The organism is Peribacillus sp. YIM B13477 (assembly GCF_042787955.1).
In the GTDB taxonomy this organism is placed as follows: domain Bacteria; phylum Bacillota; class Bacilli; order Bacillales; family DSM-1321; genus Peribacillus; species Peribacillus frigoritolerans.
On sequence record NZ_JBHZPD010000004.1, the window covers coordinates 288,358 to 346,028 of the forward strand.

General features: G+C 36.1%; 60 protein-coding genes and 2 pseudogenes (2 of these 62 only partly in view). 44 read left to right on the forward strand and 18 right to left on the reverse strand.

Annotated elements, in window-relative coordinates; translation table 11 throughout:
- The 3 genes in view from ACFX4H_RS15320 to ACFX4H_RS15330 are tightly spaced (each overlapping or abutting the next) and all read right to left on the reverse strand, a layout consistent with a single transcriptional unit that may run on beyond the window.
- Window positions 1-961: the 5' portion of a Ger(x)C family spore germination protein gene (locus ACFX4H_RS15320; protein ID WP_377435755.1), read on the reverse strand. The gene continues 167 nt to the left of window position 1, outside the view; 961 of the gene's 1,128 nt are visible here — the first part of the coding sequence; its start codon is at window positions 959-961; its stop codon lies off the left edge, out of view.
- A complete protein-coding gene (locus tag ACFX4H_RS15325; RefSeq protein ID WP_377435756.1) occupies window positions 958-2,061 on the reverse strand; it encodes a GerAB/ArcD/ProY family transporter in 1,104 nt (367 codons plus the stop codon). Before ACFX4H_RS15325 ends, ACFX4H_RS15320 begins: the two co-directional genes overlap by 4 nt.
- Complete coding sequence (locus ACFX4H_RS15330; protein WP_377435757.1) at window positions 2,042-3,583, reverse strand: spore germination protein; 1,542 nt, start codon at window positions 3,581-3,583, stop codon at window positions 2,042-2,044. Before ACFX4H_RS15330 ends, ACFX4H_RS15325 begins: the two co-directional genes overlap by 20 nt.
- Before the next feature lie 774 nt (window positions 3,584-4,357).
- On the opposite strand from ACFX4H_RS15330, the gene ACFX4H_RS15335 reads away from it, so the two are divergent.
- A complete protein-coding gene (locus ACFX4H_RS15335) occupies window positions 4,358-5,326 on the forward strand; it encodes a hypothetical protein (protein WP_249598900.1) in 969 nt (322 codons plus the stop codon).
- A 453-nt stretch (window positions 5,327-5,779) separates the two neighbouring features.
- Here ACFX4H_RS15335 and ACFX4H_RS15340 read toward each other — a convergent pair whose 3' ends face one another.
- Window positions 5,780-5,992, reverse strand: coding sequence for a hypothetical protein (locus ACFX4H_RS15340; RefSeq protein ID WP_249598901.1), 213 nt, complete (start codon window positions 5,990-5,992; stop codon window positions 5,780-5,782).
- Window positions 5,993-6,193: 201 nt separating this feature from the next.
- On the opposite strand from ACFX4H_RS15340, the gene ACFX4H_RS15345 reads away from it, so the two are divergent.
- The gene (locus ACFX4H_RS15345) at window positions 6,194-6,412 is read left to right on the forward strand and encodes an aspartyl-phosphate phosphatase Spo0E family protein (RefSeq protein ID WP_283780733.1); all 219 of its coding nucleotides are present in this window, start codon (window positions 6,194-6,196) and stop codon (window positions 6,410-6,412) included.
- Window positions 6,413-6,855: 443 nt separating this feature from the next.
- Here ACFX4H_RS15345 and tagU read toward each other — a convergent pair whose 3' ends face one another.
- Complete coding sequence (gene tagU / locus ACFX4H_RS15350) at window positions 6,856-7,791, reverse strand: polyisoprenyl-teichoic acid--peptidoglycan teichoic acid transferase TagU (protein ID WP_249598902.1); 936 nt, start codon at window positions 7,789-7,791, stop codon at window positions 6,856-6,858.
- Between the two features lie 94 nt (window positions 7,792-7,885).
- A complete protein-coding gene (locus ACFX4H_RS15355; protein ID WP_249598903.1) occupies window positions 7,886-9,256 on the reverse strand; it encodes a glycosyltransferase family 2 protein in 1,371 nt (456 codons plus the stop codon).
- 429 nt (window positions 9,257-9,685) lie between these two features.
- Between ACFX4H_RS15355 and ACFX4H_RS15360 the strand changes: the two genes are divergently transcribed.
- The 4 genes from ACFX4H_RS15360 to ACFX4H_RS15375 all read left to right on the forward strand — a co-directional run bounded on the left by ACFX4H_RS15360 (window position 9,686) and on the right by ACFX4H_RS15375 (window position 14,114).
- Entirely contained in the window at window positions 9,686-10,648 is a 963-nt protein-coding gene (locus ACFX4H_RS15360; protein ID WP_249598904.1) for a polysaccharide deacetylase family protein, read from the forward strand.
- Window positions 10,649-11,586: 938 nt separating this feature from the next.
- The gene (locus tag ACFX4H_RS15365) at window positions 11,587-12,228 is read left to right on the forward strand and encodes an HAD hydrolase-like protein (protein ID WP_377435758.1); all 642 of its coding nucleotides are present in this window, start codon (window positions 11,587-11,589) and stop codon (window positions 12,226-12,228) included.
- 175 nt (window positions 12,229-12,403) lie between these two features.
- Window positions 12,404-12,889, forward strand: coding sequence for an HIT family protein (locus ACFX4H_RS15370; RefSeq protein ID WP_034304527.1), 486 nt, complete (start codon window positions 12,404-12,406; stop codon window positions 12,887-12,889).
- Between the two features lie 340 nt (window positions 12,890-13,229).
- Window positions 13,230-14,114, forward strand: coding sequence for an alpha/beta fold hydrolase (locus tag ACFX4H_RS15375; RefSeq protein WP_377435759.1), 885 nt, complete (start codon window positions 13,230-13,232; stop codon window positions 14,112-14,114).
- A gap of 320 nt (window positions 14,115-14,434) precedes the next feature.
- Here ACFX4H_RS15375 and ACFX4H_RS15380 read toward each other — a convergent pair whose 3' ends face one another.
- The gene (locus ACFX4H_RS15380) at window positions 14,435-14,638 is read right to left on the reverse strand and encodes an alpha/beta-type small acid-soluble spore protein (protein ID WP_034304517.1); all 204 of its coding nucleotides are present in this window, start codon (window positions 14,636-14,638) and stop codon (window positions 14,435-14,437) included.
- Between the two features lie 100 nt (window positions 14,639-14,738).
- Here ACFX4H_RS15380 and ACFX4H_RS15385 point away from each other — a divergent pair, with 100 nt between their 5' ends.
- From ACFX4H_RS15385 to ACFX4H_RS15425, 9 genes are all read left to right on the forward strand, one after another.
- A complete protein-coding gene (locus tag ACFX4H_RS15385; protein ID WP_377435760.1) occupies window positions 14,739-15,197 on the forward strand; it encodes a hypothetical protein in 459 nt (152 codons plus the stop codon).
- Between the two features lie 197 nt (window positions 15,198-15,394).
- Complete coding sequence (locus ACFX4H_RS15390; protein WP_377435761.1) at window positions 15,395-15,571, forward strand: DUF4083 family protein; 177 nt, start codon at window positions 15,395-15,397, stop codon at window positions 15,569-15,571.
- 425 nt (window positions 15,572-15,996) lie between these two features.
- Window positions 15,997-16,995: a hypothetical protein gene (locus ACFX4H_RS15395; protein ID WP_377435762.1), complete on the forward strand. Its 999-nt coding sequence runs from the start codon at window positions 15,997-15,999 to the stop codon at window positions 16,993-16,995.
- 1,431 nt (window positions 16,996-18,426) lie between these two features.
- Window positions 18,427-18,909: a DinB family protein gene (locus ACFX4H_RS15400; RefSeq protein ID WP_034304508.1), complete on the forward strand. Its 483-nt coding sequence runs from the start codon at window positions 18,427-18,429 to the stop codon at window positions 18,907-18,909.
- Between the two features lie 342 nt (window positions 18,910-19,251).
- Window positions 19,252-19,587, forward strand: coding sequence for a tyrosine-type recombinase/integrase (locus tag ACFX4H_RS15405; protein ID WP_377435763.1), 336 nt, complete (start codon window positions 19,252-19,254; stop codon window positions 19,585-19,587).
- Window positions 19,588-19,825: 238 nt separating this feature from the next.
- Window positions 19,826-20,995, forward strand: coding sequence for a serine hydrolase domain-containing protein (locus tag ACFX4H_RS15410; protein WP_377435764.1), 1,170 nt, complete (start codon window positions 19,826-19,828; stop codon window positions 20,993-20,995).
- Between the two features lie 197 nt (window positions 20,996-21,192).
- Complete coding sequence (locus ACFX4H_RS15415; RefSeq protein ID WP_377435765.1) at window positions 21,193-21,330, forward strand: hypothetical protein; 138 nt, start codon at window positions 21,193-21,195, stop codon at window positions 21,328-21,330.
- A 762-nt stretch (window positions 21,331-22,092) separates the two neighbouring features.
- Complete coding sequence (locus ACFX4H_RS15420; RefSeq protein WP_377435766.1) at window positions 22,093-22,509, forward strand: DUF4362 domain-containing protein; 417 nt, start codon at window positions 22,093-22,095, stop codon at window positions 22,507-22,509.
- Window positions 22,510-22,719: 210 nt separating this feature from the next.
- The gene (locus ACFX4H_RS15425) at window positions 22,720-23,226 is read left to right on the forward strand and encodes a hypothetical protein (protein ID WP_377435767.1); all 507 of its coding nucleotides are present in this window, start codon (window positions 22,720-22,722) and stop codon (window positions 23,224-23,226) included.
- Between the two features lie 123 nt (window positions 23,227-23,349).
- Here the strand turns inward: ACFX4H_RS15425 and ACFX4H_RS15430 are convergent, their stop codons facing one another.
- Window positions 23,350-24,600 (reverse strand): MFS transporter, encoded by a 1,251-nt coding sequence (locus ACFX4H_RS15430; RefSeq protein ID WP_377435768.1) that lies wholly within the window; start codon window positions 24,598-24,600, stop codon window positions 23,350-23,352.
- A 193-nt stretch (window positions 24,601-24,793) separates the two neighbouring features.
- Here ACFX4H_RS15430 and ACFX4H_RS15435 point away from each other — a divergent pair, with 193 nt between their 5' ends.
- The 9 genes and pseudogenes from ACFX4H_RS15435 (at window position 24,794) to ACFX4H_RS15475 (ending at window position 34,093) form a co-directional block, all read left to right on the forward strand.
- Complete coding sequence (locus ACFX4H_RS15435; protein ID WP_377435769.1) at window positions 24,794-25,648, forward strand: LysR family transcriptional regulator; 855 nt, start codon at window positions 24,794-24,796, stop codon at window positions 25,646-25,648.
- 917 nt (window positions 25,649-26,565) lie between these two features.
- Window positions 26,566-26,751, forward strand: a pseudogene (locus ACFX4H_RS15440) (winged helix-turn-helix transcriptional regulator); the annotation flags it as partial.
- Window positions 26,752-27,277: 526 nt separating this feature from the next.
- The gene (locus tag ACFX4H_RS15445) at window positions 27,278-27,703 is read left to right on the forward strand and encodes a MarR family winged helix-turn-helix transcriptional regulator (RefSeq protein WP_034304466.1); all 426 of its coding nucleotides are present in this window, start codon (window positions 27,278-27,280) and stop codon (window positions 27,701-27,703) included.
- A gap of 306 nt (window positions 27,704-28,009) precedes the next feature.
- Window positions 28,010-29,341: an NtaA/DmoA family FMN-dependent monooxygenase gene (locus ACFX4H_RS15450; protein ID WP_377435770.1), complete on the forward strand. Its 1,332-nt coding sequence runs from the start codon at window positions 28,010-28,012 to the stop codon at window positions 29,339-29,341.
- A gap of 26 nt (window positions 29,342-29,367) precedes the next feature.
- Entirely contained in the window at window positions 29,368-30,108 is a 741-nt protein-coding gene (gene nfsA, locus ACFX4H_RS15455; protein ID WP_377435771.1) for an oxygen-insensitive NADPH nitroreductase, read from the forward strand.
- Window positions 30,109-30,123: 15 nt separating this feature from the next.
- A complete protein-coding gene (locus ACFX4H_RS15460) occupies window positions 30,124-31,584 on the forward strand; it encodes a DHA2 family efflux MFS transporter permease subunit (RefSeq protein ID WP_376708065.1) in 1,461 nt (486 codons plus the stop codon).
- Window positions 31,585-31,927: 343 nt separating this feature from the next.
- The gene (locus ACFX4H_RS15465; RefSeq protein WP_377435772.1) at window positions 31,928-32,437 is read left to right on the forward strand and encodes a hypothetical protein; all 510 of its coding nucleotides are present in this window, start codon (window positions 31,928-31,930) and stop codon (window positions 32,435-32,437) included.
- A 186-nt stretch (window positions 32,438-32,623) separates the two neighbouring features.
- Window positions 32,624-32,833: a hypothetical protein gene (locus tag ACFX4H_RS15470; RefSeq protein ID WP_034304456.1), complete on the forward strand. Its 210-nt coding sequence runs from the start codon at window positions 32,624-32,626 to the stop codon at window positions 32,831-32,833.
- Window positions 32,834-33,295: 462 nt separating this feature from the next.
- Complete coding sequence (locus tag ACFX4H_RS15475; RefSeq protein ID WP_034304454.1) at window positions 33,296-34,093, forward strand: fumarylacetoacetate hydrolase family protein; 798 nt, start codon at window positions 33,296-33,298, stop codon at window positions 34,091-34,093.
- 285 nt (window positions 34,094-34,378) lie between these two features.
- Here the strand turns inward: ACFX4H_RS15475 and ACFX4H_RS15480 are convergent, their stop codons facing one another.
- The 3 genes from ACFX4H_RS15480 to ACFX4H_RS15490 form a co-directional block, all read right to left on the reverse strand.
- A complete protein-coding gene (locus tag ACFX4H_RS15480) occupies window positions 34,379-34,513 on the reverse strand; it encodes a hypothetical protein (RefSeq protein ID WP_283249168.1) in 135 nt (44 codons plus the stop codon).
- Window positions 34,514-34,792: 279 nt separating this feature from the next.
- Entirely contained in the window at window positions 34,793-35,500 is a 708-nt protein-coding gene (locus tag ACFX4H_RS15485) for a DUF421 domain-containing protein (protein ID WP_377435773.1), read from the reverse strand.
- Between the two features lie 240 nt (window positions 35,501-35,740).
- Window positions 35,741-36,736: a zinc-dependent alcohol dehydrogenase family protein gene (locus ACFX4H_RS15490; RefSeq protein ID WP_249599301.1), complete on the reverse strand. Its 996-nt coding sequence runs from the start codon at window positions 36,734-36,736 to the stop codon at window positions 35,741-35,743.
- 346 nt (window positions 36,737-37,082) lie between these two features.
- Between ACFX4H_RS15490 and ACFX4H_RS15495 the strand changes: the two genes are divergently transcribed.
- The 5 genes from ACFX4H_RS15495 (at window position 37,083) to ACFX4H_RS15515 (ending at window position 40,030) form a co-directional block, all read left to right on the forward strand.
- Window positions 37,083-37,562: a GNAT family N-acetyltransferase gene (locus ACFX4H_RS15495; protein ID WP_034304445.1), complete on the forward strand. Its 480-nt coding sequence runs from the start codon at window positions 37,083-37,085 to the stop codon at window positions 37,560-37,562.
- Window positions 37,563-37,872: 310 nt separating this feature from the next.
- Window positions 37,873-38,313 carry a GNAT family N-acetyltransferase gene (locus ACFX4H_RS15500; protein WP_249599307.1) on the forward strand — a complete coding sequence of 147 codons (441 nt, stop codon included), beginning with the start codon at window positions 37,873-37,875 and terminating at the stop codon, window positions 38,311-38,313.
- Between the two features lie 20 nt (window positions 38,314-38,333).
- Complete coding sequence (locus ACFX4H_RS15505) at window positions 38,334-38,864, forward strand: PepSY-associated TM helix domain-containing protein (protein WP_098187212.1); 531 nt, start codon at window positions 38,334-38,336, stop codon at window positions 38,862-38,864.
- Between the two features lie 14 nt (window positions 38,865-38,878).
- On the forward strand, window positions 38,879-39,301 hold the full coding sequence (fosM, locus tag ACFX4H_RS15510; RefSeq protein ID WP_258249133.1) for a FosM family fosfomycin resistance protein: 423 nt from the start codon (window positions 38,879-38,881) through the stop codon (window positions 39,299-39,301).
- A gap of 36 nt (window positions 39,302-39,337) precedes the next feature.
- The gene (locus ACFX4H_RS15515; protein WP_377435774.1) at window positions 39,338-40,030 is read left to right on the forward strand and encodes an aspartate/glutamate racemase family protein; all 693 of its coding nucleotides are present in this window, start codon (window positions 39,338-39,340) and stop codon (window positions 40,028-40,030) included.
- A 346-nt stretch (window positions 40,031-40,376) separates the two neighbouring features.
- Here ACFX4H_RS15515 and ACFX4H_RS15520 read toward each other — a convergent pair whose 3' ends face one another.
- A complete protein-coding gene (locus tag ACFX4H_RS15520; protein ID WP_377435775.1) occupies window positions 40,377-41,687 on the reverse strand; it encodes an MFS transporter in 1,311 nt (436 codons plus the stop codon).
- 170 nt (window positions 41,688-41,857) lie between these two features.
- Window positions 41,858-42,622 carry an MBL fold metallo-hydrolase gene (locus tag ACFX4H_RS15525; RefSeq protein ID WP_377435776.1) on the reverse strand — a complete coding sequence of 255 codons (765 nt, stop codon included), beginning with the start codon at window positions 42,620-42,622 and terminating at the stop codon, window positions 41,858-41,860.
- Window positions 42,623-42,754: 132 nt separating this feature from the next.
- On the opposite strand from ACFX4H_RS15525, the gene ACFX4H_RS15530 reads away from it, so the two are divergent.
- The 4 genes and pseudogenes from ACFX4H_RS15530 (at window position 42,755) to ACFX4H_RS15545 (ending at window position 45,016) form a co-directional block, all read left to right on the forward strand.
- Complete coding sequence (locus ACFX4H_RS15530; protein ID WP_034304420.1) at window positions 42,755-43,162, forward strand: Lrp/AsnC family transcriptional regulator; 408 nt, start codon at window positions 42,755-42,757, stop codon at window positions 43,160-43,162.
- A gap of 520 nt (window positions 43,163-43,682) precedes the next feature.
- A pseudogene (locus ACFX4H_RS15535) lies at window positions 43,683-43,956 on the forward strand (hypothetical protein).
- A gap of 208 nt (window positions 43,957-44,164) precedes the next feature.
- The gene (locus ACFX4H_RS15540; protein ID WP_262871644.1) at window positions 44,165-44,398 is read left to right on the forward strand and encodes a hypothetical protein; all 234 of its coding nucleotides are present in this window, start codon (window positions 44,165-44,167) and stop codon (window positions 44,396-44,398) included.
- A gap of 159 nt (window positions 44,399-44,557) precedes the next feature.
- The gene (locus ACFX4H_RS15545) at window positions 44,558-45,016 is read left to right on the forward strand and encodes an NUDIX hydrolase (RefSeq protein ID WP_377435777.1); all 459 of its coding nucleotides are present in this window, start codon (window positions 44,558-44,560) and stop codon (window positions 45,014-45,016) included.
- A 323-nt stretch (window positions 45,017-45,339) separates the two neighbouring features.
- On the opposite strand, the gene ACFX4H_RS15550 is transcribed toward ACFX4H_RS15545, so the two are convergent.
- Window positions 45,340-45,792 carry a hypothetical protein gene (locus ACFX4H_RS15550; protein WP_377435778.1) on the reverse strand — a complete coding sequence of 151 codons (453 nt, stop codon included), beginning with the start codon at window positions 45,790-45,792 and terminating at the stop codon, window positions 45,340-45,342.
- 244 nt (window positions 45,793-46,036) lie between these two features.
- Window positions 46,037-46,213: a hypothetical protein gene (locus tag ACFX4H_RS15555; protein ID WP_249599185.1), complete on the reverse strand. Its 177-nt coding sequence runs from the start codon at window positions 46,211-46,213 to the stop codon at window positions 46,037-46,039.
- Between the two features lie 667 nt (window positions 46,214-46,880).
- Between ACFX4H_RS15555 and ACFX4H_RS15560 the strand changes: the two genes are divergently transcribed.
- The 7 genes from ACFX4H_RS15560 (at window position 46,881) to ACFX4H_RS15590 (ending at window position 52,286) form a co-directional block, all read left to right on the forward strand.
- Window positions 46,881-47,426: a hypothetical protein gene (locus ACFX4H_RS15560; protein ID WP_249599186.1), complete on the forward strand. Its 546-nt coding sequence runs from the start codon at window positions 46,881-46,883 to the stop codon at window positions 47,424-47,426.
- A 281-nt stretch (window positions 47,427-47,707) separates the two neighbouring features.
- Window positions 47,708-48,205, forward strand: a complete 498-nt coding sequence (locus ACFX4H_RS15565; RefSeq protein ID WP_249599187.1) for a hypothetical protein — start codon at window positions 47,708-47,710, stop codon at window positions 48,203-48,205.
- 686 nt (window positions 48,206-48,891) lie between these two features.
- Window positions 48,892-49,419, forward strand: coding sequence for an RNA polymerase sigma factor (locus ACFX4H_RS15570; protein ID WP_377435779.1), 528 nt, complete (start codon window positions 48,892-48,894; stop codon window positions 49,417-49,419).
- On the forward strand, window positions 49,403-50,554 hold the full coding sequence (locus tag ACFX4H_RS15575) for a DUF4179 domain-containing protein (RefSeq protein ID WP_377435780.1): 1,152 nt from the start codon (window positions 49,403-49,405) through the stop codon (window positions 50,552-50,554). The genes ACFX4H_RS15570 and ACFX4H_RS15575 overlap by 17 nt, the downstream gene beginning before the upstream one ends.
- Before the next feature lie 308 nt (window positions 50,555-50,862).
- The gene (locus ACFX4H_RS15580; RefSeq protein WP_377435781.1) at window positions 50,863-51,084 is read left to right on the forward strand and encodes a hypothetical protein; all 222 of its coding nucleotides are present in this window, start codon (window positions 50,863-50,865) and stop codon (window positions 51,082-51,084) included.
- Between the two features lie 556 nt (window positions 51,085-51,640).
- A complete protein-coding gene (locus ACFX4H_RS15585; RefSeq protein ID WP_377435782.1) occupies window positions 51,641-51,865 on the forward strand; it encodes a hypothetical protein in 225 nt (74 codons plus the stop codon).
- Between the two features lie 106 nt (window positions 51,866-51,971).
- On the forward strand, window positions 51,972-52,286 hold the full coding sequence (locus ACFX4H_RS15590) for a hypothetical protein (protein WP_377435783.1): 315 nt from the start codon (window positions 51,972-51,974) through the stop codon (window positions 52,284-52,286).
- Between the two features lie 264 nt (window positions 52,287-52,550).
- Here the strand turns inward: ACFX4H_RS15590 and ACFX4H_RS15595 are convergent, their stop codons facing one another.
- Window positions 52,551-53,321 (reverse strand): sporulation protein, encoded by a 771-nt coding sequence (locus ACFX4H_RS15595; protein ID WP_063590061.1) that lies wholly within the window; start codon window positions 53,319-53,321, stop codon window positions 52,551-52,553.
- Between the two features lie 406 nt (window positions 53,322-53,727).
- Between ACFX4H_RS15595 and ACFX4H_RS15600 the strand changes: the two genes are divergently transcribed.
- Window positions 53,728-54,111, forward strand: coding sequence for a cupredoxin domain-containing protein (locus tag ACFX4H_RS15600; RefSeq protein ID WP_377435784.1), 384 nt, complete (start codon window positions 53,728-53,730; stop codon window positions 54,109-54,111).
- Between the two features lie 159 nt (window positions 54,112-54,270).
- Complete coding sequence (locus ACFX4H_RS15605; RefSeq protein WP_377435785.1) at window positions 54,271-54,825, forward strand: hypothetical protein; 555 nt, start codon at window positions 54,271-54,273, stop codon at window positions 54,823-54,825.
- Between the two features lie 59 nt (window positions 54,826-54,884).
- Here the strand turns inward: ACFX4H_RS15605 and ACFX4H_RS15610 are convergent, their stop codons facing one another.
- Window positions 54,885-56,300, reverse strand: a complete 1,416-nt coding sequence (locus tag ACFX4H_RS15610) for a PQQ-dependent sugar dehydrogenase (RefSeq protein ID WP_377435786.1) — start codon at window positions 56,298-56,300, stop codon at window positions 54,885-54,887.
- A 296-nt stretch (window positions 56,301-56,596) separates the two neighbouring features.
- Here ACFX4H_RS15610 and ACFX4H_RS15615 point away from each other — a divergent pair, with 296 nt between their 5' ends.
- Both ACFX4H_RS15615 and ACFX4H_RS15620 read left to right on the forward strand, forming a co-directional pair.
- On the forward strand, window positions 56,597-56,872 hold the full coding sequence (locus ACFX4H_RS15615) for an ArsR/SmtB family transcription factor (RefSeq protein ID WP_048679554.1): 276 nt from the start codon (window positions 56,597-56,599) through the stop codon (window positions 56,870-56,872).
- Between the two features lie 107 nt (window positions 56,873-56,979).
- Window positions 56,980-57,363: a VOC family protein gene (locus ACFX4H_RS15620; RefSeq protein WP_377435787.1), complete on the forward strand. Its 384-nt coding sequence runs from the start codon at window positions 56,980-56,982 to the stop codon at window positions 57,361-57,363.
- 185 nt (window positions 57,364-57,548) lie between these two features.
- Here ACFX4H_RS15620 and ACFX4H_RS15625 read toward each other — a convergent pair whose 3' ends face one another.
- Window positions 57,549-57,671, reverse strand: partial view of a hypothetical protein gene (locus tag ACFX4H_RS15625; protein WP_164468797.1) — the 3' portion only. It continues 33 nt past the right edge of the window; 123 of the gene's 156 nt are visible here — the last part of the coding sequence; its start codon lies off the right edge, out of view; it ends in the stop codon at window positions 57,549-57,551.

Below are 57,671 nucleotides of genomic sequence, written 5' to 3' on the forward strand. Positions count from 1 at the left end.
TTACTTCTTCAGCATTATTAGTAAAGGTATTTGATAATTTATTGTTTAGTTGATCAACTTTATTAGGTACATTCCCTATAGGATATTCTTCTACTATTACTTTTAAATGTAAGTTTAAATTTACTAAAACTTCTCCTCTGTCATTCACAGAAACATTTAACTTCCGTTTAATATGATCGACATTCAGAGAAATAAAATTATTCATGTTTAATTCTTTATTTCCATTTACATATGTTGTGAAACGCGCATATTTACTTTGCTTATTATTTAGTAAAAGAAATAGAGTGGATTCTTCTTGGGATAGAGTTCCTGATAATTTCCTTTCATCAAATAATGCTACACCTGCCACATCTATAGTAGTACCATTACGACCCATCTTTAATAAGGGAAGGACAATATCTTCACCTGGATCAAGTAACTCTGAAGCCAGAGTCTGGATGCTTTCTTCAGGAATGATTGTATTTGTTTCAGTACTTCGGATTAGATATAAGATGTTTTGACTAATGTTTGATTCTACTCTAGGTGGAATACTGAGTGTATCAAATGCTTTTCCTTTTACAACTGCTAATTTAGCACTTAAGGAACTTCGGGGATCGCGCCAAATTACATCTAAAGAAGGATAAATGTCACCTTTTGCAAATTGTTCACCGAATAATACAAGTTTATTTTTCGAAGAATCTAAATTACCGGGTATCTCTGTATTTAATTTCATGCGTCCTTCTCTTGGAGTATTTGCCACTGTAGATAAATTTTCACTATTAATAGCTTCAGTTTCTTGTCCTGAATCCGTTGGGTTTCTATATATATTTGGTATTGCAAATCCTAATGAAAATTCCCCTTCATCAGTCTGATCAAAAGTTATAGTCTGTATTAAAGTAGCATCTTTCATTAAATTTTGATCCCAGCATCCTGTTGTTAACAATAAACATATACTAATCATAAATAACCTTTTGATTTTCATACATTATAATCTCCATGTCTTTTATTAGGAAGGAAAAATGAAAGCAAAAATAAACATAATGGTATGATCACTATAAAGCTAAAATGTGCAGGTTCCATAAGCTTATTAAATTTTTCAAGGTCAGTTTCATGGTCGGGAAGAAGAGCAATAATAAAAATAAACCCGGCAGTGTATGGGAGAAATGCAGCATGATTGGCACGTTCAAAAAGGTATTTAAGGCCCTGTGAAGAAAGAAAAAGCCAGGTAGCAATAGATGTAGCAACAGATATGATCCAGATAGATAAGAAAAATAAATCGATTCGTTCGATGATTTGAAAGGAATAGGCTTTGATCATATACAATAAAGGCTGTGGAGTAAGATATAGATCTTCCCTAGTTTCGAAAAAGACCAGACTAGCAAACACCAGATATGTATAAAATAAAGTTACGAAAAGATGGGCAGATGAAATCGCAATTAGTTTACGGGTATTAGATGCTTTTACAAAAGGGTAGAGAAAAAGCATAAACTCAAACCCTAACATCGAAAATGTTGCTTCTTTAGAACCCTTTATCATATTTGATATGCCGGATTGACCAATTGGCAATAGATATAGAAAATTAGCATCTTTTAGCGAATATGTAATTAGACCAAATAGAATAATTAACATGGGAGTAACGAGTACATAAAAACGAGCCATGCTTCGTAAATTATCTTTTACAAGATATACGCAAACCCCTAACATTAATAAAATTAATATCCAGTTTGGCGTCCTTTGTAAAATCCATATATCGATGATTTGACTAAAACGGGATAAAACTAAACTGCCTGTAACAACAAAGTACAGGATGTAACATAAAATGATGGCCTTTCCTAGCCTTTTCCCTAGTACATGAGGGATGATTTCATAAATTGTTAAAGATGGAAATCTTCTGCAAAGCCCCCATAAGACCAAAATAATGGCTTGTACGATTAGGCCTGCAATTAAAGTAGATATCCACCCATCATTCTTAGAAATTAACGAGACATCATGAGGTAATGATAAAATTCCAACTCCGATTTGAGATTGAATGATCATAAAAAAAAGCTGTGTTTTTGAAATACTACTTTCTTTTGTTATCATTGGATTTCCATCCCCTTGAAAGTTTTTGTTGTTTAATGTGTTTAGGATGTGAATCTAAAGGTCGTGTATTCAATTTCCAAATTGGAAGACGCAAAAAAGTATCCTTGATGTCTTTTATTCTAAGTGGAGCAAGTGGAGCAAAGTAGGGTGTACCAAATGACTCTAACTTGCATAAATGAGCTAAAAGCACAATAAAACCAAAGACTATTCCAACGAATCCAAATGAGGCAGCCAGAAACATAAACGGAAAACGTAACAATCGAACAGCGTCGCTCATTCCGTGTGATGGAACACAAAAAGAAGAAATAGCAGTTAAGGCAACAACGACAATCATTGTAGTCGAGATAAGCCCTGCTTGAACGATGGCGTCCCCAATAACAAGGCCTCCAACTATCCCAATTGTTTGGCCAATTCTTGAGGGAAGACGTATTCCAGCTTCGCGAATCAACTCAATGGTTAATTCCATCAGCAATGCTTCGATTAATGGAGGAAAAGGAATTTTATTAATAGAACTTCCGACAGGGTTTACAAGTTCGTCAGGCAGCACTTCAAAGTGAAATGCAATAACAGCAATATAAAAAGCTGGCAATAGAATCGAGATCAAAAAACTTGCATGTCGAATTGAACGGATAAACGTACCAATCATCCATCGAGAATTATAATCGTCAGGTGATTGATAAAAAGCAAAAAATGTAACCGGCAAAAGTAAAGCAGTTGGGTTTCCATCCATGAAGACAGCAACTCTGCCTTCATTTAAATGTCCAATTACACGATCTACTCTTTCAGTATTTAATAATTGAGGAAAAGGTGATATTGTAGAATCTTCTATTAATTCCTCCAAGAATCCAATATTTAAAACGTTATCCATCGAAATGGATTTTAATCTGCGTTCAAATTCATAGATTACTTCTTCATTTGCAAGATTATTTAAATACACAAGTGCTATTTTTGATTTAACTTGTATTCCGACTGGGAAATATTTCATCCGCAGATTAGGACTTTTCATTGTTTTTCTAAGTAAATGAAGGTTCGTTAAAAGGTTTTCAATAAATCCATCATGAGAACCCTGAACAATCTTTTCGTTTTCTGGTTCTGTAACAGAACGGTCCTTAGACATAGAGACATCAACCAAAAAAAGCTTATCATAACCATCTAAACTCAAAACACAAGAGCCTTTTAAAAGTGCATCCTCGACCTGATTGAAAACTGTTGAAGCCTGAAAATTAGTATTAAGCATATTTTGAATTGTTTCTGAATTCGATAGTAAACAAGGTTTCAAAGCGTCTCTTTGTATTTTTTCCTTATCTACCATAGTTTCGAGATAGATAAGTACACCTCGTACTGTTTCCGTTTTGAATTCCTTTACAACTAAATCTTCTGTGTTAGAAAAGATTTGTTTTATTGTGGAGATATTTTCATTAACTTTAGAGAAAACTTCTTTAGAGGGTTGAGGTATTTGCTTTGAAGGAAGATAGTCATTATTTACCTTGTTATATTTTAATAAATGTTTGATGAACTTCATTAAAGTTAAGCTCCTATATTTATTTATAGGATATTTTCTCCAATAATTATTAATGTATGTACCAAATAATAATATTGAATGGATTTTGATACGATTCCTTGCCTAAACCTTATTGTTTAATTAAGAGCACGGACAGTCTTGTTATTGAATTAAATAGGGTTTGCGTAAAATAATTCTTAAAACCTCATAATAAGATTAAAATTTATAAGGAGTAAGTAAAAGCGCTTTAATTGTAGAAGCACAAGCGTAGGAAAAATCTGCCTTTTACCTCGGAATTTCTCTTAGCGTATGTTTTCCCCGTTTTGTTGGTAGGACCCCTTAATGCACTATTTATTTCAACTCTACAATAAATCTTAATGAACTACCGGGTGCGTTAGCAGAAGATAGGAGCTGTCTTTAAGTCAGCTTTTTCTTCTTGAACTATCGAGGCAGGATAGTTCAAAAAGAATTAACACAAGAAGGATGTCAATGAAGACAATCTTCTTGTGTCAATTTTTTTTTAGAATAAGGGATTTCCAATTGGAATATTATGTTAAAGTTAAAGCGGACAGAGCAGTTTTTAGGGTATTGATGGTGAGCGAAATGGGGTAAATGATTATCTTCGAGAAAAGTCCTATGATTCATTAAAACTAAAACAGTTTAAATGATAATTCTTAAGGGGTGTTTATTTATAGTTATAAATAGAAATAAACATGAGAGTTTAATTGGGAGCGCTCTGTTCATTGTAGAGGTAGAGATTTACGAACTCACTGGTCAGGCTGCCGAGGTGACCTCATGACAGAAATGAAAAAGCAGCCAATTTCACATTTGATGAAGAAGCGTAGATTTTGGGGTTATGGTGCCGCTATAGCGGTAATGCCTTATCTGTTAATCAAAATAGCCTGGACGTTCGGTCTCTTCATGCCGACCGAACAAATGGGCGACCCAAGTTGGCGCACTGCAAACGCAGTAACAATGGTTCTAGCTGCAGTTGGTATCCTGTTAGCATTGGCGTTTAGCATGACATGGGGTGAGCGACTGCCCGCCTGGTTGGTTGCCTTGCCCGTCTGGGTAGGTACTGGTTTACTTATTCCCATGCTGTTGCTGGCACCTGTGCTTGGTCCTGCTGCTATGATACGCGATCAGAAGGCAGGTGCTGCTAACGTTTGGGTATATGAGCAGATCTTCGTAATGGTCTCACTGGTTGGAGTCGGCATCTGCCTACCTTTCGCCTTAGCTGGATACGCTAAAGCGCGTTGGCCAGAGGCATTTGCTGATCCAATCGACATTGAATTACTCCCGGGCAACAGCCAGAAACTGCATATCACCTTGGCTAGGCTTGTCGCGGCTGGCTGTATCCTGCTTGGATTTATTAAGCTATTCTGGGCGGTTGGCGGAACTATTGGCATCAACCCAGCCATGTTGGATAACCGCGATTTATGGTGGCACCTATTGTCGTTGAGTACCGGTGTGTGGGCCTTCGCGGGGGCGTGGGGTTTGTTGGTATTGACCACTCGCCGCGGGTCGAAGCGGTTCCTCCCTCCTATGGCAGCAGCATGGATCTCGTCGGGAATGCTGTTCTCTTATAACCTCTTTAACCGCTTGGCCGCCACTCGCCCCGATGCACCACCTGCTCTAGAGAACCCGCTTGCATATGTACTAACCACCGAGTTAGGTAGCGTCTTGGGAGTGATGATGGGAATAATCATCCTGATGGTACTGCACGACCGCCGGAGAGCAATGCGTAGTTTTAGAAGTAATTAACGTTCCTAATATTGAATTATATATTTATAAAAAGAAAATAAATTAAATGAAAAGGCCCCAAAGGCGTAACGAACAACCCGAAAGAGCAGCTTTTGACACGGAAGCGGTGTTTATTCATGTTAATAAATTTTTTGAAGCACCAGAAGCATCCGAGGGTTTAAATATTTTAGAGTTTAGTGGAAAAGAATAACAAGGAGTTCAACACAGCGTTAAATGAGATGATTCGTGTGTAAAGAGTACCTTCTGTTCTTGGAGGTACTCTTTATGATATAAAATGAAGTGTGAGTAAGAAAAGTTTTAATGTATATATGTTAAAATCGATGTAACTTTGTGAAGTGGTACTAGCTGTATAAGATCTTTTTACTTTATAATTATTACCAGGAAAAAACGCCACTCTTTATAAAGTGAAAATGGACTTTTTTTAACATATTTATTCTATCAAAATAAATATGGTTAAATATTTAAGTTTTTGTTTAACTTGATCTTACTATATAATGCAATAACTGGTTTATTTTTAATTTCCCAATCTTCAGTACGTATCATAGGGATATGGTATTCCCTTTCCATTTCGGTCATTAACTCAATCAATAGATGGCTTCTCATAGGCTCTTTTACTAAAAGAATGACTTCTTGATATTCTTCTTCTATTTTGGCTAATGTTTTCATACTATTGTCCCCTCCATAGTACTATGGAAATTATACCTCTCCCTATAGTATGTTTAATCTTCTCCAATCAAGCACCGCCCTAGTCTTACTATGTCGTCGCTTGCAAAGGATGTTCGTAATTAATAAAGAACCTCACAAAAAAAACATTCCTCACTTATGTATATATAAGGGGATAAGGTAATGGTGCAAAATCCATATGAGATGCTGCTTGTTCAAATTAATAGAAAGAGAGAAGAAATGATCCTCCTTGGAAATCTGCATGGACTAACGTCCCCGGAAACAATTAATGAAAGTCATCAGGTAGATCGTCTTCTTAATTATCTGTTATTTGAAAAGGCACCTTTAGTAATTTTAATGAAAAAAAAGGATAAACTAGTTAGTCGCCTACTCTATTTGATTGAGAGTACTAAGCCCTTCTAGTAGCGCTAAGGAATCATCGGCTTTTATTTTTATTGGTTAAGAGGGCGCAGTGAATGTAAACTTGACACTTTCTTCATATCAAAGGTGTATTCATTAAAGCATGTAATCACAATAAAGTTGCCAAAATGTAGATACTGGAAAACGTCATTTTTTCCGTTCAGTAGACGTGAAAGGACCATTTGCTTTGAGCTTAAACATGGCAACTACCCTTAATTTCTTAGAATGAAAAAGCCGGCTTTCCTCTAATAAAGGATTGCGGGCTTTTTACTAAAGGAAATTCCTTGGAGTATCTACCATATCATAGCTTGTTTACAGTTTAGTTAATGAAAAATAACAGTTTGATAACAGAGACTTAAACCAAAAAATGTCCATATTTTAGAGATTTATTGCAATTATCTTGGAGTTTTGCACCAGAACTGAATTAACAAATGATTAAATAATTATTACGGAGTTTTATTGTTAATCTCAATGTGTTTTTTCAGTTCATTAGAAACTGTATGAAGCTTTTCATTATCAGGTATATAATAGTAAGTACCCTTTATTTTTTTACCTCTTCCTTCAATTTTGTGCTGCTCTATATTTTTCCGAGCATCTTTATAATTTGATTGAATCTCCCACATATCATTGAAAGTCAAGTTCGTTTTTACGTTATTTTCAACGACTTTAACCATCTCGCCAAATTTCGTGATAGAGGATATGTTTGCGCCTTTTTGTATTATAGCTTCAATTACTTGACGTTGTCGTATTTGCCGGCCGAAGTCCCCTCGCGGATCTTTACTTCTCATCCGAGAATACCTCAGTGCTCTTTCACCATCCAACTGGAGACGACCTTTTGGGTAGTGCACATTGTAATAAGTGAAATCTAAATCATTATTTACTTCCACTCCTCCTACTGTATCAACAATTTCTTTAAAACTTTTCATATTTACCTTCACAAAATAATCAACAGGAACATCTAAGAGATTTTCCACAGAACGAATGGTCATCTCAGTGCCGCCGATTGCATAAGCGTGGTTAATCTTGTCTGTCTTCCAGCTCCCTTTTATCTTTGTGTACGTATCGCGAGGAATGCTTACCATGTGCATCGATTCGGAGTGTGGGTTAAGCGTTAATAAGATCAATGAATCGGACCGCCCACGTTTTTGACCTGCTGGATTATCAATCCCCATTAGCAAAATAGTTATTGGATCACCTTCTTTGAAGTTGATTTCTTCCAATCGTTTTTCAGATTTATCACGATCGATATTTTCTTCAATATTTGCTACTGTTGACGTTACCATGTGCCATAAATAATATGTGTAACTGCCTGACCCTATAATTAATACACAAATTATTGTTAAAATCATTAGTAGAACTTTTTTTCTCTTTCTAGCACCCATTTTGCACCTCACATTAAAAGCTATTAAAATTGAGCATTTTCACAGTTTTTTGTTACTTGTTAAGTTATAAAAAACATTTTGAAAATAATCATGACTATGCTGCAGGTTTAGAATCTGGTTTAGAATCAGTTTGATAATTTCGGCCAGTTCGAGCAACTTTGTTCCATTTTTTGTTGAAGAAATAAGAAATACTTCCATACAATACGATGTACATCGTTACAAATCGATAGACATAAATATCAAAGATGATGGCAAATAGTAAGCGGGATGCATCCTTCTTTTGGAACGAAAACCCGTAATACTTACCCATTCCAATTGCCACCAAGTCATACGCTATTCCAAATAAAAAAATGTAAAGGAAATAAAATAATATGTAATGAACATAGGAAGATGGAGGGTTTAAGATCCCATTTAGCACAACTATACCTGTCATCACATAAGGAGCGATGGTGCCTACTAGAAATGACTCGAATATGTAAAAGAAAGAGACGGATTTAGTAAATAAAGTTTTCCCCAAAAAGGACCGGAAATGGATAAAGCAATCAATAAATGCTTTTTGCCAGCGTACGCGCTGCTTGATTAAATCCTTCCAGGTTTCAGGCAATTCGGTATAACAAATAGCTTCCGGTATAAAAATAATTTTCTTGTTTTTATGTTTCGATATGTGCCTATGGATGCGCAGCGTGATGTCAATGTCTTCTCCTATTGTTGATCGGTAACCACCCACATCTAGAAGCACTTGTTTTTTGAAAATACCAAATGCCCCCGATATGATTGCTAGAGCATGAAAGCGTGAAAGAGACATCTTTGTAATATAGAATGCTTTTAGGAAATCCAAAGTTTGAACTCGTATTAGCATGTTTGCATGGAGTAAAGACAAGCGATTTAAAGGTTTAGCTGTTTTAGTTTGCAAAACATGCACCATTCCGCCGGCTGCAACGACATCCTCATCCTCAAAAGTATCGTTAACAACTGATAAGGCCTGATTTGTCAGGATGGTGTCGGCATCTAATGTGACCACTATACTTTGACTTGAATATTCAATCCCTGCATTTAAGGAATCAGCTTTTCCGCCATTCAATTTATCTATGACGTAAATATTAGGGTACAGCTCGGACTGATAAAATCCCTCAACTTTTTTATGAGACAGTCTTTTGAGCGGAGATTTTGAACACGGTCGTAACTTTAGAAATTTATTCAAAAGGATCATTGTGGAGTCCGTTGAACCGTCATTGATATAAATGACCTCAAATTGAGAATAAGATAATGATTTCATGCTCTTAATCGAAGTTTCTATAATTCCCTGTTCGTTGTAACATGGGACTAAGATGCTAATTCCCTTATCTATTTTAAGGTTTTGTTTGAGCCCTTCGTTTTGTTCACGAAACCAAGGTAAGCAATGGAATAAATGAAGCACAGGAAACACAATACATAAAAATAACAAAAATTCGACAAAAATATCCAAAAAAACACTCCTTTATTGACATAAGTAAAGAAAAAATAACCCCACTTTACTAATAATATTTGCATAAAAAATATTTTATTACGAGGGTACGATGGCAAAAGAATACCAAATGCCCACGAATTTTGACGTAATTTGAGGAGATGTGTCGAAAAAAATGGGAAAATTTTCTCCGGATAATTAGGTTGCCCTACACACAATGAGGCTTTTTTTTAGATAATAAGACTGTATTGTTTTGTCACTATAGTGTGCTATGATTTTCTCGACGATGATTTTCCGTCCTCCTTTTATGGAGGGCGTTTTAATTTTTTCTTGAAAAAAGGGTTGCCTATCATCCGCAATGAGATGGGTTAAAGATTCCTAGAAGATTGCATTCCATTTTTCATTAAAGTGTAGTGTTTCAAAGTATTGTGATCAGGACGTGGTGAAATCATGCTTAAAAAAGTGACCGGTTTAATAGTATTTATCTTGGTTTTTCTTCCAATTTTCGAAAAAACTGCAATGGCTGAAACTTACACAGTTCAACCGGGAGATACCCTTTCGAAAATTTCCGACAAGTATGGAACATCAGTAGATAAGGTGGTAAACCTGAACAAATTACTATCTACTATACTTGAGCCAGGACAACAATTAGAAGTTCCTAAAACGTACATTAGTAAAGGGGAAACACTTTATAATATTTCAATTAAACTCGGTGTTTCTATACCTGAGTTAATACGAGCAGCTAACCCAAAAATTAAAAATCATCATTGGATTTATTCTGGACAAATAATAAATGTTCCAATAAAAAATGAAATGATTTATATGGGTAATCCCAGTAAGAAAAGAATCGCCCTTACTTTTGACGACGGTCCAGAAGATATCTATACTCCGCAAATTTTAGATATCTTAAGACAAAAAGGTGTGAAGGCAACTTTCTTTGTGGTAGGGAAGCAGGCAAGGGAGTATCCTGAACTTCTAAAACAAATTTACAGAGAGGGACATGCAATAGGCAACCACACTTGGGATCATTCGCATTTACCAGATCTCACGAACCAACAATTAATCGAAAACGTACAGTTCACTACCGCAGAAATTGAGAAAATTACAGGGTTAAAAACAGATTTATTCCGACCCCCATATGGTGAAATTCAAGGTCAACAGGTAGCACTGCTTAATAATCGTGGATACCGTTCGATCATGTGGACGGCAGATACAATGGATTGGAGCGGAGTGTCTGCGGAAGATATTCAATCAAGAGTGAAGCAAAATGCAAGCCCTGGGGTCATAGTCCTTCAACATAACTACCATGCATCCGGGAAATTTGAAACTGTTAAGGCATTGCCTCAAATCATTGACCAATTACGTGCACAGGGCTATGAATTTGTTACCGTTCCAACACTCATAGGTAAATAAGAATCAAATATAAAAATAAAAAGCATCCCAATAGCCATTGGGATGCTTTTGTTTTCTTAAGATTACTATAATTAGAGTATCCAATATGACTTATACTTTAAACATTACTCTGTTGGTTTTATCATTGGCTGGTTATTCCTCAGTCACTAAATTGGATCAGCACTTGGAGCCTATATACCAGGTTATATTATATTTGATATTGCATATGATTCAATTACAAGTGAAGGAATACCTCTCTTCTTTGGGGCAGCCTTAATATGAATAGGTACCTATTCAGTTATCAATTCATGTCATGGCAGAAAAAGTGGGGAGTTTGTTAAAGTGGCCTATAGCTAAAAAAATATTTATATTATTCAATTAATATGGAATGTGAAGGATTGTAATTAAACTAAAGGGTGCGTAGCTTAAGATCAGGACTGTCTTTAAGGCAGTTTTTTTCTTTGTGCAACTAAAGGGGGGAAGATAATAAAATGATAAAAAAATACATATTTACTACAATTCAGTAAGACGGATTAGAGGAGAAGAGTTGGGTATCATCATGAAAAAATATTTGTTTCTCTTCTGAAAATATAACACAAGTAATTGATCCTGGAGTAACAACTTTTCGGGTATTGATGATATGTGGAATCATTATATCTTTCTCCTTCTCTTTTCTCAGTGAGAAAGGACTTTAGAGAAAATTATCTTTAGTTCCTTAGTAAATTTATTGGTTTGGTTTACTCTATAGCCGTCGAATTAATGAGAATAATATTCCAGGGTAATGGATTTTAAATTGTTTATTCAACAAACGGGTGCGTTAACTAAAGATCAGAGTTGTCTTTAAGGTAGTTTTTTTCTTATGCAACTAACAGGTGACGTTAGCTGAAGGTCAGAACTGTCTTTAAGACAGCGCTTTTTAAAAATGTTTTAATGAGAGATAATTAGAGGGGGAATTTTCAATGAGTAAAGCAATCATTTTTGATATGGATGGAACCTTATTTCAAACGAATTTAATTTTAGAACCTGCCCTAGAAGCAACATTTGAAGTACTACGAAAAGAAAATTTATGGGATAAAAAAACACCGATTGAACAATATAGGGGAATTATGGGTGTGCCACTACCGGTTGTATGGGAAACACTTTGCCCAAACCACTCACTAGAAATACGAGTAAAGAGCAATGAGATTTTTCATAAAAAGCTTATAGAACTAATCCAAGCACAAAAAGGTGCATTATATGCTGGTGTGGAGAGCACATTAAATGATTTAAGTAAAAAGTATCCCTTATTTATTGCCAGCAATGGTCAGATAGAATATTTACAGACAATTGTAGAAACTTATAATTTGGATAGGTTTATTCAAGATACATATAGTATCCAACTAATTAAATCCGGGAATAAATCAGATTTAGTGCAAATGGTGAAAAATAAAAATCAAATTGGAAAAGGTTACGTTGTCGGAGACCGGTATTCAGATATATCTGCTGCTAAGGATAATGAACTTATTGCAGTTGGTGTGAACTTTGACTTTGCCCAAGAAGATGAATTAAAACAAGCAGATTTTGTAGTGAATAACTTCAAAGAAATCTTAGAGTTAGTTTGAATTCTAAAAGGCCGCCAATTGGCGGCCTTTTGAAATACGATTCTTAGTATTATCATACTTTCATATTCAAGTGAAAAACTACCTTTAATGAACTAACCGGGGCAGGATAGCTCAACAAGGGTTTGTTTATTTTTATCTTTTTAAGAGAGATAATATTTTGTTTTTGGAGGGAATTATGAGGGAAGTTACTTTGTCTAATGGAAAAACAGTTGAAGTCGAATGTTTAAGTTGTGCTTTAACAAGTGGGAAAATAGAACCGGATGGTGGTGTAATAGTCGAAACTGAATATTTTCATGCTCACCAAGACGTTGCATATCCCATTAAAGGTTTAGTAATTTTAGCATCTAAACGCCATATTAAGTGCTTTGACGAGTTAAATGACTTAGAAAAGGTTGATTACATAAACTTATTATCTAAGATTAGAAAAGCTCAAAGGGAAGTATTAGGGATAGAACATGTTTATTACTTTTATAATGAAGATACTACCCACCATTTTCATACTTGGATGGTTCCTCGATATGAATGGATGTACGATTTTGGACGTTCTGTGGAATCCGTTAGACCAGTTTTGCTCCATGCAAGAAACAAATTGAATAATGATGAAAATGTAAAAAGTGTAATTGATGGAATTAAGGCTTTAAAAAAAGAACTATACACTTAATCCTTCCTTGATACACTAACAGTTGCTTTACATCGATAAGAGAGGTGCTTTGGCACCTCTTTTTCTTATGGCACTAACGGGACAGGATTGAATAACGTTCAATATATCAAAAGAAGGTTGTTATCTGATATTCAACACATTTTCTAGAAATAGGTACTGTGGTTATATCGTTTATTACTTCAATTTAAGCATTTTTTATAACGTTACGTCATAGTCTAAAGTAAGAATAGAAGGAGGTTTGTATGTTTACGAAAAAAAAGATGGATCATTTTAGTTATTGTTTCTTTGGCTATATTCATACTATTGTACATAATCAGGTCTTTTCAAAGATGATGGTTCAATGAGTGGTTTCGTTACAAATGATGGTAAGCAAGAATACATAAATTCTTATCATGAGGCAATGAGCTATTTACCACAACCTGTTGAGTCAAAAATGCTCAATACCGATTTTGGTAAAGTGAAGCTATACAAATTTCAAGAAGAGGAAACACCAGACAAAACACCGTTATTGTTACTTCCTGGAAAGGGGTCTGCTACACCAATGTGGGAAGCAAATCTCAATGACTTCTTAAAACACCGTCCGGTTTACACAATTGATTTGATAGGTGAGCCAGGGTTAAGTATACAAACAAAACGTATCAAAACTAATATGGATCAAGCTATTTGGTTAAAACAAGTGCTAGAACAATTGCCAGAAGAGGAAATCAACTTATTAGGATTGTCATTTGGTGGATGGAGTGCGGCAAATTTAGCAATTAAGCACCCAGAAAAAATTCAAACACTCATATTAGTAGAACCAGTTTATGTTTTTGGTCCTATTCCACTAAAAATGATTCTAGTTTCGATTCCAGCTTCCGTACCAGCAGTGCCAAAATCAATAAGGGAAAGAATGCTTAGTTATATCTCTGGTGGTGCTAAAATTGATGAAAGTGAGCCGGCTGCCAAATTGATTGAAACAGGAATGCGAACATTCAAAAGTAAATTGCCAATGCCAGAAAAGGTTAAAACTGAACATTTGAAGAAACTTAAGATGCCAGTGCTCGGAATTTTGGCTGGTCAATCGACTATGCATCATTCCGAAAAGTCGTTTCAAATCGGTTTAGAAAATTTAAGAAATCCATACAGTAATATGGTGTTATTTGCAGACGCCTCTCATGCTATCAATGGGGAGTACCCTGAAAAGTTGTTACAAACGATTGAAGACTTTCTAAAACATATTGAATAAGGGGTATGACCACGGCTACTCATGATAATATAGTCATCGACACAAATGTGAATTGGTGATTATCGTGAGAACTTTGGTAGTTCATTAAGGATTACTAAAAATAATTGTATCTGAATCACAAGAAAAGAATCCATTTCTTCAATTTTTTTCACAAAATGCATTCTTGTTTTTACACTAATATGTGGTTTCAAGAGGGGATTTTGGTCAATCTTGATTTAAAAACTACACATAGACATTAATATTTTTATAAATGGACTTACTTGGAGAATTATAAATAGGGATAGTCCAATCACTATCCCTAACAATACATATGATTTCGATTAACGAGTTCTTCCGCCTAATTGTTGTTCAGCCATTTGCACTAAACGTTTTGTAATTTCTCCACCAACAGATCCGTTTGCACGAGATGTTGTATCAGCGCCAAGTGTAACACCGAATTCACTAGCGATTTCGTATTTCATTTGTTCTAGAGCTTGCTCTGCACCATTAACTACTAATTGATTACTGTTGTTATTTCTAGCCATGTTGTCAGCTCCTATGAATATAATGTGTTGCTGGTCATAGGTTTTGATATTATTAAGAGTTATATACATAGATTTCAAAATAAATTAAGGCAATGGTTAATTGAAATTAATACCATCTGTGGATCTAGAAGGGAGAGCAGAGGAAAACATTGAAGTCACCGGGTCGCAAGGAAGGTTTTCAGAAGCGATTATGAAAACAAATGATTTGCAATATCTTCGCTCAGGGTTAAGAGTCAAATGTGAAAAGGATGTAAATCCATCAGTAAGATGGACGTGCTTAAGCTTTGCGGTTTGGTTGCGTACATATATGGAATTTCTTATAAGGGTTGTTGTATATCTAAAAACGGCTTATCAACTTAAAACGAGAGATACAAGAGAACTGGAAAGTGCTACTTTCTTTGCACCTTATGATAAAAATATTGAACCATACATAAGAATTGCAACAGCTTTATGTGCAATTTTAAGCAGCATGGCTCATGAGATAATCCATTATCAACAATGGCTAGAAGATAAGGAAATGGATGAGAAAGAAGCAGAAAGGGAAGCGAAGAATTATTAGATAGTTACTATTGATTTTTGTGATTTGATTTTCTTGTTGAACAAACAGATGCGTTAGCTGAAGATCGGAGCTGTCTATAGGGCAGCTTTTTCTTATGCAACTATCGGGGCAGGTTAGTTCATTTAGCGAAGTGTTAAAGAACTGTGCAGTAAAAATATGATACACTAACACCAGTACTTGTAAAGGTAGGAATTAATATGAATATTGGTGATGTGTTATTTCAACTAGTTTTCCTTATTTTTATATTTGGAATATTTTCTGGTGTGTTTTTTCTTGTTCGTTATCTCGTTACTAAACAACCAAGCAAGTCAGAAAATATCGAACAAAAGCTTGATAGAATTATTAATTTACTTGAAAAGGATAAGGAAAATTAATCTTTTTCTCTTTTGGCATTAATCCTTACTGCACTATTTATTTCAACACTACAATAAATCTTAAAGAACTAACGGGTGCGTTAGCGCCATAAGAAGGCCGCCAAATGGCGGCCTTTTGAACGTATGATTCTTATACAAATCATACATTCAGATTCAAGTGAAAAGCACCAAACAAATACTTTTAATTAACTATCAGGGCAGGCTTGAATTGAAGGTCAAGCTGCCGAACCAGACGGCTTTGAAGTAACGAAGCAGATTAAGTAAAAAATAAGGAAAAAAAGACACAGCTAGTGCTAGTGTCTTTTTTTGAGACGTTATTACACCTTCGTCTATACTTCATACGGTTGTTAAACATAATATATTGCGGACAACCTGTATTTACTTTTTTGTATCAAATTTTGAAAAAGACGGGAGAACGAACATTAATGGACAAAGAAAAAGGAAGTAAAGAAACGAAAACAAAAGGGGATAGAAGTTTGGGAGATAAAAAAGAAGTACAAACTCAAATGTTGGAACTACAGAGAGAGACAACAGAAACATTGAATAAAGTCTTAAATGAAATAACGCTATTAAATAGTAATCTGGAAAAAATGGGGACTGCAATTTCTTCGATGCAACAAAATGTACCTACTACAAATTCTTCAAACATACTTGCTAATCTTGATGCTGACACAATGTTAACCCTCTTACCGATTGTACGTAGCCTTTTTAAAGATACAGAAACGGGACCTGCTATGTATCCGATGTCTCAAGTTCCACAACCTAATTCTTTAAGCTTCCTTAATAATTTGGATATTGATAAATTATTAGAAATCTTACCGGTTGTACGTAGCTTTTTTAAAGGTACAGAAAATTTGGATAAAATCTTACCGGTTGCACTTAGCTTTTTGAAAGGTACAGAAACGGGACCTGCTATGTATTCGATGTCACAAGTTCCACAACCTAATCCTTTAAGCTTCCTTAATAATTTGGATATTGATAAAGTATTAGAAATCTTACCGGTTGTACGTAGCTTTTTTAAAGGCACAGAAAATTTGGATAAAACCTTACCGGTTGCACTTAGCTTTTTGAAAGGTACAGAAACGGGACCTGCTATGTATTCGATGTCTCAAGTTCCACAACCTAATCCTTTAAGCTTCCTTAATAATTTGGATATTGATAAAGTATTAGAAATCTTACCGGTTGTACGTAGCTTTTTTAAAGGCACAGAAAATTTGGATAAAACCTTACCGGTTGCACTTAGCTTTTTGAAAGGTACAGAAACGGGACCTGCTATGTATTCGATGTCTCAAGTTCCACAACCTAATCCTTTAAGCTTCCTTAATAATTTGGATATTGATAAAGTATTAGAAATCTTACCGGTTGCACGTAGCCTTTATAAAGTTGTAGGAGAAAGTGAAGGCAAGATTGAAAATAAAGAATAGCAATGTAAAAGGGCAAAAAGTTGACTCCCAAAAAGAGTCAGCTTTTTGCCCTTCGTTTACTTATTAATTAAAATCCTACTAAGATAATCACTAGTAGGATGAAAAGCACAAGGATCAAACCAATGTTTTCACCATTGCCACCATTGCCCATATCTATCCCTTCTTTAAAAATTGTAAAGGACTGGAAAAGACAGGTTCAACTCTTGTAGGTTCTAACCTTTTTAAATTAAAAAATTAGGAAAAGTATGAACAATAGTGGTTAAAAAATAATTGCCCATACTACTCCCCCTTGTCATCTTTAACAAGATATGTCTGTAAAATTATCTTGTATAGGACAAGCTATTAGGGGATATGTGGATTTTTCAAGAATGCTCATTTTACAAAAAGTAAGGGAGTATGCTATTTATCAAAAAAGAGTAGAAATGGAGCGTAAATCGTATCTGCGAAGACATCTCTTGATAACACAGTAAAAAGGAACAAGCCTTTTTGGAGCACTTAGATGATAGAGACGAAGCTTTTTGGGATAGCTTGAGCTTCTTGAATGAATTAAATAATATCGGAAGATTCGATAATGAGGATGTAGCATTTTATCAAGCTAGATTCCTGATAACTGGAAGGCTTAATCAATCATATAGCATCCGCATATCACCTTTTAAAAATGGGGTTAGAAGATGAATGTTTGATTATGTATAGACAATCACTTGAAAATTCATGGCTATTAAAGTATTTCATCCAAAAACCTAATCATGCTCGGGAATGGATGGATATAGAAAACCCAAAGAACATTAGACCTAAGCAAAGACGAAAAATATTAGAAAATGAAGAAGCTGCGGAACGTATTTACAGTAAAATTATCATCAGTTGTTCACTCCAATCACAAATCATTTTGGGGAGTTTGTGTCGGCGGCATGTTCAACCACGTCATAACTGATGAACTTTTCGGTCATCTGATTGCAACAGTAAATGAATTTATACAATATTTCACCGAAATCATGAATTTATTTCATACAACCATAGAAGAAACAGAACACGCAGAATTGTATAAAGAAATTTCTCTAAAATTAGGAATATGAATATGTATATATATAACAAGCTATTTAAAAGACCCTAATAGAACAATATCCATGCTAAAAAAGAACGGAGAAGATGATGTTATCCGATATTTAAAGTCTAATTATAAAAGAGTTTAAAAGCATTTAAAAATAATGGAAGAGCAAAAGCTACCGAGGAGGTTGCCTTTTTCCTTTTCAATAAGGTCGAAACTAGCTTTATTATAGAATTAACGGGGCAGGTTAGTTGAACAAGTAAAAGGTTTTTGTGGTGGTTATCTCGAAACTAAATGAGTAGGAAAATCATTTTAACATCAGGGAGGATGGCTGTTGTACTTAATATAGGGATCCATATTCTAATTAGAATTGAGGAGTGAATAGAATGACCAACGTAAAAGATATTATTTCTGACCAGTTCTTAGCGAATGCTAATGACCCTAGTTGGTACAAACCATTTTCAGAATCAGTTGAAAATTTGACGGAAGAACAGGCTTTATGGAAGCCAAGCAAAGATAGTAACAGTATAGCTGAAATTGTACAACATCTGATTTATTGGAATCAAACTTGGCAAACCAGGTACGAAAAATCCAACGTAGACGCTGTATCTTCTATCGGAGATAATAATCGGAGCTTTTTAAGTCCTGAATATATGTGCTTTAATGATTTGAAAAAAATCTTATTAGAAGTCCTTTTAAAGTGGGAAGGGTTATTAACTAATGAAAAAATAGAAAGTGATGTTATAGGTTTTCCTGAAAAAGTTAAGTGGTGGCAAATTCTTGGAAATGCAACTACCCATAATGCATATCATATCGGTCAAATTATTTATATAAGGAAACTGCAAAACAGTTGGAAGGCGAATGCATAAGAAGTTGACTTAGCTGCTAATTGGAACTTTTCGCTAGAATGGATTGCTGCGGCAATCCTTTTTTCTTCTTCAACTAAAGGGGCAGCATTCCTGTAATGAACGAATCGGTTTATTTATGCAAAGCCAACTAAGTTTGTGAATAAGTACACTTAAACTAACGGGTGCGTTAGCTGAAGATCGGAGCTGTCTTAAGACAGCTTTTTCTTCTTTAACTAACAGGTGTTACTGTTTAATGAAAACTCTAGTATAATAGTTATTCTTTTGACTCTACTGACTATTAATACGGTATAGATTGAGAGGAACAGGTGTGTTCTAAACTGATGTATCGTGTCACCCCATTGAATGAGTATTTCTCAAGCGTGGACCATTATAAAACTGGTAGCAAAGAGAACGGACATTAAAAAGAGCATTCATCCCCACCAGCTTAGACATAGTTATGCCACAAATTTATTGAATAATGGAGCGCCTATAGAAGTGAATCGAAATTTAATGGGTCATGAAAGGGAAACCACAAAAATTTATGCACATATCCAAGTGGTGCAATGCGGAGAGACTTGTATAGAAAGTATTTATAAGGGACCAAGGGTCCTTTTTTATTTTGTTCTTAATAAACTATCGGGGCAGGATAGTTCATCAAGCATATTGTATTCGAACTATGCAATAAATACTGAACCATGAGAATAGAAAAAAGATATTTAAATCTAATTATTGGATTTTATGGTAAAATTAGTTATATCTTCAAATCATATGTAGAAGAAATGGAACAATTCCTTATAAAAAAGCACAATGAAATTCAATATGAGAATGATGAGTATCAAGACGAGGATAGACATTTTATGCAAAGTATAGCTGTGTGATTAATATAGATCAACAAGCAACCACCCATACAATATTAATAGAAAGAGAGGAATGCCTTATGAAAATTCGCAGTCAATTTACATTTGCAAGTCTGGCCCTATTAATAACGGGAAGTTCCCTGCTATACACATCGCCACCCTCAATTGCAAAAGTAGAGCCTACCCAAAATGTATCTAGTTCGTTACAAACAAGCACTCAACGAGGTCATAATTCCGTCAAGCAAGCAATGCGGGATACATTGCAACTTGGATTCCCCGGGATACTTGCTAAAACTTCCGAGGATGGAAAAACATGGGGTTATGCCGCTGGGGTAGCGAATCTGAGCACCAAGAAACCAATGAAAACAGATTTTCGTTTTCGCATTGGCAGCGTGACGAAGACGTTCACCGCAACGGTTGTACTTCAATTAGCTGGAGAGAACCGCTTGAGTCTAGACGACTCCATCGAAAAATGGTTGCCTGGTGTCATTCAAGGAAACGGATATAATGATAAACAGATTACCATCCGGCAGATATTGAACCATACAAGTGGTATCGCTGAATACTCAAGGTCAAAAGACGCTGATTTTATGGATACAAAAAAATCGTATACGGCTGAAGAACTAGTGAAGATGGGGATTTCGCTGCCCCCGGACTTTGACCCTGGAAAGGGCTGGTCCTATTCAAACACAGGATACGTATTACTGGGTATTCTTATTGAAAAAGTAACCGGAAACAGCTACGCGGAAGAGATTGAAAATCGGATTATTGAACCGCTTGAATTGTCGGAGACATTCCTGCTTGGAAATTCAAGCGTTATTCCAGGCACCAAGCACGCTCGGGGATATTCCCAACCAGACGAAGCAAATGAGATAAAAGACGTTACCTATTATAACCCAAGTGCAGGTAGCTCGGCTGGAGATATGATTTCTACTGCTGACGACTTAAATAAATTCTTCTCTTCCTTGCTTGGTGGCAAATTACTGAAGGAACAGCAACTAAAACAAATGCTTACTACAGTTCCTACAGGAAGAGCAGGAATTGATGGATATGGTCTTGGAATATTTGAAACTAAGCTTCCAAATGGTGTCTCGATATGGGGACACACAGGTGGAATTCTAGGGTTTTCTACTATTGCTGGAGGTACACTTGGAGGCAAGCATACGTTGGTCGTCAGTTTGAACAGTTTGGGTAGGGATAACAGTCCTAATCCTTTTAAAAATATTTTACTTGCTGAATTTAGCAAGTAGGCAAAAATAAAAATACACCTCATCAACCATAGTGGTAAGCTTTGTTATTGACCTAACGGTTGCGTTAACTGAAGATCAGAGCTGTCTTTTAAGGCAGCTCTTTTCTTCGGGGCAGGTTAGTTGCATAACGGATCTGGAAAATATAGGTTAGTAAAGTTATACTCTTAAACATAAACTGAATTCATCGGAGGATTAATATGGAATTATTTGTTGGAATAGCTCTTATACTTATTATATTTTTATCTTCAAGTATTATTGAAAAAAGATTAAAGAATATAGAAAAACAAAACAATCGTGTAATAGAAATTTTAAAAGAAATTAGAGATAAGAAATAAACGTTCTTTAACTAACAGTCTTCTCTTATGGAACTAAAGGGGCAGGTTAGTTCACCAAGAAATGTAATGAAATTCATAGTATATTATGTAATAAAAATGAAAAAAGGGCATTTATTCATGTTTAAGTTTTTTCTTATAATCGGAGTAGGTGGCATTGGCATAGTTAGCCTTTTTGAAGGAAATGAAATTTTTTTCGGATATCACGCTGGTACGGCTATGATTGTTGTATTACTTTTGTTTATAGTCGCTCAATTACATAATATAGAAAGTAAAAAGGATTAGAGTTTTTCACTATAATAAGAGAGGTTTCTGAGGCAGCCTTTTTCTTATGGCACTAATGGGGCAGTATAGTTGAATATGAATATTACAATAAAAGAAAAATGAAGCAAGGTGATATTATGGTTGGAACGTTTTTAAGTTTTTTTGTTATCTTTTTTATTATTGCAAGGCTTGTTAGCCAAATGGGTAAGATAAGCTGGATGCCACTGATAAGAACAACTACGAGACAAGATACAATATTAGCCATAATCTTTTCATTAATTGTCTGTTTTACTTAATGAATAACACACTATTTAGACCATGTTGAAATATCAGCAAGATCGGAGCTGTCTTTAAGGCAGCTTTTTCTTATGGAACTATCGGGGCAGGTTAGTTCTATGTTTTTAAGGTAGCTTTTTCTTTATGGAACTATCGGGTCAGGATAGTTGCATAAGTGAAACCGTAAAATAATTTATAACGTCATATAAATAAAGGGGGGAGTTTATGATAAGATATTTAGGTTTTATAACTGTCAGCATAATGTTTTTGCTTATAGTTGGTTGTGCCAATATAGAGACTGATTCAAAAAAATTTGTTCCTTCTGATACTGATATTGTGAATAGAAATAATGGTGATATTAAAAACGAAACTAGGTTAAAAGAATTTATCAAGAATACAGAAACAGGGAAAAAGGATAGTATTCGTGTGGTTGCTTACACAAAGGAAGGAGACCCGATACTAACTGATTTAACATATAACGGAGAGCAGCTTGAAATTACTGAGGATACCACTAGAGATGAGTACGGTAGTGGAGAAATTAATACATTTGGATGCGGGAAAATTTTAGTTGAAGGAAACAAATACTCTATCATTGGTTTCCAAGGTTACAAAACACCTTATTACTTAGCAGAAGGTAATTAATGTGATTATCGACTGTGTAATCTTCAACGACCCTCTATCAAACCTTGATTCGAGTACATCCTTCTTCAACTAACAGGTGCTTTACTTCAATAAGAGAGTTGCTTTGGCAGCTCTTTTTCTTATGGAACTATCGGGGCAGGATAGTTTAATAATCATGGATAATTTTCCAATTTTCATATAATGTAGAAGGAAGAAATGGAGGGATGAAATTTGAGATTTTTCAAGATATTTTCTTTTTGCACTTTAATGATAGTATTCTTAAATGCTTGTAGTTTAGATAATACAAAAACGAAAAGTGAAATTTTAGAAATACCTAATATAGATGAATATACAACTTTATTAGTGCAAGGTGTTGATGAGGACGGTGTATCTTCCGAGTCAACTTCAAAGGTCATTACAGATATTAATGAAATACAAGCTTTTATAGAAAAAGTGAACAAAATGGAAGTTGTGCAACCTCCTAATAAGGAGTTATTGGAGAAGAGTAAAGAATTAAATAAAAAAGGGAATTACTTTTTTGTATTATCCGATAAAGAAACCATGGATAACAAAGTGTACACTATGAATTTTTTTAGTGATGGAAGGATTATGTTTCAAGAACCGAACGGAATGAAGCAAGAAGCAAATGGAGCAGAACAGAAAATGATGTATTTATCAAAAGAAAAACATACTGATGTTCTTCTTGAAATGAAAGAATTATTAAACATTAAGTTTTAATTAATCCTTAATCAACTAACGGGTGTGTTAGTTCATTAAGGAACACAAAAATGATCAATCTTTTTAATAGTATAAGGGCATGCTTTGATTAATCCTTTTTCAAAACATGCCCTTTCTATTTATTCATTTATCAAGGTTGTTTGTATTAATTTGATCAAACTTTGTGGTGATCCCATGATCCGTTCTTTTTTTTATTTTTACTCTGTATAAATTAATCGCTCCCAAAGCTACAGATATTCCGGCCAAATATAGGGCATGTTGATAACTGTTCAATAGATTAACGACTAAACCGAATAAAGAGGGTGCTATGACAATGAATAATTGATTTAATGTCAATGCTGAACTCACCGTTAAACCTATAAAACGTGAATCCGATTGCTCTGTGATACAAGCAATAAAAATGGAATACCAACCAATGGCTACAAAACCCAAAAGAAAACAAAATAATAGCATCAAGATTTCCATTTCAACAGTCAAGATGAGTGGCAGCATCACTGTAAGAATTACGGTAACAGCCATAACAATAAGCAATAATCTTTCCCTTTTACCTTCAAAGAATTGATCACTCGCCCATGCGATGACTACCCGTCCAACCATACCACCTATTAAAACGACGCTTAAATATTTTCCTGCCTCTGTTAATGCATAGCCCCCTTCGTTATGCAAATAACTCATAAAATGCCCAATGATAATCATCTGTAATGACATCATCACAACACCCACTATATACATCGGAAATAACTCTTTATTATTCTTGATGACACTCATTTTCTCCTTGAACCCGACCGAGGTTAATCCCGTTTTACCCGTTCTTTCTGGTTCGTTATATAATATTAGGAAGAGCAGCCCTCCCATTATTGCTACGATCCCTTGTACTATATGTACTGATGACAAATTGAAATGATAATATGTATAGGATAAAACTACAGAGGCTAAAGATCCTCCAAGCGGTATTCCCGTCTGTCTTATCCCTAGAGCCAGACCTCTATGTTCGTTTGGAAACCATTTTACGATGGCCGTGCTTCCACCGGTTTGAGCACTTCCGTACCATATACCGACCAACAATAATAAAAGCAGCAATACAATATAATCATTAACAAAAACTAGCGTTAAAGCTGAGAGGCCCAATAAAATGGTCCCCCACCCGATAATGTGTTTTTCCCCTTTTTTATCCATCAAGTAACCGAATGCCAGCATTGAAAACATCGGACCAATATTGACCGCTGAAACAATGAAGCCTGTTTGAAGAGGTGTTAAATTCCATTCAATTTGATAAAATGCAGCGATGGGTCCCATGCCATATGTCACAAAGGTTGCTGCAGTTTGGGATAACGTGGCCACCAATACGATTAACCATTTATAATATGTATGCATTAAGAAATTCTCCCCCTATGCTTGATGTATCGTCAATAATAATTCGGTGGGATAAATTCTTATTTTTAGCTTCTAGCATTATCTAGTCTCCCTTACTTATTAACTAACTAGAGTTTACTCTGACTGCCCAGAAGCGTAAAATGGAGGAAAATGATAGGGTTCATAAATTTTTTTTATAGGGTGTGCCAACTATATGAACATCAAAGAAATAGCATTGAAAATTGAAATATTAAACCGTCAAAATTTAAGTAAGTCTGCAGAAATCACGAACTATACTCAATCCGCCCTTACGGCTAAAGTGAAAAAAATAGAGTCGGAAATTGGAAAACTTGTTTTTAAACGCACGCCCCAAGGATTGAAAATCACTAGCGTAGGAATACAGTATAAAAACTATCTTCAACTTATTTCACAAGAGTACGAAGAATTTTTACAAAACATTGGTGCCATTCAAACTAACTCTAAAGTGGATTTTGGCACATCACATACAACCTTGAAAATCTATGGTGCCCATATCGCGAATACTTTGAATATGAAGAACGACATTCAAATGGATGTGGATTTCGCCGTAGATTCCAGTAATGCCATAAACCAAAAAGTGCACAATTCTGAATTGGATTGTGCACTCATTAGTGAACCTATTAAGAAATATCCCGACTTAACTTATGACATCGTTGCATCCGAAACATTCGAGATCATTTCAAGTAAGGACCATATCATCAATTTTGATTGGAAAACACCTATTACATTGCTCGTATTGAGTAAAGGTTGTATGTATACAAGAGCTGTGACCGAATGGCTTATGAATAATCAAATACCATATAAATTAAAGGAAATAAAATCAATCAGCAGTATCCAAGATTTTTTGCAAATCAGTAATACCATTGCAGTATTGAATACTAAGCTTATAGATTTATATAACTATACAAACATTCACTTTTACAAATTAAGCTTTAACAATATCATTAATACCGTTTTCGTTTATAAGATGAACGACGGAGAACAGAACAATATCGTACAATTTAAAAATGTTCTGAAGACGATTGGTTAATTACAAAAAAGAGGTTTTATCTTTAGAGTTGCTTTTTGGCAGCTCTTTTTCTTATTGAACTATCGGGGCAGGTTAGTTCCATAAGGAAATGGATTATTTTAGACTTATGAATCTTTTTTTATTATTTTCTTAAAGGTTCAAATTATATTAATTTGATATCGTAATTCACCATTAAGGAATGTGATTTCCTGCGAGAGCAATAAATAAAATTACACGTAGTTACAAAGCTATTAATTTTTTTAATTTTTGTCTCTTTTAATACATATATTTGTTTTTATGCAAAAGACAAAACAGAAGGTATAGTTACTGCGTGTATAGGTATCTTTCTAGTGATTTTGGTTGCAACTATGGGATTTCTTCAAGATAGAAGCAGCCATATGTATAAAAGATAAAGAGGATGAAAAAGATGAAAAAGGAAAGGCAAAAAAGAAGGTTTTTCAAAGGGATAATGATTGAAATTCGTGAGTCAATCTTATATGAATTTATTTTTAACCTCTTAACTCTTATTCCAAGAATGATAGTTCGTTTAGTAAAAAGTTTATTTTAACTAATTGTGTCGGAAGTAATTCTTAATGAACTAACGGACGTTAGCTGAAGATCAGAGTTGTCTTTAAGGCAGCTCTTTCTTTAACTAAAGGGGCAGGTTAGTTGAAGATTGAATACGTTGCAAAAAGGGATTATTACTGTTAAGGCGAATAGTTAATAATTGGATTTTTTTTTGAAATGGGGAGATTTTAAGAGTTAAGAAAAGACCTAAATAGAAAGGTTGTTTTATTTGAACAATTTTGACTGCATTTCAGAAACGGAAAGATTAGTAATAAGACCATTAAAAGAAGATGATTATAAAAATTAGCTTTGAGAATTTAAAAATAGGCTTCCATCTCAACACAGGTATGATCAAGGGAAGATTGATATGAGTGTCACAAGGTTCTCTTACAAAGCAACTTCGAGAACTGGAAAGAGATGGCTTAATAAATCGCAAAGTTTATCCAGAGGTTCCTCCTCGAGTAGGTTATTCATTAACCTCAAAAGGGAAAGAATTCATTCCTATAATTGATTTGATGGAAGAGTTCGGGAAGAAGTTTGGGGAGCAGGTAGACTAACCAAAGCGCTCACATTCGTTTAACATTTACCCCAAAATTCCATAACTAAATGGTGAATAAGTAATAGTTGTGGGAGGAGAGATCGTTCTAACGGCAGTTTTTTACGGTAAAAGTTCGTGAAGAAATGTATTAAATTAACGGAGGAAGAAGTAAAAATACTAAGCTGTCATTGTGGCAGCTTTTTTACACTAACCAAGCTATAAGTACAAAAAAATGTACTACGGCAATTTTTATTGCCCTCTTTAAAAAAATGAGAATTGGTTTTATTCTATTGTCTGTAACAAAATTACTCAATGCAACAAGTTGATAGGCAAACGTTGTAATAAACAGAATCTGACATTTCAGTATGAAGCGCTGATGTGAATCCAGGCTTCCATCTTATGAGTTAGATCCATACTTTTGCCCTCGTTTCTAGATAAATTCAATCCGATAAAATGTGAGGAGGTCCCTTAAGATAAATTGACACTAAATTTTCACCATGTTATAGTTAGCATGCTAAATACATGTTAGTAGTGGGGGCATACCTATGAACGATAAGGTTGGATGCGATATTCGTGAGTCGTTAGATAAAGTTTCATCCCAAATGCGTCGAGATTATAGCGAAAGTCTAAGAGAACTTAATCTTCATGTAGGCCAGGATAAACTACTCGCTCGGTTGTGGATAGGTGATGGAATAACACAAATGCAACTATGTGAACATTTAAAATGCGAACCGCCTACGGTAACAAATATGGTTAAAACGCTGGAGCTAAATGGGTTCATATACCGTAAACGTGATGAACAAGATGCAAGAGTTATGCGAATTTATCTAACAGACAAAGGCAAAGAATTAGAGAAACCGGTTGATTTCAAATGGAAACAGCAGCAAGAAAAATTACTCCATTCAATCTTACCGGAAGAACGCTTAATCTTAAGGGAACTTATGAAACGAATGGAGAGAAACTTGTTCTAAGTTTTCTCTATGTAAATGTTTAGTAGGCTAAATGATTATTTAGCAGCCTAAATATTAAACTTCTATATCGTTCATTTACTATTTAACAAAGTTTATACTCAATTCCGGGGATATGAGTATCATGCTCGACAATTTAGTAAGGAAATCAAAAGAAAAACTGTCCTTGATGGGAAATCACCAGCAAATTATTTAGCAAGCTAAGTATCATTTTGTTTTTCACCGTTGTATTGAAATATGGTTGGAATTAAAATGCTTCAGGCTCTTTTGGTTATTTGAAGCTTATTTAAAATTAAGGAGAAGAGATATATGAAAAGAAAAGAGATGCAACTAGCACTACAAATGGTTTCAGGATACGGAGCCGAATTCAGCGCTTGGAGAATGCCTGGCACCGACCCAGCAGCTTACACAAATATGGATAGTTATGTGGAGCGGGCTAAATTAGCTGAAAAAGGAAAATTTCAAATGATTTTCATTGCGGATACTCCTGCATTATCCAACGACTTAGGTCCCCAGACTCCAATGTTCCCTATGGACCCTATGTTAGCACTAATGGCTGTAGCCAGAGAAACGAAACATATTGGGCTTGTTGCTACCTTCTCAACGACATTCAATTATCCATATAACATAGCACGTCAGTTCAAAGCACTGGATGTTATAAGTCGTGGGCGTGTAGGGTGGAATGCGGTCACTACATCTGATCCATTAGCTGCAGCAAATTTTGGTGCTCAGATTGTCAGTCGCAAAGAACGCTATGAAATGGCTCATGAATCCATTCAAATTGTCCAAACATTATGGGGAAGTTGGGAAGAAGACGCTTGGACGTTAGATGTAGAAGGCGGAAAATTTGCCGACATGGATAAAATTCAGCCTATAAATCTTCAAGGGCAGTATTATGCGTCTCGTGGTCCTTTGCCAATCCCTCCTTCTAAGCAAGGTCATCCAGTTATTTTCCAGGCAGGTGGAGGGGAATTAGGTTTGGAATTGGCCGGGAGATACGCTTTTGGTGTTTATGCAAATCCTTATGATATTGAATCTGCTCGTGAACATAGGCAAGCGGTTCGACAAAGTGCTGCCCGTTTTGGCAGAAATCCTGATGACATTAAGATGTATGCAGGTTTTATGTTTTCCATCAGTTCAACTGAAGAAGAAGCTTTAGAACGGCGAAGACAGCTTATGAGTTTTAATCCTGAGGAGATTCCAGGCAGGGTAAGATACCTTGGTTCCATGGTTGGCTTACCACTATCGGTGCACTCGGTAGATATTGATCAACCTTTATCAGCTGACATGTTGAAACAGGCATATGCCAACCCTATGGATCCACGATCCCACATAGCTTTACAGAAGCTGAAACAAGGGCTATCCATTCGAGATGTTCTTGCCCATGGGGTCATTAACTATCATCCAGTAGTGGCAGGCACCCCCGTACAAGTTGCTGACTTCTTGGAAGAATGGTTTTTGGCCGGTGCATGTGACGGTTTCTCGGTTGTTCCGGATATAGCCTATGATGGAGTGGCTGATTTTGTGGAACGGGTTGTCCCAATTTTGCAGGACCGCGGTTTGTTCCACAATGAGTATGAAGGAAAAACACTGCGTGAGAATATGGGGGTTCCTTATCAATACGGAAGACTGAAATATTAATATAATTAATAGAGGAGAGGATTCAAATGAATAATACCCTTGAATTGCTTCAAAATCATACGTCCGTTCGTTCTTTTACCAATCAACCACTGACAGAGGAACAACGGGATGTAATATTTAAGGCAGCTAATCAAACTTCGTCCTTCAGCCTTTTACAGGTCGTTTCTATCATTAGAATTACTGATCCAGATCTTCGCAAAAAGGTGACACAATTATCTGCCAATCAACCTTATATTGGAGAAGTTGCTGAGTTTTGGATTTTTTGTGCTGATTTTAACCGAAACCACCAGATTGCTCCTAAGGTAGATCTTGACTATATGGAATACCTTTTAATTGGATCATTTGATGCTGGGCTAATGGCTCAAAATGCTTTAACGGCAGCTGAATCATTGGGACTAGGTGGTGTATATATCGGTGGAGTAAGGCTTAATATTACAGAATTAACAGAGGTACTGAATTTACCAAAGTATGTGGTTCCTTTAGTTGGTCTATGCATAGGCCATCCTGCTGGAGAAAAACCTGGACTAAAACCACGCTTGCCTCAATCGATGATCATGTTTGATAATCAGTACCAGCCATTCGATGAAGGAAAATTAGCAACTTATGACCAACAGATGCGTGAATATTACCAAAATCGTCCTGTTAAAGCGCCTTTCACAGTGAAGAAAGTAAAGGGATGGAAAGATCATATTGAGGATCATCTTGAAAGAAGCAAACTACCCTTCATGCTTGAGTATTTAAACAAACAAGGGTTTGCTAAAAAATAAACCGTTATTAATTAAATTGATTTACAAGGAGACATAGAAATGAAGAAGCAATACAATACGCGTGCCATCTTGGTATCGCTGCTTATCTGCGGTTTTGTGGGCATGTTTAGCGAGACCGCTCTAAATATAGCAATGACTAATTTAATGGAAGTGTTCCAAATTTCAGCCGCATCCGCACAATGGTTAACAACCGGTTTCTTGCTGACTCTTGGCATTTTAATGCCGATGAGCGGGCTGCTGCTGCAGAGGTTTACAACGAGACAGCTGTTCACAGGTTCGCTCGTAAGCTTAATTCTAGGTACACTAATTGCGGCGCTCGCGTTCAATTTTGAAATGTTGATGTTCGCTCGAGTTTTACAGGCGGCAGGCATGGGATTATTGCTGCCGCTCATGTTCAATACTATTCTTGTCATATACCCGCCGGAAAAGCGGGGGGCGGCGATGGGCTTCGTTGGACTTGTTATCATGTTTGCGCCAGCAACCGGCCCGACCATAGGCGGTCTATTAATAGAGTATTTAACATGGCATTATATCTTCTGGATTTCGCTGCCGTTCCTGCTTATTGGGTTGTTGATAGGGCTGAAGTATTTGGAAAATGTCACCGATGTCACAAAGCCCCGGATAGATCTGCTGTCTGTCGCATTGTCAACGATCGGCTTTGGAGGAATTGTCTTCGGCTTCAGTAAGGCAGGCGAAGGATCTGAAGGCTGGAGCAGTGCAGTCGTGGTTACTTCAATCGTCGTTGGGCTCATCGCGCTAGTGCTGTTCATACTGCGGCAGAACGTTATGCGCGATCCAATGATGAATCTGAGCGTTTTCAAATACCCAATGTACGTCGTTGGGCTGCTTCTGGTACTGTCGTGTATGTTAATCATTATGTCGAGCATGATTATCCTGCCGATGTTTCTGCAGACGGGTACAGGACTGTCGGTGTTCACTACTGGACTCATGCTTTTGCCGGGCAGCGCGCTGAACGGTATCCTCTCCCCGCGTATGGGGAGCTTGTTCGATAAATATGGGCCGAAATGGCTCGTTATTCCCGGACTCGTAATCGTTGCAGTCATGTTATGGTTCTTTACTACCCTATCTCCTGCTTCTTCAGTGGCCTTTATCGTGGCTTTGCATATCGGGCTCATGGTTGGGGTAGGCATGATATGGATGCCTGCTCAAACGAATGGGCTAAATCAATTGCCGCCGGAGTTATACCCGCACGGCACGGCAGTCATGAACACACTGCAGCAGGTCGTGGGTGCAATTGGAACAGCGGTCGCAATCAGTATCCTTACGGGTGGTATGGAGAAATACTTGCACGGCTCCTCCGCTCCGGCCAAACAGGCCGAAATTGCAAACGCGATGACGGCTGGATCACAAAGCGTGTTCTTGTTCACGATGATCATAGCACTGATTGGCATGGTCGTAGCGTTCTTCATCCGCCGCGTCGTAGTCAGCCGCGAAGCGGTGCATCCGACACATTGATGTTTTGTCAGCGAATCTGTCTATATCTATTAAGAATGTTTACACTAAATGGATGGGGAAATTGGGTGTCGGTTGAGCTGGTATCAACCGGATATGCCCATTGTGAATAATTATCTTAAACAAACGGGGGCATTGATCCAAGAAGGATCAATGCTCTTTTTTGTTTAGCTATAGGGGCATTCCTGTAATAAAAGAAATAGCAAAAGGCAAGTTTGTGAAGGAATATACTTAAACTAACGGGGCAGGTTAGTGTAATAAAAAATTTTCAAACGAAACCAAAACAAAAACCTTTAAATGGTAAAATTGAAAATAAATTCAATTTTATCGTTAAGGAGGATTTAATTTGAAGAAAATTTTTACTGTATTATTTCTAATGATGGTTTTAACAGCTTGTGGTTCTAACAGCACTAACAAGGATTTTAATTCGGATATCACTAATTTGGAAACCACTAAAAAAGATACTAATTCGGAGGAAATGACTGAGCATAATTATCAATTTACAGGAGAAAGCGAACATTGGGAAGCTGTATATTTTTATGAAGGAACTGAATTATGGGGAGAGAAAAACGAACAAACCACTCATTCCAGCAAAGATAGCTATGAACTTGTATTAAAATATAAGGGGGCTTTGAAAGAGTTATCTTCCATGAAAAACCTGGAATATACTTATGAAACAGCCACTTCAAGCGGAACTAAAACTGAGGCATACAAAGAACCACCTAGTGAAAAAGTATTTACAATTAGAGGTGGATCAGAAAATGGAGCAATAATAGGTGAAGGCGAAGTTATAAAAGTAAATGTAAAATGGGCTGGTTCTGAAGAGTCATTTCAATTGCATAATAAGGCTAAGTGATTTTGTTGAACTAACGGGTGCATTTTTTCCAGGAGCTGTTCAGCAGCTCCTTTTGGTTATGCAACAAACGAGTTGTTTGATTGAGTGCCGGCTCATGTTATAATGAATAACTTACGGAAATTACTATTTTTGAACGGATGCCTAGAAAAGCCTCCGCATAGCGATAAAATATGGAGGTGTAAGAGAATGAATAAACAATGGACGATTGGTCAAATTAAAGAATTTGTTGAGAAGAATTCGGAAAGTAAGTTGCTGACGACGGAATATCACGGTTTTTCTCAAAAGTTACTATTTAAATGTACATGTGGAAGCAACTTTGAAAAGACATTTAAGAAATTTAAAAATAATAACCAACGTAAATGTGATGTGTGCCAACCGCCTAAAGCGACACGATAACGTTTACAAAGAAACGAAGTGCTGAATTTCTATTAAAGAGAAGTTGGCACTTTTTCTTATGGCACTAACAAGGCAGGCTGGCTGAAAAGGGACGAATTACCAGTACAAAAGTTTTGATATTTTGAGATAATCAATAAGCAAGAAGTCTTTAATAGAGTGGGTTTGTTTAGAAAAGTTTGGGTGGTAAACTTTTCATCGGGAATGTATTACTGGGGGCTGCCAAACGGAATATGTATTGCAGCCTATATAGGGCATGACACAGATAAAATTATAAAAAAATGATAGGTTCCATAAAATACATAGTTAAATAATTTTCTTATTGAACTAAAGGTCGGTTTAGTAGAAGATGGAGTCGCGACGAGAGCTCTTTTTTCCCGTAAAAGAACAGGCATGTTATAGTATAGGAGAACCGGATTTTATATGATCTGTGGTAATCTTAATCATCAAAGGAGTTTATTCATAATGCATGTGCTACAAAAAACACAAAAAATAGTTCGCTATCAGAATCAACAGGGCAATATACATTACGGTATTGTTGAGGATGACATGATATTACAACTGTCTAGCAGTTTTGCTGAACTTGTCAACAAGGAAATAAAGTATGACGGGGTCGAGCTGAAATATAGTGACGTGAAAATCTTGGAACCTGTAAAACCTTCGAAAGTGGTTAATTTCGGCTGGACATATGCAGGTCATGCGAAGGAAACGGGTGGAGAGGCAAACCTTGTTGAACCATTCCTATTTTTAAAGCCATTATCTTCGCTTATTGCAGACAAGGAGAATATTATCCTTCCTCCAAACGAGCTATCCAATCAAGTGGAACTTGAAGGGGAAGTGGCCCTTGTCATTGGAAAGCGCGGAAAAAACATTAAAGAAGAAGATGCGCTTGATTATGTATTCGGCTGCACGATATTTAATGACGTGACAGCAAGAGATCTTACAAAAAAAGATCCACAATTTACGCGGGGCAAAGGATTTGATACATTCGGACCTTTGGGACCATGCATCGTTACCGGGGTAGATCCTACAAACTTAAGGATTGTGACCACTTTAAACGGCCGCGTCGTCCAAGACGGAAATACCAATGAAATGTCTCTGAGCATTCCATTTTTAATCAGCTGGCTTTCACAGGTAATGACACTGGAGCCCGGTGATATTTTGGCCACGGGCTCACCATCTGGCAGCTGCATGATCAAGTCGGGTGATGAAGTCGTTGTTGAAGTCGAGAATATCGGTCGGTTATGTAATGGTGTCCAGTAGGATTTGCTGGAATTCTTAATACATTAAAAAAAATCAGAGCTGCCTTTAAGGCAGCTTTTTTCTTGTGCATGTATGTAGTTTGGGGTGTGATTGAAACGAATAACAGGCTATTAGAAATATATATGTTGGATGGGATGATACTGACGACTGGTATTTTGGAAATTCGAAAAGTCCATTATTTCGATGAAGAGCCAAGTAATCCTTCATGTTAGCGGAATGCTTGACCCTTCAGTTTCGTTTACCTGCAAGATTTTTTTGGAAAAGCAAGAAGTCAAGAGATTGTACTTATTTAGCATTACGCGGAGGCTTATTAGTTGGATAAATTGCTTTTTCCAAGTCTTCTGCTGCAATCACTGGGTCTATTGTATTGCTTTTAGCCTTTCCCTTCTGACTATTGCCTTTATCACGCTTTTGGCTCATCCCTAGAACCTCCCTCCATGTAAGCTTCATTTGTTAAGATGGACTATTAGATGGCTACTTATTCACCAAACGAGTGAAGGGATTCGTTTTGATTTGAAAACATCCATATAGCAATTTTACAGAAAGCCCTTTTCCTGTTGAAGTCTACTATGGCAATCTGTCTTAAAGTTGCCAATTCCGATTACTATGGCCTATTGGTGCTTTAAGGCAATTAAAAATAAAAACAGACGGTACAGCGGGAATCTTAGAGATTTTTACTGTACCGTCTATAAAATATCTTCAAGTTTTTTGTTGTATATTAGAATTTTTTGGGGGATACGTCTGTATATAGAATCCATCTGTTTCTGACCATTCTCCATATAGGATATCCTCAATTTTTTTATAATTCCTCTTCTGGAGCCCATCCAAAAGCCATTCTTTTGATTTTTTCACGGATTGGAGTTCTTCCTCTTTTATTTGGCCTTCTTCAATTACTAAGATAGAAGGGGCTTCATCCCTAGGATTGAGGTCAAGCATATCTGGTGTGACGCTTCCTGCCTTAGAATGAAGCTTTACACTGATGTCCCCGCCAGGCTCAAGATATAAATCTCGCACTTCCCGGAGAGTGAACACCCCCTGTTTCCGCAGCATGGTTCGAACCTGTTCAATTTCCAGGTGATTTTTTTTCATTTGTTTTATATCCAATTCGCCATTACGAATAATCAAAGAAGGATGTCCTTTGAACAATTTTTTCATGCGATCACTTTTTTGGGCGCAAATCTCAATGATATAAACGGAAATCCCCCAAAGGCAAATGGCAAATAGAATCTGCCAGATCGACACTTTTTCATCGTAAATGCCTTCTTCCAGAATGCCGCCTAATACTAAAGCGTAAATAAAATCAAAAGGGGTCACTTGTGACATTTCTTTTTTTCCAAGAAGTCTTGTCACTGCCAGGAGTCCAGCCAGCCCAATCACCAGCTTCGTTGCTATTTCCAGATAAATCATTTTATCACCTCATCTTTTTTTCTCTTTCTCCCTTTTAACAATCATTTAAACCAAATTGCACCTGGTATTTATATCACACGGCAGAGTACCGTTTTCTGCAATTCTATTAAATAAGAATACCCAACATCAGAGGCGGTATTGTCCTATTAAATAAAAGAAGACGGTACAGCGAGAATCTATAGAGATTTTCACCGTACCGCCTATTTTAAATGAACTTAAAGTTGTTAATGTGCCTATTCATTACCAATCATTTTTCAAAACAATTTTTCCCATCGCCTTGCCTGACTCCATGTATTCATGGGCTTTTGAGACTTCATCAAACGTAAACATGTTTGAATCCACAAGCGGGCGCAGCTTACCTTCCTCAACCACTTTGGCAACCTTCTTCAAAATCTCTCCATATTGCTTATGCATGTCCTTATTTAATATCTTCAACAACATAAAGGTAACATGGAGGGAAAGTCCCTTCGAATGCACTGGGGAGAGGTCATGAGTCGAACGGGCAGCAATGGCTGCCACCGTTCCATGTACCGCAGCCGCCTCAAAAGAGCGATCAAGGTTTTCTCCGCCTACCGTGTCAAACACAACGTCAAACCCTTTTCCGTCTGTATATTTTTGTACATAGTCATGAACGCTCTCTTCTCGATAATTGATCGTTACATCTGCCCCAAGGCGCGTGCCAATCTCCAGCTTCTCTTGCGAAGAGGCAGTTGTATAGACTGTAGCGCCTTTCCATTTGGCCAGCTGAATGGCAATGTGGCCTACGCCGCCGGTTGCTGCATGGATCAGTATATCTTGACCAGGGACTAGATGTGCCCGATTGAATAATGCTTCCCAAGCGGTAATGGCAACCAGTGGTAAAGCAGCGGCTTCTTCCATCGTCAAATTCTTCGGCTTGTGAGCAAGTAAATCAGCATTTGCAAGCATGAACTCTGCAAGTGCACCGCCAGTCCCTTTAAAACCACCTGCGCATCCAAACACTTCATCGCCAACTTTAAACTCAGTCACTCCTTCTCCCACTGCAGATACCAAACCTGAGACATCACCATGTAAAACGGCTGGAAACTTGGGGGCAACGGCTGGAACTGCACCAGCACGGACTTTCGTATCAATAGGATTTACACTTGAAGCCTTGACTTGAATAAGGACATGTCCAGGTTTTAATTCGGGTTTTGAAACCTCTTCAAGCTGAAATACGGATGGATCGCCAAAAGATTGAATGATTTGTGCTTTCACTTTAGTCACTCCTATTTATTTTTATGGGGAATTTCTCATTGCCTATGCCTGTTAAGGATTGCAGGGAATAAGGTGAAATGTAAGAATATTTAGTCTTTGCTTGTAAAATCAATGATACTTTATCTACTATAAAATTAAAAGTTACGCACATTTTTTAAAGGTAATTTAAGAGAAGTTTCTTAAATCATTAAAATATAATATGATTAAGGGCTATCAAGGTATTGGCGAAGTTTCAGTAATATGTGGAATTGTAATTTTATCGTATGAAAAGTTAATGAACTAACGGGGTATGTTAATTATTGAATGAATTCGTGAAAAAGGCCTTAATGATCAAAGGGGGAGAAGGATGGAAATTCGTTCAGTGAAAGGGTCAGATTACTATGCCATATCGCCGCTAATCAATGAATGGTGGGGAGGAAGGCAAATGTCTGATATGCTACCGAAATTATTCTTTGATCATTTTACAAATACAAGTTTCATAGCCGAAAAGGAAGGGAACATAGTCGGTTTCCTAATAGGGATTCTATCTCAATCTCAGCCTGATGAGGCATATATTCACTTTGTCGGAGTGCATCCTGAATACAGAAAAAATGATATCGGCAGACAGTTATATAATCAATTTTTCCATGTCGTTTATCAAAATGGCCGCAATGTTGTCCGTTGTGTAACGTCTCCGGTCAACAAATCTTCAATCGCCTATCATACCAAGATGGGATTTGAAATGGAAGAGGGAGATACATTCATTGATGGTGTTTCAGTCCACTCTGACTATGACGGACATAATCAAGATAGAGTTTTATTCGTGAAACAGTTATCAATGAACTAAGGTCGACCAGTAAAAATCCGGTCGCCCTTTTCTTATAGAACCCACTAAGGCAGGACTGGACTGTCAGCTAAAGCGGGTTTTATTCATTGCTAATGCTGCCTGGAATAGCATATTTCTCTTTAGAACCTCATAATTATCTAATCTGCTCATTGTATGCCCTTCATGATTGACTGGTTTTTGTGATTTTCTTCTTCCTAGGCAGCTCTTTATGGTCCTATAGGGACAGGATAGTTCAACAAGGATAAGATATAATTTGGATTAATATACATAATTTTAAGAAAAATAGAAAGGAAGCATGAATGTGACAGAAATGATACCACTGACATCGGAGAATTTGGAGCTATGCATCGAACTCTACATGAACGTTTTTAATCGTGAACCATGGAATGAAAGATGGACCTATGAAACGGCTAAAGAGAGACTTTCCGACGTATTGCATACACCTAAATTTCTTGGGTTTTTATTTCATATTGATCATAAACCAGTTGGTTTCATTGCTGGAAATAGTAAAGTGTCTGATCAAGGTTTAACGTATTATTTGGCAGAACTTTGTGTGAATAATCAAATGCAAGGCAAAGGGCATGGCTCAAAAATGCTTCGAGCTTTAGAAGCTGAATTGCAGAAGAGAGAGATTAAAAGTCTGTATCTATTAACGGCCAATGACGGGCTTGCAGAAGCATTTTATCTGAAGAATGATTATGTTGTAAACGAAGATAGGGTGGTCATGAAGAAAAATTTTTTTGAAAAATAGTCAAGGGATGTGATGGAACATTGTCGAAATCTGTAAAGTTGTATCAATTAAGCCGAAAAGTACATAAATGGACTGGATTGATTTTATCCATCTTTTTCATGTTCATTGCAGTAACGGGCCTCGTGCTTGTTTATATGATACCCCTCGGAGTGGCTGATGAGTTAAGGACGGGGAAAGAGGCAAGTCCAGATCAAGCGATACCTATGGAGAAGGTCGTATCCATTGCTGTGTCTCAGGATCTACCAGGTGCGGATTCGGTTGAAGATATTTTTAGAATCGAATATAGGCCAAGTGCAAATGTGTACCAGGTTCGCTTTAATAACGGTCAAGGTGTTCAAATGGATGTGAGTACGGGAAAAGTGTTATCCACAAATCCAGATTACTCGACGTTCCTGATTACTTTGCATGATGGAACCTTCTTTGGTGATTGGTATAGATACAGTATCCTCACAATGACGGGTTTATCCTTAATCCTGCTCTCGTTTTCCGGGTATTACATGTTCGGGTATCCTCTCTATAAGCGTTTAATGGCGAATAAAAGGAAATCTTAATATGAGGTGGTAATGTGGCTATAAAAGGGTTGAATCACTTTTTAATTTCAGTTTCTGATTTAGACAGTTCCATAGAATTTTATCAAAAGGTTTTTGATGCGAAATTATTAGTTAAGGGCCGAACCACAGCCTATTTTGATTTGAATGGAATGTGGATTGCCCTGAATGAAGAAAAAGATATTCCCCGTAATGAAATAAGCCAATCATACACACATATCGCCTTTTCCATAGAAGAAGCCGACTTCATGAACATGTACGAGAAACTGATCGGATTGAATGTAAACATCCTGTCAGGACGTCCAAGAGATGAAAAAGATAAGAAGTCCATTTATTTCACTGATCCAGATGGTCATAAGTTTGAGTTTCATACAGGGACTTTACAAAATAGAATAGATTACTACAAACAAGAAAAAGCCCATATGGAGTTTTTCGACTGATAAGTAAGCCATCTTCAAATGAAAAGGGGAATGTTCATGAAAACTATTGGCCTTATTGGCGGCATGAGCTGGGAGTCATCGTTGGAATATTATCGAATCATCAATGAAGAGGTAAAAGCTAAATTAGGAGGATTGCATTCAGCCAAGTGCATTTTATATAGCGTGGACTTTGAGGAAATCGAACGCTGCCAAGCTGAAGGGGATTGGGAAAGCTCCGGCAAATTATTAGGCGATGCAGCTCTGTCTTTGGAAAAGGCAGGTGCCGAAATGATTCTAATTTGTACAAATACGATGCATAAAGTGATTGGATATATAGAAGAAAAAGTCAGCTTACCGATTTTGCACATTGCTGATTCAACGGCAAAACAAATTCAAAAGTCCAAAATCAGTACTGTTGGTTTACTTGGCACTAAATATACGATGGAGCAAGACTTTTATAAAACACGAATTGAGGCTAATGGTATCAAGGTCCTGATACCAAGCGAAGAGGATAGAAAAGTAATCAATAAAGTGATTTATGAAGAATTATGTTTAGGGGAAATTCAACAATCATCAAGGGAATATTACAAAAAGGTCATCAAGGGGTTAGTTGATGATGGAGCGGAAGGAATAATACTAGGCTGCACGGAAATTGGATTACTAGTAAAACCCGAGGATTCCAAAGTGCCATTATTCGATACAGCTGTCATACATGCCATCGAATCTGTTAATATGGCATTGGAAAAATGAAGTGATCACATTGTGCTTTAAAAAGGAAGGTTGCTGCGGCGGCCTTTTTTTGAGTAAAAGATAAAGGGAATGTATAAACATAGAAAAAACTACTGCTCCCGTACAGTAGTTTTTTTGTTGCGTAACAAGACATTAAAGTACTTTACGTAACTTGAGTTAGGTTAAAGTAAACATTCTGTAAACCCTTATAAATTAATATAAAGATTTTTTCCATCTATAAGATGTTTTGTTTTTTTATAAGTTACCTTCCTATATGAATAAAGGCAGCTTTCAGTTTCTTGCTGAAAGCTGCCTTGTTAATATTTCAATTTCACTATATAGGGATATATCTACATTAGGCTAACTATCATAGCTCTTTGCTTGGACTTTTCCGAGACCAAACAACTACAGGAATAAGTACTAGTGACAGAATGGCTCCAGAAAGTGATAATGCTGCAAAACTAGAATGAGCGACTACCATTCCTGATATCCCCCCACCAGCTGCTCCTGACAGTGCAAATAGTACATCGACTGATCCTTGTGTTTTTGCACGTACAGATGGGTGTGTTGAATCTATAATGAGAGCAGTCCCGCTTATTAAACCAAAGTTCCAGCCCAAACCTAGCAGTACTAACGCCAGGGTAAGCAGTGGCATTGAACCTACGGGTGCAAAAGCTGCCACGAATCCTGAGGCTAGGAGTGTAGCACCAGAAGCAACAGCCATAGTAATACGGCCAAGCTTATCTACCAGTATACCTGTCAATGGTGAAGGAAGATACATGGCTGCTATATGGAAACCTATAACTAATCCTACTTCTCCCAAACCATGACCATGATGTCCCATATGAATTGGTGTCATTGTCATAATGGCTGCCATGACAAATTGAGTCAAAATCATAATTAAAGCCCCTACAACAACACCCTTTTTGTTTATGGTAGCATTCTTTAAGTTTGTCCCTGTTTGTACGCTATCGCCTTTTTTCTTAGCATTCGCAATAGCTGTAGACACAACCAAAGGGTCTGGACGAAGTAAAATTAAGATAAATAATCCGGCAATAATAAAAGCGGCTGCTGACAAGATAAAGGGGCCAGCCAAGGTTGGAACACCAATTGAATCAGCAAAATCCCCCATTCTATTGACCAAGTTAGGACCAACAACGGCACCCAAGGTAGTGGAAACCATGGCCATGCTTGCAGCAGTTGCCCTTTGTTTATCTGTTGCAAGGTCTGTCCCTGCATATCGCGCTTGTAGATTAGACGCTGTACCAGCTCCATAAATAAAAAGAGAAATAAATAAAAGTGGGATACTGCTGGTTAAGGCTGCAATTATAACACCAATGGCACCTAACCCACCTGCAAGGAAACCACCTGCAAGTCCTGCTCTGCGGCCAAAACGTTGCGAAGACCGGCCAATAAGCAGGGCAGCTCCTGCAGAACCTAAAGTAAATAGGGCAGTTGGAATTCCTGCCGCATTTTCAGTCCCTAGCATGTCTTGTGCAAGAAGCGCTCCTACTGTTATACCGGCTCCAAGTCCTGCTCCCCCAAAGATTTGTGAAAGAATCAAAATTCTTAATGTTTTTTTATAAAGCTGTATTTGTCTTTCTGGTGAATCAATATATTCTTGCAACCATATAGGCTGGTGTGTTGAGGCATTTGTATCTTTTGCTGACATTGTCATGAACTTTACCTCCTAACGAAATATCCTTGTAGCTTTTCATGTTTGGATGTCATCCTTGGAACATTTCATATCGTCATTAGAAGAAGCTCATAATTAAATTTCGATAATTATGAGCTTCTTTTATTTCTTATTTTTAAATAGGAACGTGACACTATTTGTCGGTGTTCATATTAAAATTTGTAGGATTCACCATCTTCTGGTACTAACATATTACTTGAGAATCCTTTTTCTTTACTAAAGTTTTTTAATTCTTCTCTAGATAGTGTCCAATGGTTAACAGCTTCCATATGAACAGAAATAATCTTAGCATTAGGAGCCGCCTTGTGTACTTCATAGATGTCTTCTTTTCCCATAATGAGAGAACCATATTCTATCAATTGATTATCTCCGCCATTGACAACAATAATATCTGGTTTATGGGTATCCAATTCTTCCTGTACACCTTCATACCAGACTGTATCACCAGCTACGTACAATGTTTTTTCACTTGGATGTTTAAAGACAACGCCACATACTTCCCCCATACTCTTTAATAGCTCTTCTCCTCTTCCATGCTCGCCTCTTGTTTTAACTAATTGGATGCCATCAAAGACAGTGTCCTTTGTTAATACCTCTACATTGTGGAACCCGGTATTTTGGACTTCCTTTGCATCTTCTTCATTTTGAACGAACATTTTAATATCTTTTGGTAATAGTCTTTGCGCTGCTTCGTCAAAATGGTCTAAATGTAAATGAGTCACAATGACTGCATCAACTCCACTAATAATATCGTCAGCAGAGGTTGGTAAACTCACTGAAGGATTGTTTTGATCTTGCCTAATCGTACCAGGGAAAGACGGGTACGCACCTTTCTCTGCTAACATAGGATCAATTAAAAACTTTTTATTTGCATATTCTACAACTATCGTTGCATTTCGAATTTGTGTAATCTTCATCTTTACAACTCCCTTTCTTTTCATGTGTTCACTAACAGTGTTAAGTGTATAATATGAGCAGGATTCAAATACACAGATAAATTAAAGTGTTTTAGGCGTTTGACTTTATTTTTGAAAGGAGTTGCCGTTCAGATGGATCAAACAGATAAGCGAATTATAGAGGAGTTATGTAGCAATAGCCGGATTACGATGAAAGAATTAGGGGAGAGAGTACACTTAACAGGACCGGCAGCCGCAGCTAGAGTGGAGAAATTAGAGGACAATGGGGTTATTGAGGGTTATAGCATTAAAGTGAATCAAGCGAAATTAGGGTGCTTTACGTATGCCTTTATCAATATCTATATAGAAGGTACACATCATCAACCTTATCTCTCATTTATCCAAACAAAAGAGGGGTATGTCATCAATAATTATAAAATCAGTGGAGATAGCTGTTATCTTTTGGAGTGCAGGTTCCCAAGTAATGAAGCGTTAAATCAATTTTTATTAGAGTTAAACAAGTATGCAAACTATAAATTATCGATCGTTATAAGTAAATAGGGCATGAATAAACATGGATATTTGTGAATAGTCACATTTAAACTATAGGGTGCTTGAATCGTTTTCTTATTCACAAGTTAGTATATGAAGAACTGTACTTAAACTAATGGGTGGTTTAGCTGAAGATCGGAGCTTTCTTTAAGGCAGCTTTTTCTTGAGGAACTCACGGGGCAGGTTAGATTAGGTACATTTCTTCGCAAAAAAGGCTGCCAATTGGCGGCCTTTTGAAAATACGGTTCTTAGCAGTATCATACATTCGCATTAAAATGAAAAACTACCCTGTTTGTGTCCACCGTTTATTCGTACTGTGACACAATCGTTATGTATTTCTCGGGTTTGTGTCTACCCTCAAATGCGCCTTGTTTCTGGAATAATTTTTTAAATGTAGCAAATTCTATTCATAACGATTTGTTGGGGCCCCTTAGCAACAATTCTGGTGACACGTGACAATTGGAATACTTGGCGTGTTTTAAATCCTAAAAAATCAAACCATACTATCTTAAGAGGAGAATTTACTTAAATGAATTTCCCTGAAATACATACAAACTTTTGGGACGCCGTGATAGCAATACCTGTTATAATGCTCCTAACTCAAATAATTAAAGTTTACTTTAATGTACCAAAAAAATTGTACCTTCCATAGCACTGGCACTTGGCCTGATGATTTCCATTTTCATTAGTCTAGGCACAGCTTAGTAACAGGTATCTTTATGGGTTGGTTTTATGGTTATGCTGCGATTGGAAATTATGCTGCCCTAAAAACGACCATAATAGCTTATAGAAATAAAGAATAAGACTACTTTCCCACAATAAGCTGTTTGAATAAAATGTCTTAAACTTAAATAAATGTCCATTTTCAGGCCATCCTTTTAAAGGATGGTTTTTAGCTTTGAAAATTGTTGCACAGTTTATGTCAACTCCGTGAAAAGTTTTATGGAACTATCAGGGCAGAACAACCGGAATGGTAAATATGGTAAAATAATGTAATGGGTGGTGACGATATTGAAAAAGTATCTTGTGTTTTTAATTAGTTTCGTAATGATATATATGGTATTTCAAATAGGATCAGGTTTGATTCTTACTGCTTCTTATACTCCCGATTTTTCTTCGATAGAGAGTAATTTAAGTCAAGAAGTAGTGTTTGGTAAGACTTCAATTCCATTACTGGTAACATTGCTAACTGCTACATTAGCTTATTTTCTTTCTCAAAAGAAATTTAGAATCTCAAAAAATTAAATAAATAACGGGTGCGTTAGCTGAAGATCGGAGCTGTCTTTAAGGCAGCTTTTTCTTATGGAACTAAAGGGGCAGGTTAGTGGTAGTAGAAGGTAATCAGGTGTTAATTAGAGAAAAAGGTAGTAATAAATATAAAATTAAATACTTGAGGAGAAAAGGATGGCTCATAATGGGATAGTTTTAGTAGTTAGTGTATCAATATTCAGAGATGATGAAGTCTTAATAATAAGAGAAAATAAACCAACTGCTATTGATAAGTGGAACTTTCCAAGTGGACGCATTGAATATGGTGAAGACATTCTCTATTCAGCTCGTAGGGAGGTAAAAGAGGAAACAGGCTTTGATGTAAAACTTAATGGTACAACGGGTGTATATAATTTTATCAGTAGTACAAACAATCAAGTTATTCTATTTCATTTTACTGGTGAGGTTAATGGTGGTTCATTAAATCTTGAAGAAGATGAAATTTTAGACAGTAGATGGATTAAGGTGAATGACCTTGTGAAATTTGATAATGAAGAACTACGTGAACCCAGGGTACTAAAGCAAATAATAGATAACTTATTAAAAGAGAAGGTACATTCAATTAGTATTTATAATGAACATCTAAGTAAATAATTCATATTAAGCTAACAGTCCTTTACTTCATTACCAAGAGCTGATCATCAGCTCCTTTTCTTATGGCACTAACGGGGCAGGTTAGTTGGATTATAATGATATATTACTAAAATGGAGGAGATTATTGAACCAAACTAGAAAAGAGTAAACAACCAAGCATTTGTTAAAAAAGGTTTGATGAGGAAATTAAGTTATATTATTGAAAAATTATTCTTAGTTAGCTATAAAACAAAAAAGCTAACAAGGATGTTAGCTAAACTCTGCTACTTGTTAGATTGAAAAAAGAACAGTTTAATTTCTTCTCCACTCGCACTTGTTCCAATTTATCCGTTGTCTTTCTTACTATCTTTAGAATTTTTTTTGAATATCTTATGTTCTTTTAGGTCTTGTATTTCTTTTCTTAATTCTGAAATTTCAAATTCGATATTCACAAGTTTTATTGATAAAGAAGCCAGTATTATATTTTCTTGTTTAATGTCTGAAATTACATTATCGATTTTCTCTAATTTTTGATATAACGAAACCAGCTCTGTATTTTCTTGTTTTTCAGGAACTTTCGTTACAGGTGACGTAGAGCTTTGTTTGTTTTTACTAATCCCCGTAACAGTATTCATAAGCGTATCATTTTTTAGAAGAGTTGTGGCCAGCTGCATAATAGAATTTAAATCCATAGAATTTTCATTTTTTAATGAATTGCTGGTAAGATTCTTAATAGTACCCTTATCAATATTATTATTCGAATTCTTTAAATTATTTTCATTAATTTGTTCATCCATAATTTAATCGCCTTTCTTTAAATGTAAATTCTGAAATTTTCTAACAATATATGTCGTTCAGCCCAAAGTGTTGTGTATTAATATCTTCATTGAAGGGATATTTCTCATCCATAACTAAACAATTATTATTCGTTTTTATAGAAAAAAAACCTGGGAGAGCATTTTTTATGATCTCCCAGTGTTCTCCTCATCCATTAGAAACTCCTAAAAAGATAAGCGTAAGTTTTTGCTGCGGGCCATATTACTAAGGGCAATCAGCTGTAGCAATAGCGTCTCTAGCGGCTATAATTGGTGCAGGATCGAAGCCAAATAGTTGAGCAACAATGACAGCAAGAGTTAAAAGAAGGAACAAAACTAGTCTTCCTAATTCACAAAGAAGATTTTCAAGAATACCACCATCTTGTAAGATAGAAATTGCCATTTATCTTTCCCCCTTTCTAATTAAGATTTTCTATAAGGGGCCCCTTACATACTACATACTATGTAATAAAAACGGACAAGCTTAAACTTATATCACAATAATAAAAAAAGGGCTGCATTTTTTTTATTAAATAAAATTAAAATGAATTACAATATTGACATTGCCCGAGGTTATGCCTTGAGAATTATTGGTGAAGCACAAGGATGTCTTTCAGGCAGCTTATTCTAATTATCCAAAGGATAGCGATTGCTGAATGAAGTAGTCGTTTTTTACTAACGGGGCAAGTTGCAGTTGAAGAAGAGGATATAATCATTCCTCTTTTTGTTGTCAGTCAAATGTAAGTATTTTTTAACAGAGTCATCTTGCAATAATCTCTTCTCTCGTAACGGGTGCGTTTCTACAACAAGTGGAAACGCATTTTCTTATTGCATTAACGGGCAAATAAAGCTTGAGTTGAGAAATAAGGATTATTAAGGCGACCCTTCATTTATTATGAAAGGAAAGATTGTGAAAAAATGTACTTAAACTATAGGGTGCTTTAGTTCAATAACAGGGGTTGCTTCGGCAGCCTTTTTGTTAGGGCACTAACGGGGCAGGTTAGTTTAACAAGGTTAATTCATAATATGTATAGAATATGTAGAGTGTAGGTTCATTTGAAGATAATGAGGTGGCTATCATAAAGAAAATTCTTAGTTTATTGTTTTTGTTTGTATTGTTTATTGGTGTAGTTGCTTGTAACAAAGATGTGATCAAAGAAAACAGTGAAGAAAAACCCCTAAAAGAGGAAAATGTGGTCAAAGTAGAAGAGGCAGAAATACTATTTAATAACTATAGTAAAGAACTATATACTATTAAAGATCCATCCAATCCCCCAACTTTTGATGAAATCGCAGAAAAGATTAAATTATATTTAACAGAAGAACAATATAATGCTGAAATCGCTAACCGGAAATTTCAAATACCGGAATTGGTATCCAAACAAATTAATAAAAGTATAGAAGTACAAGATGTGAAACTTGAAGAACAAAGAAAAAATGCTGATGGCAAAATAGATTACTTATATACAACAACATTTAAAGTTTATGACGAGAATTCATCTAAAATTTATGAAAAAGAAGGAGAATTAACCATATCCACTACAAATAATGAATTAAAAATCGATCGTGATTGGAGTAGAGGGGTGAAAATTGACGGTTTAGATGGTGGCCTATAAGAGCTTATAAATGAAGAGTCATATTCATTAAAGTAAGGAATGGAAAATATATTTCATAATGGTTGTTGCAGCAACTTTTCTATATAAACTCCACAACAATGAAATGTGAAAATTCGGAACTAAGTATTTCGTATTCCTGAGGAAGGTGAAACGCAGTTGGTGTAATGCTGTTTTATACCTAAATGACTCTTTAACACAGAAAAGGTTTTACTCTCGATTATGTTATAATTTCGATTGAAGAATTTCGATTTATACTATGACTATTAGATTGGTTGTTGAAGATGAAAAGGAAAAAAAACAAGAAAAACGAATCAAATATAATTAATATGACATTTGGAAAGAATTCTTATGTTAAGGATGATGAAACAGATTTTATATTTGCGTGGTTACATCCTATTATTTCGTGTAGGTTATGTATCAAGTATTTTATAAAATGGATGACGTCTGTGGATTCTTCTTTAGCACCTAATGTTCACCGTTACTACATTTTATTCTTTACATTGATATTGAGGTCATTTTTGTGGATTTATATTGGAATGGGAATTGGAGTAATCTCAAATGATGAGTCAGATGGTATGAGGTTAGTGACAGAGATTCCAATGGCTTTCGGGATGTCATTTTTATGTATATTTGGACTGTTGTTGGTTTTACGGATTGTCATTTCTTTCTTTGAACTGATCAGACTATTTAAAAAAGATAACTTAATTTTGTATGGTTTGGGAGTTACCGTTGTATATGGATTTATTGGCATGGTTATGTTGGGGAGTGCAATGAGGTAGTTTTATACATGTCATTCTTCAGGTTACGGGTGCGTTTGCTGGAGATCGGAGCTGTCTTTAAGGCAGCTTTTTCTTATGGAACGATCGGAGCAGAATATTGTATAGGAGTAATTTCCATTTTTCATACAAACAACAAGGTGTTAAATGGTATGATTGGAAAAGAATTTAATTTTTAGGGGGTAATATATTTTTGAAAATGGTTAGAACTATTTTAGCGATAGTGGTTATTGTTCTATCAGGTTATAGTCTAATAACTCAAACCTTTGAGTTAATGCCCTATTATATGTTTATCCTTGGGGCATTTATTTTGGTGTCAGGATTTGTCGAACTTCAAAAAGACAGAAAAGGATTTTGGGGATATATGAATATTGTTATCTCTTTATTTATTTTCATTTTTTACATACCGTATTTCTTATAGAACTAACAGGGGCGTTAGCTGGAGATCGGAGCTGTCTTTAAGGCAGCTTTTTCTTATGGAACCATAGGGGCAGGATAGTTCCTTGATCATCATGAGCTTAGAGCATGATTTTCACCTTATTTCTAAGACAACTGATAAACATCAGTTCTATAAAAACAAAAAGATCTCTAATCTAAACTTTTAGAGATTTTTTTTTACGCAAAAACACAACTTTTATTTAGTTAGTACGTCTAAGTATTGAAAATTTAAGAAAAGGAGGGGTGGAGACTTGTCGGAGTACAGAAAATTAGAAATTGCAGATTGGTATGACCAACATAGTAAATCCATTTTAAGCTTTATTTTATTGATGGTTAAGGATTATCAACAAGCAGAGGATTTGACCCACGATACCTTTGTAAAAGCGTACTTATATCATAATTCATTTAAACAGCATTCCAGTGAAAGAACATGGCTATTCAGTATCGCTCATAACTTAACGGTTGATTTTTTAAGAAAACGGAAACCCAGCAGGTTATTTAAAGAAGTGTTTCTTTTGCAAAAGGACAATACCTCATTACCTGAAGAAATGATTCGAATAAAAGAGGAATCATCTGAACTATATAAAGCGTTAGGGGAAATCAAAGATACATATCGAAAGGTGATCGTTTTAAGAAAAATCAAAGGTTTTTCGATTGAAGATACAGCAATGATATTGAGTTGGTCTGAGAGTAAAGTTAAATCAACTCTTTTTAGAGCTATTCCAGCATTAAAAAAACAACTAATAAAGGAGGGGTATTTGGATGAAAAAACAATATGAAGATACTGATTTAGATATCTCCTTAAAGAAGTTAAATGTCGATCTACTGTGGAAAACCAAACAAAAACAAGAACTGAAAAAACGAATCATTTCTGATATTGAAAAGTTGGAGTCCCAAGAGAGAAATAAGAATCCTATCCTATCAACTAGTATCAAAAAAGTAAGTCTGATCAGGATAATAACATACTCTGGAATCGCGTTGATCATATTATTGAGTTTATTTATTGGCTCAGCTTTTATCTCTCCAGCAATGGCAGAGGTTGTATCAAAAGTCTCTTTCATAAATCAAATTGTGCAAAGCTTGAAGGAAACGGATGACAGGAAAGGAAAGCTAGATGCTTTATATGACGAGATATCTAAAAAGTTAAACGAGAATAAGGAGTATGAAGGAAAAGTAGAAGTTGGAATGTCATGGCTTTTTTCCTCAGAGCCTCCTTCATTCACTGTTTGGGTAGGGGATGAAGATTTTAAACAAGAACATGAGGATGAAATTAAAGATATTATTTTTAAATGTGCTAAGTCTTATAAAATTGATGGAGTTGAGGTTGTACTAGAAGTACGGGATAATGTTGAACCAAGTGAAAAAAATAAAGAATTAGAGAAACTTACAGATGAAATACTTACAATAACGCAAGAGGTTGTAGAAGAAAAGGGTTATACCATTTTAGCTAGTGGAGTATCTACGAACCCCAAAAAGGTTACTGTTAAAGTGGGGATTGAAGGAACAGAGCAATATTATAATAAAGTGAAGAGTCAAATAGAAAAACATGTACATGATGTAATATATGCAAAAAAGCATGAGAAGTTTAAAGTTGAAGTCAAAAGAGAAAGTGAAGACGAAATTAAGGGTCAGAGTTGGCAGCCTATTTTTACAGCAGTCATGGAAGAAACACATAAAAAGTTTAAAGAAACAAATGGTTTTGCCTACTCCTTTCATCCAAAACCTCTTGAAATCATTTTAAAGACTTCATTATCCAAAGGAGAGGAGACTGAAGAGCAAGCTGAAAGAATTGAAGAGTATGCAAGACAGGTAGTTGAAGTAAAAAGGAAGGAATTATCCGTTGAAGCAATACCATATAAAGTCATTATACGTGATAAAGATCAAAAGAAATTGTATGAGGAATTGCACAATTAAAATATATTGCTTCTTCGATTAACAGGTACTTTACTTCTCTATGGAGCTGGAAACAGCTTCTTTTCTTATGCAACTGATATGAACGAAACTGTCAACCCACCATCCAAATGTTTTTAAATGGTGTTTCATTCAGAAGGCAGCTTTTTCTTATGGGAGATCGGGACAGGTTAGTTGAAGAACATCATTTCTAAAAAATCCACTATTTTTTAATATAGTGGTGACTAATGATTTGCGTTTGAAATAAAAATGAGGAGGAATACAATGAAACGAATGTCATTCGAACAACCAACCGACCATTATGTTTTTATATGACTCCTCTACGCCCCTTAATAAAGAAAGAAGCAAAGCCTCCATACGGATTAGAAAAAGGGTATGATTTTATAGATATTAAAGTACAAGAAGAATTTCGTGGTAAGGAAATAAAAAGAGTTTATTATGGTACGCCAAAAGATAAAATTTTGATTTGGGAAAAGGGAATGGAATTGCCAAAGGCAAGTGAAGAAGTAGAGAAATACTTTGGATTTGAATAGAACTGAACTTGACTTTTGTTATTCAACTAAAGGTGCGTTAGCTTAAGATCGGGACTGTCTTTAAGGCAGTTTTTTTCTTTATGCAACTATCGGGACAGGATAGTTCAACAAGCATAGTGTCTTCGGACTGTTCGGATTATTTCCAAAAAAGTTTCTTAACGGTAAAATTAGTTAGAGGTGATTTTGTTGATTAGTAATAAAAGTTTTAAATTTAATTTTATAGTTTCTTTAACTTTTCTCATTTTATGTTTTATTTTTATAAATATCTTTACCAATATAGTACCTACCATTATTCTTTTTGGTTACTTCTTTCTGTACTACCTCATTAGTGGCCTTTATCGTTTATCCCAACATAAGAAACAAAGCAAATCGAACTCATATAATTAATTTTCATACCGTCTCATTTGCGTCACAGTTTGTGTCAACTCTTCAATAAGTCTTTTGGAACTAACGAGTGCTTTACTGCAATAAGGGAGTTGCTTTTGGCAGCTCTCTTTCTTATGGAAGGGGCAGGTTAGTTGGATTGCCAGCCAAAGAATAGGAGTGGTTTGAATTTATGGCAATAACAAAGAAAAGATTCTTCATTATTTGTATAGTGGGTATCATAATCAAGTATCTTGCAAGCTCTGGTCTGCAATACTTCAGGGGACAAACGATAAATTGGTTAGGGAATGTAGCATACGCATTCTATTTCGTAGCATTTCTTTCACTTTTACTTTGGTTATTTGGAGATTCTGGTAAGAAAATGCTGATCATTAATACGATTGGCTCAGGCTGTTGAGAAACCCTCGACAGCCTTTAATGAACTAACGGGGCAGTTTAGTTGCAAAAGGATAATGGATTTTTGTGGTAAAATTAATAGGAAAAGGATAATAAGGGGGATGACAATGGAAGGGTTGGAAATATACGATTTTTTAAGATTAGTTTTTATAACCTTTATAATTAGTTTAATTGTTATTAGCATTATTTTATTGGTTCAAAAGAAACGGAGCAACCTCGTTAATGGATTCACAGTTAGTATTACTTTAATAATTTCAATAATTGTTTCTGGTATTAATCTTATTATTATAGGATACATAGCTGATGAGTTAAATTTAGGAGGAGATGTTATTTCCTCATATTTGTTTCTTATAATTTTAGGGTTAAGCATATTTAATTTGTTTCTTTACTTTAAAAATAAAAACAGTATTATTAGTGATTAATAAATAAATAAATAAATTTTGTTCTTAAAGGAGTTGTTAGGGCAACTCCTTTAACGTCGTGAGTTAGCTGAAGATCGGAGCTGTCTTAAGGCAGTTTTTCTTCTTTAACTAACAGGTGTTATTGTTTAATGGGAAATCTACTACTCTAGTATAATAGTTCTTTTTTTGTCTATACTGTCTATTATTATGGTATATATTGGAAATAAACAGGTTTGACCTTAACTGATGTATGGGGTTTATAAAAGGCAGATAAGCAAATCCAATTTATCGAGAATAACGGGATAGTATATCCATCAGTTCTTGCTTGGCTGTTTCTACACTTTCTTTTTGGAAATGTTTGTATTGCACTCGGATCTTGGATTCATCCATTCCTGCTGCACTTTCCAAAAACCCAGAAAGTCCTCTTGCTTTTCTATCCACTTCGATGAATAAATCTACGGATTGAGCGTCCGCGACGAATCCGATTTCAACCTCATCAAGGCTTCTTTGGAATGGACCGCCCTTTGGCTTGTATTCGAATTCCTGAAAGACACCCGTTTTGCTACGTTTGAAGGGTACATTTTTCACTTTGTTCAAGTAAAACCCTAATGATTCGATTGCTTTTAGGAAGCTACTGACTGTTTCATTTTCAAATACGTTTATATAATCGTTATCTTTAGGGTCCAATGCGAACGTCACATCCATTTCCGTCTTCATCCACACAGACACGTCCCCTACCGTGATTGGCGTTTCGTACGGAAGTTGCAAGGAAAACGGAATCACCTTTTCTTCGCCTTTTTCAATGACGAATGCATCCGAAACCTTTATTTTGTAAAGGGTAACATCATCTAAATACTTACGGTCATCCTGTTCCCTCAAAACCTGTGTCATCACATGGATGTACAGCCCATTGATTTCCTGTTGGGTGTTTCCGCCAAGGACAAACACGTTCCCTTTTACCGTTTCTCCTTGTTTGTATGAATCTTTTTCTAATTTTGTATCCACTTTCGCCGCACCGATTCCGATGCTTGCTTTCATTTTATCAAAAAATGACATGTACATAATTCCCCCTTTGTAAGTCTATAAATAGCATAGCATAATAGGTTAATGGGCGCCTCTAGAAGGGGTTCGAAGTTTAATGGGCCATGAAAAAGTGAGACCACAAAAATTTATGCATATCCAACACACGTATAGGCGTTTGTATTAGAGTTCATCCGCATGACTTAAGTGGCTATCTTAAAGCTTGGAAAGAATGGAGAGTGTATCTTCCTTCTATTTAAATTTATAATGGTAAAATGTCAAAAAGACTATGATGCAAAATCATAAGATTGGACACCAGAAGATCGTCATTACTGGCGATCTTTTTTCTTTTTATTTATTTGAAAGCGCACTGTAACCAAATTAATAGTAATAATATTTTATGAATTAGAAAAAGATAGGGTAAGGGAAGGAGGGATTGCGAATGTCAGTGAAAAAGTGGGTAACGGGATTGGTCGTTATGCTTGCAACGGTTGTAGTTGTGACATCTCTAGGATCATTCGGCGTATCTGCCGCATCCCGGGTTGTAGCTCAGCCTGCGGTGAAATCGATTGAGGTCGAGTTGAACGATGATTTCTTTAATCCGGAAGCCATCACTATTCCGAATGGAACAGCCACAACGTTGATTTTGAAAAACAAAGGTAAGAAAGAGCACACCTTCACAGTGGAAAAGCTCGGAATAGACGCAGAGGTTCAGGCAGGTAAAGAAAAAACCATTACCGTGCAACCGAAACAGCCGGGTACATATGAACTGATATGCCGGTACCATTTCCAGGAAGGAATGGTTGGGAAAGTGATCGTCGAATAAAAGGCAGGGCCTAATAAGGCCTTGTTTTTTTATTAGGCAAAGGAAAATCCTTTTTCATTTCAGGATATGGATGTTGGATCATTAATAATGGTTCCACCTCTAATGAATGGCAAATATAATGTAGGGTAACGTATAAACCATTTAGAATGAGGTGGAAATGTGTATTTTTTTAAACCTATTTCTGATGAGGTTCGTTTATCTCAAATCCTATTCAATAAACATAATAGAACGATGAAGCTCATTTTAGTGTCCATTTTTGCTTGCATTGCTGCCATTCTACAGGCTGCTCCAGGCTTTTTACCAGGTATCGGATACTTTATAAGTCCCCTAGCCACTGCACCTATTCTGTTAGGTTCCATGTTTTCCATACCATTTGGAGTGGTGACCTACCTTTTGACAATTATGTTGTTATTCATCCTACAGCCAACTGAACTCATTGTATTTCCTTTTACAACTGGATTATTGGGTCTTGGCATAGGGACATCTTTTTCTTTTTTAAGGAAGAGATTAAGTGTTATTGCTGTTGGTGCCATTCTTTTAATGTCAGGAATTATGAGTCTACTATTTATTTTTCACTTTCCGGTTTTAGGTCCAGCCGTGCCTGTTTCCTTTTCAATTCTGATAACTGGCTTTTTATTAGCTTTCATTTATAGCTGGTTTTGGGTTGAAGTTGCTTTGATCATTTATAAAAGATTAAAAACGATTATAGTTTAGTGAGTCACCATCACTCGTTTTTAATTTCAATTTATTCATGATTAAGTAGAATTTTATAGTTAGGGTTCAACGATTTCAAAAATCGTACCTTGGTTAAAATCAGTCACTTTCATAGAGCCATAAACCCCTAAATATAGTCTGGTTTGATCCAGGTTCGTTCCCAAATTAACATAATAAGCTGATTGAGACCCAAAATCATAATCGGTTTGTATCATACTAAAATCATTTTGTTGACCATTTGGTCTTATGGTGGTATAAGCTAAAGCCCCTCTTACCTTAGGTTGAGTTTCTTTCCGGGCAAGATCGGTAAACACAACGCTTCCTGTCAAAGCAGGGATTCTTTCCCCCATATAGGCTTGCACTCCTGTAATTGCAGTTCCACTAAACTTATCGGGTCTGGTATCTTCATGAAAATAACTAGTCAAAGGCTGAAGACGGTTCCCTGAAAGCGCAGCTGCTTCATTGTAATAAGCAGTTATTTTTTCATTCAAATCCGGATTTTCCGTGCACTTTCTTATAATCGAAGCAGGAAAAGCACCTTCCCAACCTCGCCAGCCAAAGTTAATAAATCCTTCTTTGTCAGGTTCGGAATTCATGGAATAAGCTTGAATAAGCTGAGTAACCGGTATTGGTTTATACTGAACGAATGAATAAATCGACTCGACCAAACGCTGTCCGACATTTCCCGCATACTTAATATACTGATTATAAAATCTTTGAAATGAAATGCCTGGTATATTGCGCACCCCTTTGGCCATTACCATGAGCGTTTCCTGAATGGGTGTGGGAAGTTCATTAAAACGTGTGACAATGGGGGGGTTATTGATGTATAGATTCTTGCCTACATCCATTTCGATTATTTTACCGGCGATTTCGAGATCATCCTGGCTTAAGTTAAATGGATCATAGCCTGATCCGCCATCTCCGGTTGTTAAAACAAGTTTTCCTGTTTCAGGTGAAAAGTTTAAACTATTGAACCCATTATGATTTTTAAATGGCCGTCTTAAGTTAAGTAATGTCCGTCGTTTTTGAGGTTGACCATTCGATTGTAAAATCCATTCTTCAATTGTATCAATATGATCATATTTAGTTTCTCTATCCATCCACCTTAGGTTTAACGTTTTGGGATCACACGGGTCAGGCTTAAAAGATTCAGAAAGAGCACCTGGACCTTGTGTTCCTGCCACTGAATAATGAAGGTAAAACAGGCCGTTATAATAAAATTCGGGATGAAACGCTAGCCCCAGCAATCCCCGTTCATCATATCCGCCACCAGAAACACCTAGTTTTAGAATTCGCGGGCGAATATCTAAAAAAGTCCTTATCTCTCCGTTTCCTATGTAAAAGATCTCTCCTACCTGGGTTGCAATAAATAATCTTTCAATGGAGTCACCCGGAAGTATAGTCGTTTTCAAAACAGTAGGTAAATTTATCTTACTTACAATGGGCCGTAAACCAACCTTCACTTTTATCAACTGATTTTGCCCCCCTTCTTATTGTTTTCTTTAATAAGAATATGATTAGAACTGTCCATTAGTACCAAATTAGGCAGGGGGAATCTGATAAGGCAATGCACTAATTTCGCACGAGCGTAAGTAATCTAAAGGGGTGCGTTACTTAACGGGACTGTTTAAGATGAAAAACTAAAACCAATACTTAAATTGTCTGTAAGTATTGGAAATCCCGATCAGGAATAGGTGCTATTGACAAGCAACCATACAGTTGCTTATACTTGTTGACATGCAACCACAGAGTTGCTTATAATCGATGTATGTGGGATAAAGACGCTATATTCAAAGCACTCGGCGATTCGACTCGGCGGCTGATATTGGACGAACTATCTGAACGCAACGAGCTGACGTTGTATGAACTTACGGTACGTCTCATTACAAAGCACGACCTTGCCATTTCGCGACAGGCAATCGCTAAACATCTAGCTGCATTGGAAGATGCAGGACTCGTAAAATCAAAACGAAAGGGAAAATATCGAGTACTAATGTTCAACAACGAACCACTTAAAAACTTGCTGAAAGGATGGATAGAGTAATTTTATAAAATCGGAACAGGCTACTGAAGAATGTGTGGTTTTTTCGGATTGGAGCCAAATTGTTTGCAGAGTACCAGAGTGGTAAATATTAAAGGAGGAAAAAGATTATGAAAATCATTGTTACCAGTTTATTCGTACAAGACCAAGACAAGGCACTGGAATTTTATTCAGAAAAGCTGGGATTTGTAAAAAAGCATGACGTTCCCATGGGGAAATTCAGGTGGATTACGCTTGTTTCTTCCGATGCTCTTGACGGTACCGAGCTTTTACTCGAACCGAATGAGCATCCTGCCGCAAAGGAATATCAAAAGAAGATAGTAGCCGAAGGCATCCCAGCAACAATGTTTGGCGTTGCAGATATTCATAATGAGTACAAACGACTATTGGAAAACGGCGTGAAGTTTACGATGGAGCCGACAAAAATGGGCGAAAGCACAATAGCTGTCTTCGATGATACATGCGGCAACCTTATTCAGATAGTGCAGCAGTAACTTTATGTGAAATAGAGGTAAATTGGCCATCTTAAAACCCTGTCCTAATCTTAAAACCCTGTCCTAATCTTAGGACAGGGTTTTATATTTTTGGAGTGTAAAAATGACAATGTTGCCATTCTCCAATAGAAATGTAACATTAAAAAAAGTTCATAAATCGAAAAAATAACCCCGAAAGATCGGGGTTATTTTTTATTTACCTGACGTCCACTTTTTTTTGAACTCTGTGAACTTGTGTTTCCAATTTGAAATTCATTTCCTAGTTCAACATCATTTCTTTTATCCTGCTTCTCAATTTGCTTTCTCGT

Bases quoted from the DNA above. Each gene is read 5' to 3' on its own strand.
- ACFX4H_RS15400 (WP_034304508.1), top strand. From the start codon at position 18,427: ATGACCAACGTAAAAGATATTATTTCTGACCAGTTCTTAGCGAATGCT.
- ACFX4H_RS15395 (WP_377435762.1), top strand. From the start codon at position 15,997: ATGGACAAAGAAAAAGGAAGTAAAGAAACGAAAACAAAAGGGGATAGA.
- ACFX4H_RS15480 (WP_283249168.1), bottom strand. From the start codon at position 34,513: ATGAGCCAAAAGCGTGATAAAGGCAATAGTCAGAAGGGAAAGGCTAAA.
- ACFX4H_RS15475 (WP_034304454.1), top strand. From the start codon at position 33,296: ATGCATGTGCTACAAAAAACACAAAAAATAGTTCGCTATCAGAATCAA.
- ACFX4H_RS15430 (WP_377435768.1), bottom strand. From the start codon at position 24,600: ATGCATACATATTATAAATGGTTAATCGTATTGGTGGCCACGTTATCC.
- ACFX4H_RS15620 (WP_377435787.1), top strand. From the start codon at position 56,980: ATGAAAATCATTGTTACCAGTTTATTCGTACAAGACCAAGACAAGGCA.
- ACFX4H_RS15590 (WP_377435783.1), top strand. From the start codon at position 51,972: ATGGAAGGGTTGGAAATATACGATTTTTTAAGATTAGTTTTTATAACC.
- ACFX4H_RS15580 (WP_377435781.1), top strand. From the start codon at position 50,863: ATGACTCCTCTACGCCCCTTAATAAAGAAAGAAGCAAAGCCTCCATAC.
- ACFX4H_RS15550 (WP_377435778.1), bottom strand. From the start codon at position 45,792: ATGGATGAACAAATTAATGAAAATAATTTAAAGAATTCGAATAATAAT.
- ACFX4H_RS15585 (WP_377435782.1), top strand. From the start codon at position 51,641: ATGGCAATAACAAAGAAAAGATTCTTCATTATTTGTATAGTGGGTATC.
- ACFX4H_RS15410 (WP_377435764.1), top strand. From the start codon at position 19,826: ATGAAAATTCGCAGTCAATTTACATTTGCAAGTCTGGCCCTATTAATA.
- tagU (WP_249598902.1), bottom strand. From the start codon at position 7,791: ATGGGTGCTAGAAAGAGAAAAAAAGTTCTACTAATGATTTTAACAATA.
- ACFX4H_RS15450 (WP_377435770.1), top strand. From the start codon at position 28,010: ATGAAAAGAAAAGAGATGCAACTAGCACTACAAATGGTTTCAGGATAC.
- ACFX4H_RS15420 (WP_377435766.1), top strand. From the start codon at position 22,093: ATGATAAGATATTTAGGTTTTATAACTGTCAGCATAATGTTTTTGCTT.
- ACFX4H_RS15415 (WP_377435765.1), top strand. From the start codon at position 21,193: ATGGAATTATTTGTTGGAATAGCTCTTATACTTATTATATTTTTATCT.
- ACFX4H_RS15340 (WP_249598901.1), bottom strand. From the start codon at position 5,992: ATGAAAACATTAGCCAAAATAGAAGAAGAATATCAAGAAGTCATTCTT.
- ACFX4H_RS15375 (WP_377435759.1), top strand. From the start codon at position 13,230: ATGAGTGGTTTCGTTACAAATGATGGTAAGCAAGAATACATAAATTCT.
- ACFX4H_RS15370 (WP_034304527.1), top strand. From the start codon at position 12,404: ATGAGGGAAGTTACTTTGTCTAATGGAAAAACAGTTGAAGTCGAATGT.
- ACFX4H_RS15615 (WP_048679554.1), top strand. From the start codon at position 56,597: ATGTGGGATAAAGACGCTATATTCAAAGCACTCGGCGATTCGACTCGG.
- ACFX4H_RS15525 (WP_377435776.1), bottom strand. From the start codon at position 42,622: ATGAAGATTACACAAATTCGAAATGCAACGATAGTTGTAGAATATGCA.
- ACFX4H_RS15325 (WP_377435756.1), bottom strand. From the start codon at position 2,061: ATGATAACAAAAGAAAGTAGTATTTCAAAAACACAGCTTTTTTTTATG.
- ACFX4H_RS15445 (WP_034304466.1), top strand. From the start codon at position 27,278: ATGAACGATAAGGTTGGATGCGATATTCGTGAGTCGTTAGATAAAGTT.
- ACFX4H_RS15335 (WP_249598900.1), top strand. From the start codon at position 4,358: ATGACAGAAATGAAAAAGCAGCCAATTTCACATTTGATGAAGAAGCGT.
- ACFX4H_RS15575 (WP_377435780.1), top strand. From the start codon at position 49,403: ATGAAAAAACAATATGAAGATACTGATTTAGATATCTCCTTAAAGAAG.
- ACFX4H_RS15470 (WP_034304456.1), top strand. From the start codon at position 32,624: ATGAATAAACAATGGACGATTGGTCAAATTAAAGAATTTGTTGAGAAG.
- ACFX4H_RS15520 (WP_377435775.1), bottom strand. From the start codon at position 41,687: ATGACAATGTCAGCAAAAGATACAAATGCCTCAACACACCAGCCTATA.
- ACFX4H_RS15405 (WP_377435763.1), top strand. From the start codon at position 19,252: ATGAGTATTTCTCAAGCGTGGACCATTATAAAACTGGTAGCAAAGAGA.
- ACFX4H_RS15360 (WP_249598904.1), top strand. From the start codon at position 9,686: ATGCTTAAAAAAGTGACCGGTTTAATAGTATTTATCTTGGTTTTTCTT.
- ACFX4H_RS15515 (WP_377435774.1), top strand. From the start codon at position 39,338: ATGAAAACTATTGGCCTTATTGGCGGCATGAGCTGGGAGTCATCGTTG.
- ACFX4H_RS15330 (WP_377435757.1), bottom strand. From the start codon at position 3,583: ATGAAGTTCATCAAACATTTATTAAAATATAACAAGGTAAATAATGAC.
- ACFX4H_RS15435 (WP_377435769.1), top strand. From the start codon at position 24,794: ATGAACATCAAAGAAATAGCATTGAAAATTGAAATATTAAACCGTCAA.
- ACFX4H_RS15495 (WP_034304445.1), top strand. From the start codon at position 37,083: ATGGAAATTCGTTCAGTGAAAGGGTCAGATTACTATGCCATATCGCCG.
- ACFX4H_RS15555 (WP_249599185.1), bottom strand. From the start codon at position 46,213: ATGGCAATTTCTATCTTACAAGATGGTGGTATTCTTGAAAATCTTCTT.
- nfsA (WP_377435771.1), top strand. From the start codon at position 29,368: ATGAATAATACCCTTGAATTGCTTCAAAATCATACGTCCGTTCGTTCT.
- ACFX4H_RS15485 (WP_377435773.1), bottom strand. From the start codon at position 35,500: ATGATTTATCTGGAAATAGCAACGAAGCTGGTGATTGGGCTGGCTGGA.
- ACFX4H_RS15345 (WP_283780733.1), top strand. From the start codon at position 6,194: ATGCTGCTTGTTCAAATTAATAGAAAGAGAGAAGAAATGATCCTCCTT.
- ACFX4H_RS15365 (WP_377435758.1), top strand. From the start codon at position 11,587: ATGAGTAAAGCAATCATTTTTGATATGGATGGAACCTTATTTCAAACG.
- ACFX4H_RS15595 (WP_063590061.1), bottom strand. From the start codon at position 53,321: ATGTCATTTTTTGATAAAATGAAAGCAAGCATCGGAATCGGTGCGGCG.
- ACFX4H_RS15390 (WP_377435761.1), top strand. From the start codon at position 15,395: ATGAATATTGGTGATGTGTTATTTCAACTAGTTTTCCTTATTTTTATA.
- ACFX4H_RS15545 (WP_377435777.1), top strand. From the start codon at position 44,558: ATGGCTCATAATGGGATAGTTTTAGTAGTTAGTGTATCAATATTCAGA.
- ACFX4H_RS15500 (WP_249599307.1), top strand. From the start codon at position 37,873: ATGATACCACTGACATCGGAGAATTTGGAGCTATGCATCGAACTCTAC.
- ACFX4H_RS15600 (WP_377435784.1), top strand. From the start codon at position 53,728: ATGTCAGTGAAAAAGTGGGTAACGGGATTGGTCGTTATGCTTGCAACG.
- ACFX4H_RS15380 (WP_034304517.1), bottom strand. From the start codon at position 14,638: ATGGCTAGAAATAACAACAGTAATCAATTAGTAGTTAATGGTGCAGAG.
- ACFX4H_RS15530 (WP_034304420.1), top strand. From the start codon at position 42,755: ATGGATCAAACAGATAAGCGAATTATAGAGGAGTTATGTAGCAATAGC.
- ACFX4H_RS15565 (WP_249599187.1), top strand. From the start codon at position 47,708: ATGAAAAGGAAAAAAAACAAGAAAAACGAATCAAATATAATTAATATG.